This window comes from Streptomyces achromogenes subsp. achromogenes, from assembly GCF_000720835.1.
GTDB classification, from domain to species: domain Bacteria; phylum Actinomycetota; class Actinomycetes; order Streptomycetales; family Streptomycetaceae; genus Streptomyces; species Streptomyces achromogenes.
The window spans coordinates 1-57671 of record NZ_JODT01000002.1 but is presented as its reverse complement, the minus strand read 5'-3'; the positions used below and the strand labels follow the sequence as shown (position 1 = coordinate 57671).

At 72.4% G+C, this 57671-nt stretch carries 46 protein-coding genes and 1 pseudogene (1 of these 47 running past the window's edge); 37 read left to right on the top strand and 10 right to left on the bottom strand.

Annotated features, from left to right (window positions below):
- A pseudogene (locus tag IH25_RS37225) lies at positions 1-1184 on the bottom strand (HAMP domain-containing protein); it reaches 2673 nt to the left of the window's first position.
- 345 nt (positions 1185-1529) lie between these two features.
- On the opposite strand from IH25_RS37225, the gene IH25_RS0102150 reads away from it, so the two are divergent.
- Positions 1530-2261, top strand: a complete 732-nt coding sequence (locus IH25_RS0102150) for a phosphodiesterase (protein WP_245172659.1) — start codon at positions 1530-1532, stop codon at positions 2259-2261.
- Between the two features lie 32 nt (positions 2262-2293).
- Here the strand turns inward: IH25_RS0102150 and IH25_RS0102145 are convergent, their stop codons facing one another.
- Both IH25_RS0102145 and IH25_RS0102140 read right to left on the bottom strand, forming a co-directional pair.
- A complete protein-coding gene (locus IH25_RS0102145; protein ID WP_107058302.1) occupies positions 2294-3181 on the bottom strand; it encodes a Rieske (2Fe-2S) protein in 888 nt (295 codons plus the stop codon).
- 204 nt (positions 3182-3385) lie between these two features.
- Positions 3386-4912: a chitinase gene (locus tag IH25_RS0102140; RefSeq protein ID WP_030601862.1), complete on the bottom strand. Its 1527-nt coding sequence runs from the start codon at positions 4910-4912 to the stop codon at positions 3386-3388.
- A 280-nt stretch (positions 4913-5192) separates the two neighbouring features.
- Between IH25_RS0102140 and IH25_RS0102135 the strand changes: the two genes are divergently transcribed.
- The 5 genes from IH25_RS0102135 (at position 5193) to IH25_RS0102110 (ending at position 11384) form a co-directional block, all read left to right on the top strand.
- The gene (locus IH25_RS0102135; RefSeq protein WP_030601860.1) at positions 5193-5615 is read left to right on the top strand and encodes a DUF6003 family protein; all 423 of its coding nucleotides are present in this window, start codon (positions 5193-5195) and stop codon (positions 5613-5615) included.
- A gap of 233 nt (positions 5616-5848) precedes the next feature.
- Complete coding sequence (locus tag IH25_RS0102130; RefSeq protein ID WP_245172658.1) at positions 5849-7579, top strand: WD40 repeat domain-containing protein; 1731 nt, start codon at positions 5849-5851, stop codon at positions 7577-7579.
- Positions 7580-7766: 187 nt separating this feature from the next.
- Entirely contained in the window at positions 7767-8975 is a 1209-nt protein-coding gene (locus tag IH25_RS0102125) for a S8 family serine peptidase (protein ID WP_051753633.1), read from the top strand.
- 337 nt (positions 8976-9312) lie between these two features.
- Positions 9313-10083 carry an ATP nucleotide 3'-pyrophosphokinase gene (locus IH25_RS0102115; protein WP_030601848.1) on the top strand — a complete coding sequence of 257 codons (771 nt, stop codon included), beginning with the start codon at positions 9313-9315 and terminating at the stop codon, positions 10081-10083.
- A gap of 203 nt (positions 10084-10286) precedes the next feature.
- Positions 10287-11384, top strand: a complete 1098-nt coding sequence (locus tag IH25_RS0102110) for a fatty acid desaturase family protein (RefSeq protein ID WP_030601845.1) — start codon at positions 10287-10289, stop codon at positions 11382-11384.
- A 115-nt stretch (positions 11385-11499) separates the two neighbouring features.
- On the opposite strand, the gene IH25_RS0102105 is transcribed toward IH25_RS0102110, so the two are convergent.
- Together IH25_RS0102105 and IH25_RS0102100 are read right to left on the bottom strand one after the other, a co-directional pair.
- Positions 11500-11985 carry a hypothetical protein gene (locus tag IH25_RS0102105; RefSeq protein WP_030601843.1) on the bottom strand — a complete coding sequence of 162 codons (486 nt, stop codon included), beginning with the start codon at positions 11983-11985 and terminating at the stop codon, positions 11500-11502.
- A gap of 411 nt (positions 11986-12396) precedes the next feature.
- The gene (locus IH25_RS0102100) at positions 12397-13692 is read right to left on the bottom strand and encodes an extracellular catalytic domain type 1 short-chain-length polyhydroxyalkanoate depolymerase (RefSeq protein ID WP_030601839.1); all 1296 of its coding nucleotides are present in this window, start codon (positions 13690-13692) and stop codon (positions 12397-12399) included.
- Between the two features lie 446 nt (positions 13693-14138).
- On the opposite strand from IH25_RS0102100, the gene IH25_RS0102095 reads away from it, so the two are divergent.
- Entirely contained in the window at positions 14139-14453 is a 315-nt protein-coding gene (locus tag IH25_RS0102095) for a hypothetical protein (protein ID WP_157846922.1), read from the top strand.
- Between the two features lie 102 nt (positions 14454-14555).
- On the opposite strand, the gene IH25_RS0102090 is transcribed toward IH25_RS0102095, so the two are convergent.
- Positions 14556-15794 (bottom strand): MFS transporter, encoded by a 1239-nt coding sequence (locus IH25_RS0102090; protein ID WP_157846921.1) that lies wholly within the window; start codon positions 15792-15794, stop codon positions 14556-14558.
- A 1036-nt stretch (positions 15795-16830) separates the two neighbouring features.
- On the opposite strand from IH25_RS0102090, the gene IH25_RS0102085 reads away from it, so the two are divergent.
- The 25 genes from IH25_RS0102085 (at position 16831) to IH25_RS0101965 (ending at position 48923) form a co-directional block, all read left to right on the top strand.
- A complete protein-coding gene (locus tag IH25_RS0102085) occupies positions 16831-18690 on the top strand; it encodes a phage tail sheath family protein (RefSeq protein ID WP_030601831.1) in 1860 nt (619 codons plus the stop codon).
- A gap of 34 nt (positions 18691-18724) precedes the next feature.
- Positions 18725-19249, top strand: a complete 525-nt coding sequence (locus IH25_RS0102080; RefSeq protein WP_030601828.1) for a phage tail protein — start codon at positions 18725-18727, stop codon at positions 19247-19249.
- A gap of 40 nt (positions 19250-19289) precedes the next feature.
- Positions 19290-20018: a T4 family baseplate hub assembly chaperone gene (locus IH25_RS0102075; RefSeq protein WP_030601824.1), complete on the top strand. Its 729-nt coding sequence runs from the start codon at positions 19290-19292 to the stop codon at positions 20016-20018.
- Positions 20011-20754 carry a hypothetical protein gene (locus IH25_RS0102070; protein WP_030601821.1) on the top strand — a complete coding sequence of 248 codons (744 nt, stop codon included), beginning with the start codon at positions 20011-20013 and terminating at the stop codon, positions 20752-20754. The genes IH25_RS0102075 and IH25_RS0102070 overlap by 8 nt, the downstream gene beginning before the upstream one ends.
- A 136-nt stretch (positions 20755-20890) precedes the next feature.
- Positions 20891-21793 (top strand): DUF4255 domain-containing protein, encoded by a 903-nt coding sequence (locus IH25_RS0102065; RefSeq protein WP_030601818.1) that lies wholly within the window; start codon positions 20891-20893, stop codon positions 21791-21793.
- A 46-nt stretch (positions 21794-21839) separates the two neighbouring features.
- On the top strand, positions 21840-23807 hold the full coding sequence (locus IH25_RS0102060; protein WP_030601816.1) for an ATP-binding protein: 1968 nt from the start codon (positions 21840-21842) through the stop codon (positions 23805-23807).
- Positions 23798-24082, top strand: a complete 285-nt coding sequence (locus tag IH25_RS0102055; RefSeq protein ID WP_030601814.1) for a hypothetical protein — start codon at positions 23798-23800, stop codon at positions 24080-24082. The genes IH25_RS0102060 and IH25_RS0102055 overlap by 10 nt, the downstream gene beginning before the upstream one ends.
- Positions 24079-30786: an eCIS core domain-containing protein gene (locus IH25_RS0102050; RefSeq protein ID WP_051753628.1), complete on the top strand. Its 6708-nt coding sequence runs from the start codon at positions 24079-24081 to the stop codon at positions 30784-30786. Before IH25_RS0102055 ends, IH25_RS0102050 begins: the two co-directional genes overlap by 4 nt.
- A complete protein-coding gene (locus IH25_RS38400; protein ID WP_030601809.1) occupies positions 30783-31331 on the top strand; it encodes an SUKH-4 family immunity protein in 549 nt (182 codons plus the stop codon). The genes IH25_RS0102050 and IH25_RS38400 overlap by 4 nt, the downstream gene beginning before the upstream one ends.
- Positions 31332-31367: 36 nt before the next feature.
- Positions 31368-32054 carry a hypothetical protein gene (locus tag IH25_RS0102040; protein WP_030601805.1) on the top strand — a complete coding sequence of 229 codons (687 nt, stop codon included), beginning with the start codon at positions 31368-31370 and terminating at the stop codon, positions 32052-32054.
- A 7-nt stretch (positions 32055-32061) separates the two neighbouring features.
- Positions 32062-32424: a hypothetical protein gene (locus IH25_RS0102035; RefSeq protein WP_030601802.1), complete on the top strand. Its 363-nt coding sequence runs from the start codon at positions 32062-32064 to the stop codon at positions 32422-32424.
- Positions 32417-33556: a hypothetical protein gene (locus IH25_RS0102030; protein WP_030601799.1), complete on the top strand. Its 1140-nt coding sequence runs from the start codon at positions 32417-32419 to the stop codon at positions 33554-33556. The genes IH25_RS0102035 and IH25_RS0102030 overlap by 8 nt, the downstream gene beginning before the upstream one ends.
- A 36-nt stretch (positions 33557-33592) precedes the next feature.
- Positions 33593-34129 carry a phage baseplate assembly protein V gene (locus IH25_RS0102025; RefSeq protein ID WP_030601796.1) on the top strand — a complete coding sequence of 179 codons (537 nt, stop codon included), beginning with the start codon at positions 33593-33595 and terminating at the stop codon, positions 34127-34129.
- 18 nt (positions 34130-34147) lie between these two features.
- Positions 34148-34483, top strand: coding sequence for a hypothetical protein (locus tag IH25_RS0102020; protein WP_030601793.1), 336 nt, complete (start codon positions 34148-34150; stop codon positions 34481-34483).
- Positions 34480-34872 carry a GPW/gp25 family protein gene (locus IH25_RS0102015; protein ID WP_030601788.1) on the top strand — a complete coding sequence of 131 codons (393 nt, stop codon included), beginning with the start codon at positions 34480-34482 and terminating at the stop codon, positions 34870-34872. The genes IH25_RS0102020 and IH25_RS0102015 overlap by 4 nt, the downstream gene beginning before the upstream one ends.
- On the top strand, positions 34869-37973 hold the full coding sequence (locus IH25_RS0102010; protein ID WP_030601786.1) for a putative baseplate assembly protein: 3105 nt from the start codon (positions 34869-34871) through the stop codon (positions 37971-37973). The genes IH25_RS0102015 and IH25_RS0102010 overlap by 4 nt, the downstream gene beginning before the upstream one ends.
- Positions 37970-41752 carry a putative baseplate assembly protein gene (locus tag IH25_RS0102005; RefSeq protein WP_030601783.1) on the top strand — a complete coding sequence of 1261 codons (3783 nt, stop codon included), beginning with the start codon at positions 37970-37972 and terminating at the stop codon, positions 41750-41752. Before IH25_RS0102010 ends, IH25_RS0102005 begins: the two co-directional genes overlap by 4 nt.
- Positions 41752-43911: a hypothetical protein gene (locus IH25_RS0102000; RefSeq protein ID WP_030601779.1), complete on the top strand. Its 2160-nt coding sequence runs from the start codon at positions 41752-41754 to the stop codon at positions 43909-43911. Before IH25_RS0102005 ends, IH25_RS0102000 begins: the two co-directional genes overlap by 1 nt.
- A 54-nt stretch (positions 43912-43965) precedes the next feature.
- Positions 43966-45462 (top strand): DUF6519 domain-containing protein, encoded by a 1497-nt coding sequence (locus IH25_RS37215; protein WP_051753626.1) that lies wholly within the window; start codon positions 43966-43968, stop codon positions 45460-45462.
- 53 nt (positions 45463-45515) lie between these two features.
- On the top strand, positions 45516-46403 hold the full coding sequence (locus tag IH25_RS0101990) for a peptidoglycan-binding protein (RefSeq protein WP_030601776.1): 888 nt from the start codon (positions 45516-45518) through the stop codon (positions 46401-46403).
- Positions 46404-46575: 172 nt separating this feature from the next.
- A complete protein-coding gene (locus tag IH25_RS0101985; protein WP_030601775.1) occupies positions 46576-46902 on the top strand; it encodes a PadR family transcriptional regulator in 327 nt (108 codons plus the stop codon).
- The gene (locus IH25_RS0101980; RefSeq protein ID WP_030601773.1) at positions 46899-47255 is read left to right on the top strand and encodes a DUF1048 domain-containing protein; all 357 of its coding nucleotides are present in this window, start codon (positions 46899-46901) and stop codon (positions 47253-47255) included. The genes IH25_RS0101985 and IH25_RS0101980 overlap by 4 nt, the downstream gene beginning before the upstream one ends.
- 1 nt (position 47256) lies before the next feature.
- The gene (locus IH25_RS0101975; protein ID WP_030601772.1) at positions 47257-47583 is read left to right on the top strand and encodes a DUF1048 domain-containing protein; all 327 of its coding nucleotides are present in this window, start codon (positions 47257-47259) and stop codon (positions 47581-47583) included.
- 540 nt (positions 47584-48123) lie between these two features.
- Entirely contained in the window at positions 48124-48426 is a 303-nt protein-coding gene (locus IH25_RS0101970; RefSeq protein WP_030601771.1) for a hypothetical protein, read from the top strand.
- Positions 48423-48923, top strand: coding sequence for a S26 family signal peptidase (locus IH25_RS0101965; protein ID WP_051753624.1), 501 nt, complete (start codon positions 48423-48425; stop codon positions 48921-48923). Before IH25_RS0101970 ends, IH25_RS0101965 begins: the two co-directional genes overlap by 4 nt.
- Here the strand turns inward: IH25_RS0101965 and IH25_RS0101960 are convergent.
- Positions 48920-49390 carry a DUF3291 domain-containing protein gene (locus tag IH25_RS0101960; protein WP_030601767.1) on the bottom strand — a complete coding sequence of 157 codons (471 nt, stop codon included), beginning with the start codon at positions 49388-49390 and terminating at the stop codon, positions 48920-48922. The two genes, IH25_RS0101965 and IH25_RS0101960, sit on opposite strands and share 4 nt — an antisense overlap.
- A gap of 32 nt (positions 49391-49422) precedes the next feature.
- Positions 49423-50061: a helix-turn-helix transcriptional regulator gene (locus IH25_RS0101955; RefSeq protein ID WP_030601763.1), complete on the bottom strand. Its 639-nt coding sequence runs from the start codon at positions 50059-50061 to the stop codon at positions 49423-49425.
- A gap of 221 nt (positions 50062-50282) precedes the next feature.
- Here IH25_RS0101955 and IH25_RS0101950 point away from each other — a divergent pair, with 221 nt between their 5' ends.
- Positions 50283-51431, top strand: coding sequence for an SGNH/GDSL hydrolase family protein (locus IH25_RS0101950; RefSeq protein WP_030601759.1), 1149 nt, complete (start codon positions 50283-50285; stop codon positions 51429-51431).
- A gap of 265 nt (positions 51432-51696) precedes the next feature.
- Here the strand turns inward: IH25_RS0101950 and IH25_RS0101945 are convergent, their stop codons facing one another.
- Together IH25_RS0101945 and IH25_RS0101940 are read right to left on the bottom strand one after the other, a co-directional pair.
- Positions 51697-52437, bottom strand: a complete 741-nt coding sequence (locus IH25_RS0101945; RefSeq protein WP_030601756.1) for an SDR family oxidoreductase — start codon at positions 52435-52437, stop codon at positions 51697-51699.
- A gap of 344 nt (positions 52438-52781) precedes the next feature.
- Complete coding sequence (locus tag IH25_RS0101940) at positions 52782-53690, bottom strand: helix-turn-helix domain-containing protein (protein ID WP_030601753.1); 909 nt, start codon at positions 53688-53690, stop codon at positions 52782-52784.
- Between the two features lie 97 nt (positions 53691-53787).
- Between IH25_RS0101940 and IH25_RS0101935 the strand changes: the two genes are divergently transcribed.
- The 4 genes from IH25_RS0101935 (at position 53788) to IH25_RS0101920 (ending at position 57325) form a co-directional block, all read left to right on the top strand.
- Positions 53788-54378 (top strand): non-oxidative hydroxyarylic acid decarboxylases subunit B, encoded by a 591-nt coding sequence (locus tag IH25_RS0101935; RefSeq protein ID WP_030601748.1) that lies wholly within the window; start codon positions 53788-53790, stop codon positions 54376-54378.
- Positions 54379-54426: 48 nt separating this feature from the next.
- Positions 54427-55857 (top strand): non-oxidative hydroxyarylic acid decarboxylases subunit C, encoded by a 1431-nt coding sequence (locus IH25_RS0101930; protein WP_030601745.1) that lies wholly within the window; start codon positions 54427-54429, stop codon positions 55855-55857.
- Positions 55858-55926: 69 nt separating this feature from the next.
- The gene (locus IH25_RS0101925) at positions 55927-56223 is read left to right on the top strand and encodes a non-oxidative hydroxyarylic acid decarboxylases subunit D (RefSeq protein ID WP_051753621.1); all 297 of its coding nucleotides are present in this window, start codon (positions 55927-55929) and stop codon (positions 56221-56223) included.
- A gap of 184 nt (positions 56224-56407) precedes the next feature.
- Positions 56408-57325, top strand: coding sequence for a TIGR03564 family F420-dependent LLM class oxidoreductase (locus IH25_RS0101920; protein ID WP_030601739.1), 918 nt, complete (start codon positions 56408-56410; stop codon positions 57323-57325).
- Positions 57326-57671: the final 346 nt, after the last annotated feature.

Sequence of the window (57671 nt, the reverse complement as noted above, 5' to 3'; positions counted from 1 at the left end):
GGTGCCGACCTCACGGGCGACGCGGGTGACCTCGTCGGCGAACGCGGAGAGCTGGTCCACCATCGTGTTGATGGTCGTCTTCAGCTCCAGGATCTCGCCCCGCGCGTCCACGTCGATCTTCTTCGACAGGTCGCCCTTGGCCACCGCGGTCGTCACCAGCGCGATGTTGCGCACCTGGCCGGTGAGGTTGTTCGCCATGGAGTTGACGTTGTCGGTGAGGTCCTTCCAGGTGCCCGCCACGTTCGGCACGTGGGCCTGGCCGCCGAGGCGCCCCTCGGTGCCGACCTCGCGGGCGACGCGGGTGACCTCGTCGGCGAAGGCGGAAAGCGTGTCGACCATCGTGTTGATCACGTCCGCCAGCGCGGCGACCTCGCCCTTGGCCTCGACCGGGTGACCTCGTCGGCGAAGGCGGAGAGCTGGTCGACCATCGTGGTGACCTCGTCGGCGAAGGCGGAGAGCTGGTCGACCATCGTGTTGATGGTGTTCTTCAGTTCCAGGATCTCGCCGCGGGCGTCGACGGTGATCTTCTGCGAGAGGTCGCCCTTGGCCACCGCCGTCGTCACCTGGGCGACGTTGCGGACCTGGCTGGTGAGGTTGCCCGCCATGAAGTTGACCGAGTCGGTCAGGTCCCGCCACACACCGGCGACCCCCGGCACCTTCGCCTGGCCGCCGAGGCGTCCTTCGGTGCCGACCTCGCGGGCGACGCGGGTGACCTCGTCGGCGAACGCGGAGAGCTGGTCCACCATCGTGTTGACGGTGTTCTTCAGCTGGAGGATCTCCCCGCGCGCGGGCACGTCGATCTTCTGCGACAGGTCGCCCTTGGCCACCGCCGTGGCCACCTGGGCGATGTCGCGGACCTGGGTGGTGAGGTTCCCGGCCATGGCGTTGACCGAGTCGGTCAGGTCGGCCCAGGTCCCGGAGACCCCGGGCACCTCCGCCTGCCCGCCGAGCGTCCCCTCGGTGCCCACTTCCCGGGCCACCCGGGTCACCTCGGAGGTGAACACGGACAACTGGTCGACCATGCCGTTGAACACGGTCGCGATGTCACCCATGAGACCATGGGCGTCTTCCGGAAGGCGCGTCCCGAAGTCGCCGTCCCGCACGGCGGTCAGGCCCGCCAGGAGCTGCCGCAGCTCCTGGTTGCCCGGCGCGGCGTCGACCGTCTCGGACTTGTCGCTGGTCATGCGCAACCTCGTCCCGCTCCCCAAGGGCCCTCGGCGGTGAGGACCCGAACACCCCGGTGGCCCGCAAGGGGCCCCAACGTCGTGCATTTCCGCATTTCACGGAACTGCGTGATGAGAAATACGCCGCAGGCTAACCCGCTTGGTCCCCGCCACACAAAACCTCCCCCCGCCGCACGCCCGCGACACGCCGTTGCGGCACGGCGAGCCGGACGGCGACGGTCCGTATGACCTTCAAGGGTGTCGGGTGTCACATGTGGTGGGAGCCGGGTCCCGGGGTACCCGATGGGACCAGCGGAGGAAGCGCCGCCGACGGAGGGCCCAGGGGACAGCGAGGACAGGGTGACCATGCCGAGAAGCGCGCAGGCCCGGCCGGACCGTGAGCCGGCGGCGTCATGGCAGGTCCGAGGGGTCGAAACGGCGTTCCGGTTGCTGGCCGGGCTGCGCGGGGCACCCGCGCTGCACCCGCACGGGCTGACGTGCGCGGGTGAGGTGGAGGTGCCGGCCGGCGGTGAGCGCTGGGGCGCGCCGTGGCTGGCGGGACCCGGCCGGTTCACCGCCACCGTGCGGCTGTCCCGGGCGGCCGGGCTGCCCCGGGGCCTGCCCGACGCCCTGGGACTGGCCGTACGGGTGGACCGGGCCGACGGTCCCGGCCGGGATCTCGATCTGCTGCTGACGAGCAGCGGCCGGGGCCGCCTGGCCCGCCACGTGCCGCGGCCCCGCGCCGACGCGCTGGGCGGGCCGTACTCCAGCCTCCTGCCCTACCGGGTGGGCGGCCGCTCCTGTGCCCTGGCGGCCTTTCCCCGTCGGTCCGGGCGGGCGCCGGTGCCCGGTGACCCGGCGAGTCTGGCGCGGGCGCTGGCCGCCGGACCGCTCGTCCTCGACCTGTGCGCCGGGGCTGCCGGCCGTTCCTGGCGGCCGTTCGCCGTGCTCACCGTGCGCTCCGCGCTGCCGGCCGGACCGAAGGAGAGCGTGGGCTTCGACATCTACGCGCACGACGCCCGGGGCTTCACTCCCGGCCCCGCCCTCGCCGCCGTCCGCCGCGCGGCGTACCGGGGGTCGAGGGCGGGCCGCGGCTGAGCGACACTCGGCCGCCGAGTGCGGGCGCCGGCTCACTGGGCCGTGTCGTCCTCCGCCGTGCCCGGATCCTGGTCCGGATCCCGCAGGCGCACCTCGAGGTGGCCGTCGACCACGCGGGTGTCGAAGACGGGCTGGGGAGAAGTGGCCGGGCCGTGCACGTTCCAGCCGTCCGAGAGGCGGAAGACGCTGCCGTGCCAGGGGCACCGGACGCATCCGCCGTCGAGGGTGCCCTCGGACAGCGGTCCCGCGAGATGGCTGCACCGCTCGGCCAGCGCGTGGAAGGTCCCGTCGGCTTCGCGGACGACCAGAACCGGGACGTCGTCCACGGCGCGCCGTGCCGGCCGGCCGGCCGGGAACTCGGTCACGGACCCGATCCGGTGCCAGCCTGCCGAGACGACCTGCGGGACCTCTTCCGCGTGGTTGGCGCCGGCGGCCTGCCGGTAGGCGAGGTGGCCGCCCAGTAGGCCGCCGGTCGCCACTGCCGTCAGCCCCAGGAAGCCGAGGCCGCGGCCGGCCTTCGTGCGGCCTTTGACACGGCAGGCGAGCGAGGCGGCGTAGAGTCCGACGGCCGCCGTGTTGGCCAGCGCGTGCACCAGACCGACGCGCTGCTGGCGGCGGTGCAGCTCCGCCCAGTCGACGGCTCCGGCCAGCGCGGCCGGGGCGGCGGCGGCCAGACCGACGGCGATCAGCGAGCCCGCCTCCCGTGCCCGGCCGGGGCGCAGGTCCAGCACCGCGGCGGACAGCCAGCTGCCGACCGGCACCTGCACCAGCAGCGGGTGGACCGGGTGGCCCAGCCACCTGCCGTGCAGCAGGTCCCGGACGCCGCGCAGCGGCAGGGCTCGCACGCCCCGGCCGAGCGCGTCGATCACCGCATCGCCGCTCGGCCGTCGTTCGACACTGTCCAGGAGCCGCGGAACCATGTCCCGCCGCGTCCGGCGAGGTGGTGTTGTCGTCATGAGTCGCTGGGTCCCCCGCCGCACCTACCGCAAACGGGCCGTTCAGGTGGGAGGCGACCACCTCGGCAGCGCCGGCGCCCGACGCCGGGACCGGCCGGCGGGCGGTCCCGGCCGACCGGACGTATCGTCCACCCCCGCCCGGGGCACACCCGGGCGGGGGTGGCCGGTTCAGCAGGCGCCGAGGTCCTGCCAGACACCCCACTGGCCGGTGGTGCCGGGCTCCTCACCCGTCGTCCACCACTTGGCCTTCCAGGTGTGACCCTTGTACGAGACCTGCTGGCCCCCGGTGTACACCGCGTCCTTGGCCCACGGAGCGGCCGTGCACTGGTTCCCGGAGCCGCCGGTGACGGTCAGGGAGTAGGCCGCCGAGTGGCTGCCCGAGGCGCCCGTGCCGGTGACGGTCACCGTGTACGTGCCCGACGCCGCGGCCGAGGTGGTGGCCAGGGTGAGCGTGGAGGAGCCGCCCGCGGTGACCGAGGCCGGGCTGAGGGAGGCGGTGACACCCGCCGGGGCGCCGCTGACGCTCAGCTTCACGTCCTGGGCGTCGCCCTTCGTCACGGCCGTTCTCACCGTGGCCGTCGCGGACTGGCCGGCCGTCACGGACCCGGAGGCCGGGCTGAGGGCCACCGAGAAGTCGTTGGCCGGGTTGGTGGGCCCGCCGCTGGTGAACGGCGCGAAGATGCGCGTGAAGTCCCATGTGTTCTGTTCGATGCCCGAGCAGTTGTCCGCGGCGCCCCCGCCCGCGCAGCCGCCGTTGTCCCGCTGCAACGCCCAGAAGGACAGGGTGTTGATGCCCTTGGCGACCGCCCAGTCGTACACGGTCCGCGCGTTGGCCAGGGTGAACGTCTCCGCCTTGCCGAAGTCGTCGACGCCCGGCATCTCGGTGACACCGACCATGTTCCACAGCTGGGCCGGGGTCTTGGCCGGATACAGCTCGGCGAGCAGGTCGTACAGGCCCTGGGCGGCGGTCTGGGTGTCCTTCGCCATGTCGTGGGGCTGGTTGTCGTAGTAGTCGAACGTCATGAGGTTCACGACGTCGACCCGGGTGCCGTTGCTCACCGCGTTGCGCAGCAGCGCCTCGCCGTTCTCCGCGGGGCCGTGCGTGGTGGTGGGCAGCGTGTAGGAGATCTCCACCTTGCGCCCGTTGGCCGCCGCCCAGTCCTGCACCAGCTTGATGGCCTTGTTGCGGCGGTCGATGCCGGCGGAGTTGTCGAGCGAGTCCACCTCGATGTCCATGTCGAGCCGCGAGATGTCGTAGGTGGTGATGACCTTCTCGTACGCGGCGGCGATCTGCTGGACGTCGGTGCAGCTGTCGGCGATCTCGGTGCCGGTGGTGTCGGCCGTGTACCCGCCGAACGAGGGGATGACATCGCCTCCGCCCGCCTGGATCGTCTTGATGTCGGCGCCGAAGGTCGAGGCGGCGACCGGCATGCTCGTGTCGCCGTTCCAGTACGGCGTGCAGGAGCCCTTGGCGGCGGTCTGGAGGAACGCCATCGTCAGGTGCTTGGCGCCCGACTGGGCGGACAGGGCGGCGGGGCTCTCGCCGGTCCAGGCCTCGAAGTAGGGGGCGAAAACGTGGTTCGGCAGGGGCGTCGCGGCTTCGGCGGCGCCGGTTCCCGCGAGGGCGAGGCCCACCGCGGCCGCCGTGGTGGCGGCCGCGGTGAGTGCCGCGCGGAAGGAACGCACGAGTCTCATGTCAGTCCCGGTGTGTGGAGGGGGTGGCCAAAGTTCTTGCGCGGGGAGGGTGGTGCCGACTACTGGGATAGCGCCCCCACACAGGCGGGTCAATGGTCTGGACCAAAAAGGGACTAGACCAATTCGCCGGGCGGAGCGGCCCTGCCGCAGTACAGGGCACCCGGCGGCGGACTGGACCATGTGCGCGCGTTCCGCCAGGTCCGGATCGAAGATGACCATGCGCGGCGAACGCGGGTATACGGGTGCCGTGCCGACAAGCCCCCCACGGGAGGAGTAGACGATGACCGACGACGCCTGTCTCGTACTGAAGTCCGAAGCGACGGCCGCGCCCGGTGTGCCGCCGGCGGTGGTCGGTGACCTGGCCTGCCTGGAGACACCGGCGGTACGGGCCTGGCTCCAGGCCCAGGGGGTCACCGAGACGTCCCCGGACCTGCGGCTGGTACCGCCCGAGGAGGCGGCGGCCGTCCCCGAGGACGCCGAGCGGCTGTCCGTGCCGCTCGGCGAGGAGGAGTTGAGCCGGCTGCGCCACCACACCGCCCCGCCGGACCTGGCGCGGCTGGAGGAGGAACTGCTGGGCTACCGCTCCTGCACCGACGGCCGTGACACCCTGCTCGCCCGTGCCCTGGCGGCCGGTGTGCCGGCGCACCGTGTCGCGGAACTCACCGGTGAGGACCTGGCCACCGTCGAGGCGGCCAACCGCTGAGGATCCGGCCGCCTGTGCGGGGCCGGGTGGCGGGGGCGCGCTGCCGGGCCGTCGGCGATGTCCGCCGAGATGCCGCCCGACGCGGGGGAGCCGCTGGGGAGTTGACGGAAGGGGCCCCAGGGACCGGTCGGGCGCGCCCCCTTGCCCAAGCGATCTTCACACCTGTTTCATGGGCTTCACAGGCGTCTCACCGACACCGGTGAGGTGCTCTACTCAGCCTGTGGGGGGAACAGTTGGATACAGCACAGCGACCCAGACGTCTCGCGGCCACCCTGCTCGCCGCCGTGCTCGCCGGGACCGGACTGACCGTCGCCGCCGCGCCCGCGGCCCACGCGGCGGCCTCCGACGCGGTGGCCAAGCTGCCGATCGGGTCGTACTCGGGCCTGGCCGTCGACTCGGTGCACCAGCGCGTCTACATCGCCGACCAGCGCGACACCAACTCCAACGGCACGGTACTGGTCTACGACTTCAGCGGCCGGAAAGTCGACACGCTCCAGCGTGAGTTCGGGATATCGGGCGTGGCCCTCAGCGAGGACGCCGCGACGCTGTACGTGGGCGAGCGTGGACGCGTCATCACCTACGACACCGGCACGCTCCAGGAGAACGGCGGGTACGGAGCGGCCTACGACACCTGCGGCCGGCAACTCGTCTTCACCGGGAGCAAGGTGTGGAGCACGAGCGCCTACGTCTACCAGAGCTACCAGTGCGCCACCGCCTCCACGGCCCTGAACATGCTCGCCGACGGCGCGGTCAACTCCACCGGCTGGAACGACGTCGGCCGGCTCCAACTGGCCCCGGGGGCACGCGGGCAGAACCGTCTCCTCATGGGCCAGCCCAAGGAGAGCGACGCCCCGAACCCGTTCCTCGCCTCGTTCGACGTCAGCGGCACCACCCCGGTGCGGGACGCCTCCCGCCGGTTCGCGGACGGCGACGGCAAGGGCGCCCTCGACCTGAAGGACATGGCGGCGAGCGCGGACGGCACCAAGGTCGCCGTGGCCGATGCCACCGCCGGCACCCGGCTGCTGAACGCCGGCGACCTGTCGGACGCGTCCGGCCAGTACCAGGCGCTGCCCGCCGGCGCGACATCCACCGCGGTCGCCTTCAGCGGCGACGGCACGTACATCGCCCGGGGCGCCCAGGCCACCGGCAGCACCCCCGACCTGCTGGTGCAGAGCGCCGACCCGGCCGACGGCACGCCGCCGCTGGAGTTCGCCTTCGAGGGCAGCCTCGACGGGAACGGCGTCGCCCCGCGCGGCCTGGCCTGGTCCCAGGACGGCTCACGGCTCTTCGCGGTCACCCGGGGCGGCACCGGCCAGGAGTACTGGCTGCACATCATCCAGCCGCCGGCCGTCCAGTACGACACCCGCTTCACCGGCGACCTCACCCACAGCCCTTCCTCAGCCGTCGCGGGTGAGCCGCTGTCGGTGCGCGGCCGGCTGGAGTGGGACGGGCCCGCTCCCGCCCAGCCACTGAAGGTGACCGCCGTGCGCGAGGACGCGAACGGCACCCACCAGCTCGGCACGGCGACCGTCAAGGAGGACGGCACCTTCACCGTCCTGGACGAGCCCGACCTGGTCGGCGGGGCCACGTACCGGGTGTCGTTCCTCGGCGACCTCACCCACCGTCCCGCCACCGACGTCACCCACGCCGTGACGGTCGGCAAGGCGCCCGCCTCGATCACGCTGGCGGGGCCGGAAGAGGCCACCATGAGCGGGGGCGTCCACCTCACCGGTACGTTCACCGCACAAGGCAAGGCACTGCCCGAGCGGGCCATGCTCACCGTGAAGCGCACGGACCGGCTCGGCACCGGCACCCTGTCGTCGGTGACCGTCGCCGCCGACGGCACCTTCGCCATCGACGACCTGCCGCGCACCCGGCGCCAGGTGACCTACACCGTCAGCTGGCCGGGCGACGATCTGCACACGAGCGCGACGGCGTCGGCCACGGTGCACGTCAGCCGCTGAGTCCGCCACTCGAGGCCCGCCCCGATCCCCCAGGGAGCGGGTGCGGGCCTCCCGGCGGCGGACCTCGGCCTCGCCCGGCTCCGCCGCCGCCCCGCCCGGCCCGGCCCCCTGCCGCGGTGGCGCGGACCAGGACAACGGCCCGTCGCCCCCTCCGCGCATGCCACGGCCCCAGTGATCCAATAGGGCCATGCACCGAGCGTTTCTCCGTACCCTGGCCGCCGCCGCGCTCCTCGTCGCGGCCGGCCCGGCACCCTTCGCCGACGCGGCGGACACGGCTCCCCGACAGTGGTACCTCGGCGCCATGGGCGCCGACGCCATAGGGAAGGTCAGCACCGGCGAGGGCATCAAGGTCGCCGTCATCGGCACGGGGGTGAACCCCGAAACACCCTCACTGCGCGGGCAAGTCCTGCCGGGGAAGGACGCGTTGGCCGCGGCCGGGCTGGTCGGCGGAGATGTCACGGACACCCGCGACACCACCGGCGCCGGCACCACGGCCGCCGAACTCATCGCCGGCACGGGGCGCGGCGGCGGGATCAAGGGCCTCGCCCCCGGCGTGAAGATCATTCCGATCCGGGTGCCACCGGTCCGCCACGACGAACTCCCCGACCCCAACTACCCGTTGTCCACCGCCATCAAGGCCGCTGTCGACGCGGGCGCGCAGGTCATCGACATCACCGTCGGCAACCAGTACGTGATCGGCAGCGACTACGACCATCAGGCGCTCGAATACGCGGTCAAGAAGGGCGTGCTGATGTTCGCCGGTGTCGGGGACAACGCGAAGGAGGGCAACAAGCCGCAGTACCCGGCAGCGTACGACGAGGTCGTCGGAGTGGCCGCCATCGACCACACCGGCACGGTCGCCCCCACCTCCCAGTACGGGGACGCCGTCGACATCGCCGCCCCGGGAGTGGACATACCCCGCTGGTGCGACACCGGCTTCCGCCGGTACTGCGCGGACGGCGACGGTACCGCGGCGGCCGCCGCCCTGGTGTCGGCGCAGGCGGCGCTGGTGTGGTCCAGGCACCGGGACTGGACGGCCGCACAGGTCTGGCGCGTTCTGGAAGACACCGCGGGCCGGACCTGGCCCGTCGACAAGCTCAGCAAGTACCTCGGCTACGGGGTCGCCCGGGCCCGGCAGGTCGTGGTGCTCGGCCGGGGGCGGCCCGGACCCGCGGACCGGAACACCGTGCCGGCGTACATCCGGCCGCTGCCCGCCTCCGGCGACGCCCCCACCCCCAAGCCCTCGAAGACGACCGCCGAACCGCCCTCCCCGGCCGCCGCGGCCGAGCCCCGGCACGACTCCGGCCTGCCGCCGACGGGCCTGGCCGTCGGCGTGGCGGCGGTCCTCCTCCTCGGCGGCGCCCTGTGGGCCTTGCTGCGCCGCCGCGCCCGATGAACCGGCGGTGGGGCTGACGGCGCACTGTTCTCCCGCGCCGCCCAAGGCCCCTTCAGGGTCCGGTACGCCCGGAGAATGGTCCGCACTCCCTCGACGCCCCGCGGCCGGACGCGGGAGCCCTCCGCGGCATGCGCGGAACCGGGCCCGTGCGGCGTGACGCCGAAGGCCGGCGCGACGAACCGGTCCGCCGCGAGCCGTGGGTCGGGGACGTCGGACGGCCCGGCCGCGCCGACGGCGGTGAACCGCCTTTCGTGTTCGGGCCGAGGCAGTAACCGTCCGGAGGCCGGGCCGGTTGTGTCTGTCACCAAGTCATCCCAGCAAGGTGAAGGCACAGCCCATGACGAACAGCACGACCACCGCACCCACCATCGGCCGGGGCCTGCTCACGGCGGCGCTCGCCACCGCGCTGGCCCTCGGGGCCGGGCCGGCGGCGGCCGCGGCCCCCGGCGACGCCGGCGGCTGGAAAGGGGAGGGCGGGCTCACGCTGAACGCCGCCGACAACGCGAAGGTGGACACCTACGTCGACCGGACGAAGGAGGCCGAGCGGTCGATCACCGTGGACGTGCGCGCCGCCGCCCTCGCGTCGGGCGCGGAGCTGGTCGGCTTCGAGCACCGTCTGAAGTCGCCCGACTCCCTCAAGCGAAAGGTCGCCACGTCCCTCAAGGAACACCCCGAGCAGAACGTGCAGGGAGTCCTGGCCAGGCTGAGCGACGCCGTCCGCTACACCCTCCAGTGGCAGGACGCCGCCTACACCGACGGCGTCGCCACCGCGTCCGCCGTCCTGTCCGCCTGGGGCAACGACAACACCAAGTGGTCCAACACCTGGGGCCGGTCCAGCGGCTACAAGGGCCTCAACACCGGTTGGCGCGCCCCGCGTTCCGGGCAGCTCTTCGAGGTCCAGTTCCACACCCCGGCCAGCAAGCACGCCCAGGAGGTCACCCACCTGCTGTACGAGGAGCAGCGCCTGCCCTCCACCACCCCGGCCCGGAAGAAGGAGCTCCAGGCCCGGCAGGACGCCATGTTCGCCGCCGTGCCCGTACCGCAGGGAGCCGACCGGCTGGGCCCGCCCGTCAGCCCGGCCGCCCCGCTGCCCGCCTTGACCCACTGACCCCACGGGCTCCGGCCGCCGCCTCGGTCCTCGGGTTCGCCGCCTCGCCCCGGCGCGGTGCAGCTCGGCACGCCCTCTCGAAAGGCGCAGGTCAGAGGGGGTGGAGGGGTGACACCACCCCGGCGGCCCGGGGGCAATCCCCCGGTTCGAAGCGGTGACTGGCAGGCTGTCCCGCGGGGACGGGAATCCCGAGACTCGGTGTCATGACGATTTCCCCGCAGACCGCGGCCCTGATCACGGCGCCCGCCGAGCCTTCCCCTGTCCCCGGAGCCGGAGCCGGAGCCGGAGCCGGAGCCGGGAGTGACTTCTCCCGGCTGTCCCGCCGTATCACCGAGGCGGGACTGATGCGGCGCCGCCCCGGCTACTACGCGGCACGGCTCGGGCTGGTCGTCGCGCTGACGGCGGCGGGCTGGGGCGCCTTCCTCGCGCTCGGGGACAGCTGGTGGCAGCTCGCGGTGGCCGCCTTCCTCGCGTTGATGTACGGCCAGACCGCGCTGGTCGCCCACGACCTGGCGCATCGCCAGGTGTTCCGGCGCGGCCGGCCGAGCCGGACATGGGGCCGGCTCTTCGGCAACCTGGGGATCGGCATGAGCTACGGCTGGTGGATGAACAAGCACACCCGCCACCACGCCAACCCCAACCACGAGGAGCTGGACCCGGATGTCGCCCCGGACATCCTGGTGTGGTCCACCGCCCAGGCACGCGAAAGCCGGGGCCTGGCCCGTCTCATCGGCGGCCATCAGGCATGGCTGTTCTTCCCGTTGCTGACGCTTGAGGGCTTCAATCTGCACGTCGCGAGCGTGCGGGCGCTGCGCTCGCCGTCCATGAAGCACCGCACGCTGGAAGCCGGACTGCTCCTCCTGCACATCGCCGCCTATCTCTCGGCGCTGTTCGTGGTGCTCCCGCCCGGCAAGGCGGTCGCGTTCCTCGCCGTGCACCAGTGCCTCTTCGGTGTCTACCTGGGCTGCACCTTCGCCCCGAACCACAAGGGCATGCCCACGCTCACCGGCGACGAGCGGCCCGACTTCCTGCGCCGCCAGGTCCTCACCTCGCGCAACGTCCGCGGTGGCCGGCTCACCGATGTACTGCTCGGCGGGCTCAACTACCAGATCGAGCACCACCTCTTCCCGAGCATGCCCACCCCGCATCTGCGCCGCGCCCGGGTCATCGTGCGCGCGTACTGCGCACAGGTCGGTGTGCCGTACCACGAGACCAGCCTGATCGACTCCTACCGCGAGGCCCTGACACACCTGCACCGGGTGGGAGAACCCCTCAGGCGGCAGCGCAAGGCAGTTGCCTGAGCGCGGCACTTCGCCGCAGGGACCGGACGGCGGGGTCGTCCGTCGTCGGCGGTCCTGGCCGCGGGCTGTGCCACGAGGCTCCGGAGGGGGCGTGGCCGCCTGTCGGGGCGCAGGGTCACTGTCGTTCGGACCGGTCGCGCCGCTCGCGTTCGTACGCGTTCCAGTCGGCCGGCGGATACGTCGCCTGCGGGGCGGCGAGGGCCACGTCGGTCGCGACCGCGGTCTCCTCGGGGAAGAAGCCGAGGTCTCGGATCAGCTCCATCGCCCGTACGGTGTCCTCGCCGAGCGGACGCGCCATGCGGTCCGCGCCGGACGGGAAGGCCACGGGCTTCATCCGTGCCACTCTGAGCATGCGGTCGGCTCGCTCGTCCAGGCCGAGGACGGAGTAGCCGACGGCCAGGGCGAACTGCTTGAGCGCCGTGGCCATGGCCCCGGAAAGGTCCGTGACACCGCGCAACGTCTGCGCGGGACTGCCCGCGACGGCGTCGTACGGTGTCGGTCCGTACTCCCGCTCCAGACGTTTGTGTTCACCCTCCAGCAAAGAGTGCGCCTCCTCCAACACACGGCCGATCCGCGCCAGTTCGGTCATGTCGTGGAACATCGTGTCTCCTTCCCGTCAACTGGGCCGACTCTACGAGTGGTCACGGTGCTTCCGGAGGCTGTCGCGCGGAGGTGGCCTGATGGTGTGACGGGTGCCGACCCGGTGGACGCGGCGGTGACTACGGGACAAGCGCGCTACTCACGGCGGCCTCCGCGCAGTTCACGGCCCTCCCACGGCGACGGCCGCACGAGCGTCACGGGCGGGGGATCGAGCTCGATTTCTTGGACAGCGTCGCCTTGTCGAAGGACTCGTGGACGGCCAGATAGTTATCACTGCCGTGGCCCGCGGCGATACCGTTCGTGCCCGAGGCCGGACCCGAGCGCCCGGACCCTCCTCCTGACAGGAGGGCGGTCCGGGCGCGTGGGAATGACGAAGAGGTGCGTCACCCGTCGTTCCGGCCGGGGCGGTGGGTCAACTCGTCGTACAAGTCGCGCCGTTGAGGCTGAAGGACGCCGGGGCCGAGGTGTCGCCGGTGTGAGTGGCCTGGAAGCCGAGGGTGGTCGAGGCACCCGGGGCCAGGGAGGCGTTGTAGGCGGCGTTCCGTGCGGTCACGGTGCCGCTGGAAGGCGAGAACTGGGCGTTCCAGCCGGAGGTGACGGCCTGTCCGGCCGGCAGGGTGAACGTCAGCGCCCATCCGTCGATCGTCTGGGTGCCGGTGTTGGTCACGGTGATCGCGGCCGTCAGCCCGGAGTTCCACGTGCTGGTCGAGTACGTCACCTTGCAGGCACCGGCGGGCGGGGCGGGCGGCTCGGTCGGCGGCTGGGTGGTTCCGGAGTCCAGCCCGAAGAAGGAGATGGCGCGTGCGGCCATGCCCGAGGCCGGCAGGGTGTGCCCGACGCCCTGGATGCTGATCGCCTCGACGGGGGCCTGGGTTCCGGTGCCGCCGTAGCGGGTGCAGGTCCAGTTGGACTGCGGGTGGTCGGTGGACGCGGGCGTCTGGCTCACGCCGAGGACATTGGTCCACTGCTTGATCTCTTCGCCGAAGTTCGGGTAGCGCAGCGTGGTGTCCTCGGTGCCGTGCCACAGCTGCATCCGGGGCCGGGGCCCGCTGTAGCCCGGGTAGGCGCCGCGGACCAGGTCGCCCCACTGCTGGGCGGTCTTGGTCACGGTCCCGTTGGCGCAGGCGCTGTTCCAGCCGGAGCCGTCGGTCGTGGCGAAGCAGCCGAAGGGCACACCGGAGAAGGCGGCTCCGGCCTTGAACACATCGGGGTAGTCGCCGAGCAGGACGTTGGTCATCATCGCGCCCGAGGAGGCGCCGGTGACATAGACGCGGTTGGGGTCGGCGCCGTAGTGCTGCTCGGCATAGGTGACCATCGACACGATGCCGACCGGGTCGCTGCCGCCGCCGCGCTTGAGGGCCTGCGGCGACGAGACGTCGAAGCAGCCGCCGCTGCGGGTCACCGAGGGGTAGATCACGACGAAGCCGTACCGGTCGGCCAGCGAGGCGAACTCGGTGCCGGAGTAGAAGGCCGGTCCGGAGCCGGTGCAGTAGTGCACGGCGACCAGGACGGCGGGGCGGGCCGGCGCGCTGTCCGGGCGGTAGACGTACATGCGCAGATTGCTCGGGTTGGCGCCGAAGCCGGTGACCTCGGTCAGGGAGGCCGCGTGGGCGGTCGGTGCGGACAGGGTCAGCATGGCCAGCAGCGGCGCCAGGACCGCGAGTACGGCTGTCAGCAGGCGGTGTGGTCTCGGCCTTCGTCGGATCATCTCATCGGCTCCCGTCTCGAAACATTCGGAGGTCTTTCGGGAACGTGCCGCGTTACGGTAGGGGCAGGGGAGGGTGGAGTCAACCGGTACCGCAGAAGTTCGGTGACGAAAGTTTCGACAGAATCCTCCGGTCTGGGCGCCGACGACTCGAGGCCTGCACGGCCTCCTGAGCCGGCGGCGCGACTCACGCAGGGCCCCGGAGGGGCAGGTTCACCGGCGACGAGCCACTGCCTTGCACCGCGCACCCCCACCCGCCGTAGGCCATATGAGTGTTCGAGTGGCGATGTCCGGTGGGCGGGCTCATCGTGGTCGGTGCCCGGTTCTTGGCCCGTGGGCGCCACGGAACACTCCTCGGACCGGTGGCAGCGTCGTACGGATTACTACCGAGACCATGGGATCTGCGTATGAGCCGAATGGGAACAGCGGGGGCAGTAACACTGGTGAGCGTGGCCATGCTGGGGCTTGCGGCCCCGACGGCGGCCTTCGCCGAGGCCGGCGGTCCTGAGGTGCCGCGCGTGGTCTGCGGAACGGACGGGGCCACGGGGCTGGCGGTGTCGGCCGGCAGCGCCGGGGAGTGCGGGGTCGCCCTGCGGGTGGCGGGGGCCTACACCAAGGCCGGCATGCGGGAGGGCGGAGCGGTCACCGTGGTGCAGGCGGACGGTTCCGTGTGGCGCTGCCAGGAACAGCAGGGCGACCCGAATCCGTACCAGGAGTGTGTGGACACCACCGACATGGCCCGGCACGTCACGCTGACATCGTGACACCACCCCGGCAGTCACCCTCCTGCACGATCGTGCCCCCGGGCCGCCGGGAAGGGTGACCGCCCGTCCGGTACCGCACCGCTGACGGCGTCTCCCGGCCGGTTACGCCGACATGTCCGGCACTCCGCCCCGGACGGCGGCCCGCCGTTCCCCCTGGCGCACCACCCATGACTCGGACAGCAGTACGACGAGGCCGCCGACCGCGAGCACACCGCCGACGAGCACCGCGCCCCGCACCCCGAGACCGGTGGGCAGCAGCAGGCCGCCGACGAGGGAGCCGCCGGCGATGCCGACGTTGAACACCGACGAGCCGACGGCCGAGGCGATCTCGGTGCTCCCGGGTGCCACGTGAAGGATCCTGCTCTGCAGCGCGGTCGTCATGGCGGACATGGCGAAACCGAGCAGCGCGACCAGGCAGACGGCCGCGAAGGTCCGGTCGCCCAGCAGGCACAGCCCGAACATCGTCGCCGTCAGCAGGGCCACGGCCAGCACCATGGTGCCGCGGGGACGGCGGTCCACACGCGCGCCCGCAAGCCCCGTGCCCGCGATCCCGGCGATGCCCGAGCCCAGGAGCAAGGGGGCCACGGCTGACCGGGGGAGACCGGTCACGTCGGTGAGGAAGACGGTGATGTACGTGTACCCGGTGAAGACGCCGCAGATGACCAGGGCCGTCGCCGTCATCAGCACCAGGAACCGGCGGCGGCTGGGTTCGGCGCCGGCCGTGCCGTCACCCTCCTCGCCGGCCCGGGACGGCAAGAGGACGGCGACCGCGACGAGGGCGAGGAAGCCGAACCCGCTCATCACCACGAAAGGGATCCGCCAACCGGCCTGCTGTCCCAGCCACGTGCCGGCCGGGACACCCACCACAGCGGCCAGGGAGAGACCGGAGAAGAGCCCGGCGACCACCCGGCCGCGCACCTCGGGAGCGAAGAGGGCGGTGGCGGTCGAGGCGATGACCGACCAGAACACCGAGTGGGTGAGCGCCACCGTGACGCGGGCGGCGAGCAGTATCCAGTAGCCCGGGGCCACGGCGGAGACGAGATTCGCCGCGACGAACAAGGCCAGCAGCGCGCACAGCAGCGTACGGCGCGGCACACGGCGGACCAGGCGGGTCAACGGCACCGAGGCGACGGCCACCACCATTCCGTATCCGGTCACCAGGCGGCCCGCCGAAGCACTGGACACGCCCAGATCGTCGGCGATCAGCGGAAGCAGACCGACCGGCAACGTCTCCACGGTGCTCAGGGAGAACAGCGCCAGCGCCAGCGCGACCACCACGACCACCGTGGTCGAAGTGCGTAGGGGCGTTCCCGTTCCGGTTCCGGCGAGGGGCACTGTCACTGCCTTTCCTGTCTGGTCGTCCGGCGCTCCGGGCGGCCGGGGAGGGATCCCGGGAAAAGGCCGGGCGGCGTCAATGAATGCATGCTCCCGCGGCTCGGGCAACCGGCTTTCTGTAAACACCCCGTAAACCGCGGCGAATTGCTTCCTTTTGGCCAGAAGTGCGAAATCAGAGAAGCAATGCCCACTTCCACGGGCGCGGGTAAACGGGTAGGCGCCGCCTTCCTCGGTTGCGGTGATGCGGCCGGCTTCTACTGCTCCCGCGTTGCCCAACTACCCTGCGGATTCCGGGCGAGCCGCAGCCCCTGGAATCCGGGTCGACCAGAGGCGACAGCTGGTGTCCCACTCCGTACTCACCCCGGTCGGCATGGAGACCTCCGCGCGCCGCGGCGCCGGTACCCGGCGTCGCTCGTCCCCGGTCTTGATGCCGGACTCGGCCGCTGCCGGGCGGCTTGGGCTCGTCGCCGGCGGCATCACCCCTCACTCTCCCGCACGACGGCCCGGCGCCCGGGACCGGTCGCCTCCGGGCCGGCCGCGCCGTCCGGCCCGGCGGACCTGTCGAGTGCGCCGCTGTAAACATCGGAATCCGCCACCTCGGAATGCGTGCTTGGTGGAATTCCGGAGGCCTCCGTACGCGGTTCCCGGCATGTCAGGATATGATCTTCATATTGCCCCCGCATTGTCTGTGAAGATCCTTCGAGCCTGCTGTCGATGACATGTGGGCGAGATGCGTGAAAACCAGGTATTTACCTTCACGAAACTTTTCTTTGGGGTGGCCGGAACGCACCTTGATGCCCCAAGTATCCGTGCCTCAAGGTTGATTCGTCTACGAGCATCAGGAGTCACAAGCGTTGCTTGCCCCGGCCGGCCGACCGCCGTCGGGGATCTGGCGGGGGAAATCGATGCGTGTGCACGCCCAGCGTTGACCGGCCGGTTGCGTGAGGTCGTCCGCCGCGCCGGAACGGAACCTGTCTCTTTGCCGCCTGCCTCTTGGTGCCATTGCCCGGTGCCCGAGACAGGGGCAGGAGGGGGAAAGCCGATGAGCTCGGTGAGCGCCGCCAAGCCGACGTATCCCGGCGTCTACGTCGAAGAGCTTCCCAGCAGCACCCGCACCATCTCGACCCTGACCACGTCGGTGACCGCGTTCGTCGGCCACACCCGGCGCGGCCCGCTCAACGAGCCGGTGCGCGTCACCAGTTTCGCGGAGTTCGAACGGCGCTTCGGCGGCCTCAGCGCGCGCAGCGCGGTCGGCTACGCGGTCCACCAGTTCTTCGGCAACGGCGGCACCGTCGCCGTCGTCGTCCGTGTCACCAGGGCCCGCAGCGGAAAGGCCGCCCGCGTCACGCTGAAGTCCACCGAGGGACACAGCGACAGCGACGTCCTGGACGTGCACGCCAAGGAGCCCGGCGTATGGGGCAACGGCCTGCGCGTGGCCGTCGACCACGACACCCCCCACCCCGACGACACCTTCAACCTGCACGTGTACGACGCCCGGGGGCAGGCCCGCGAGAGCTTCACCGGCCTGTCCATGGACCCGGCCGGCGACCACCACGCCCCCACCGTCGTCAACGCCGGCTCCCGGCTGATCCGCGTCCACGCGGTCGGCGAGGGCCGCCCCGACCCGTCCGGCACCGTCTCCAAGCCGTTCGGCCACCGGCTGCCCGACCTCGCCGTCGACCTGACCGTCAAGATCGGCGACGTACAGCGCGAGTTCACCCTCTACGATCCCGACTGCGACGGCGAAGCGCCGTGCTCCGTGGCCGAACTGGCGCTGCTGCTCGAACACAAGCTGCGTGCCCTGCCCGACGCCCCCGGCAAGCACGCCTTCGCCGGCACCGAGGTCACCGTCTTCGGCCGCCGCCTCCAGGTCGTCGCCGGCTCCACCGACCCCGAGGACGTCGTCCGCTTCGTCGGCGAGTGCGCCAACGACCTCGGCCTGGAGGCATCCGTCAACCCGCCCGTCTTCCCGCTGACCGGTGGTGCGGACGGCGGGGCACCCGGCCCGGGCGACCTGATCGGCTCCGAGTCCGCCAAGACCGGCATCCAGGCACTGCGCCAGGTGGCCGACGTCAACCTCCTGGTACTGCCCGAACTCGCCGCGTACGAGAAGACCGAGGACATCCTCACCGTCGTCTCGGCCGCCCAGCGGCTGTGCGCCGAGCGGCGGATCTTCCTGCTGGTCGACGCGCCCTCCACCTGGGTCAGCGCCGACACGGCACGCGCCGGCGCCGCCGCATTCGACGCGGTCCGCGGCAGCCACGCCGCCCTGTACTTCCCGCACCTCCGGCTCACCGACCCGCTCACCGGACGGCTGCGCGCCTTCCCACCCTCCGGCGCGGTCGCCGGCGTCATCGCGCGCACCGACGCCGAGCGCGGCGTGTGGAAAGCACCGGCCGGCACCGAGGCACGGCTGGCGGGCGTGCACTCCCTCACCGTCGACCTCACCGACCGGGAGACCGGGCTGCTCAACCCGCTGGGCGTCAACTGCCTGCGCACGTTCCCGCTCACCGGCCCGGCCGTCTGGGGCGCCCGCACCCTGGAGGGCACCGACGCGCTGGACGGCGAGTGGAAGTACGTACCCGTACGACGGCTCGCCCTGCACGTCGAGGAGAGCCTCCAACGCGGCCTGCAATGGGTGGTGTTCGAGCCCAACGACGAGAACCTGTGGCAGCAGGTCCGGCTCGCCGCCTCCTCGTACCTGCACACCCTCTTCCGGCAGGGCGCCTTCAAGGGCGGCACCCCGCGCGAGGCCTACTTCGTCAAGTGCGACAGCGACACCACCACCGACGAGGACATCGCGAACGGCGTCGTGAACGTCCTGGTCGGCATCGCACCGGTCCGCCCCGCCGAGTTCGTGATCGTGAAGATCCAGCAGACGTCCGGCCAGTTCGAGCTGTAGTCCCGCGGGAATTCCGGAGAGCCGAAGGAATCCGATGGCAGAGTTCACCGTCAACGCCCATCGTTTCGACCCCTACAAGAACTTCAAGTTCCTGGTCCTGTGGGACGGTCGTACGGTCGCCGGCATCAGCAAGATCAGCCCGCTCAAGCGCACCACCGAGGTCGTCAAGCACCGCCACGGCGGCGACCCGAGCTCCCCGCGCAAGTCGCCGGGGCGTTCCGAGTTCGACGGCATCACCCTGGAGCGCGGTGTCACCCACGACCCCGAGTTCGACCGCTGGGCCAACAAGATCTGGCAGGTCGGCGCGGGACTCGGCGCGGAGGTCTCCCTCGCCGACTTCCGCAAGGACATCGTCATCCAGGTCCTCAACGAGGCCGGGCAGGTCGCCGTCTCGCACAAGCTGTACCGGACCTGGCCCAGCGAGTACCAGGTCCTCGGCGAACTCGACGCCAACGCCAACGCGGTGGCCATCCAGTCGCTGAAACTCGAATGCGAGGGCTGGGAACGGGACTACGAGGTGCCCGAACCCGAGGAACCCTCCTTCCTCAACCCGGCCTGACACAAGGCGCGGTGACACCGAGAGGAACCGGGGGGAACGGATGGCGGACACCGGGACGGCCGCACTGCTGGCCACCTGGGAGGCGGGCCTCGCCGAGGCACCCGCCGGGCGCGCCCTGCTGCTGCACGGCACGGCACGGCCGGACCTCGACACCACGGCGCTGCCCGCCGTACCGCTCGGCGAACGCGAGGGCGACCTGCTCGCCCTGCGCCGCGCCCTGTTCGGCGAGCGGATGCAGGTGCGGCTGGACTGCCGCGCGTGCGGCGCGGACATGGAATTCGAACTGGACGCCGGGGAGTTCACCCGGTCCCTCGACCGGCCCGCGCGGCAGGTCGTGCGGCTGACCGAGGACGGCTGGGACATCACCTTCCGGCTGCCCGCCGCTGCCGACCTCACGGCCGTCGCACGCGCCACCGACCCGCGCACCGCGCTGCTCGGCCGCTGCCTGGTCTCGGCGGTCCACGACGGGGCGCCCCGCACCGCCGACTCCCTCCCGCCACCGGTACAGCGGCGGATCGCCGAGGCCGTCGAGGCCGCCGACCCCGGCGCCGACATCACGCTCAACGTCGGCTGCCCCGAGTGCGGCACGACCACCCGGGCCGAACTCGACATCGCCTCCTACCTGTGGACCGAACTCGACGCCTGGGCGCGGGACACCCTCCTCGACGTCCATCTGCTGGCCACCGCCTACGGCTGGAGCGAGCCGGAGATCCTGGCCCTGAGCCCGCTGCGCCGCCGCTACTACCTGGAGCTGTGTGCGGATGTCTGACTCCTTCGTGACCGGGCCGTCCCGGGCGCCCGACTTCCTCGACCGGCTGCTCGCCCGGCACACCGCCACCGCAGCGGACACGGTACGGGTCCGGCCGCGACTGCCCGGCCCGTTCGAACGCGTCGAGGCCGTCCGGCCCCGCACCCCGGATCCGGACCCCGCAGACACCATGTGGCCGACCACCGCCCCCTCGGCCGTGCCCGAGCGGGACGGCCCCCGGCCCGCCACCGAGATCCACCACCACACCGAACGCGAACTCACCGTCGTCCGCACCGGACCGGCCCTCGCGGAACCGGCGCCGAGCAGGGCGACCCCGGCCGCCTTGCCCGAGCCGAGTCTGCTGCGCCCCGCCGGACCCCTGACGACCGGACCGCGCCCGGCACCCCGCACCACCGCGCGCGGCACCGGGCGACCGGACCCGGGGACGGGCGTGGACCGGGCCGGGGCGTCCGCCCCGGCCCCCCTGGGGACGGACGCCGCTCCCACCGCCGTCGTGCCCACGGCGGCTCGCCCCGGCGCGGCCGACACGACGGCGGCCCGAACGGCGGTACGGCAGTCCGCCGGGCGCCGCGCCGGCCGGGCGCCCGAGCAGGTGGTGCGGGTGCAGATCGGCCGGCTGGAGGTGACGGCCGCCCAGCCACCCGCCCGCACCGGTTCCCGGCCGGGCACCCGCCCCGCCGAACGGCCGGGCGCGACCCTCAGCCTGGCCGACTACCTGGCCCGGGAGCGCGAGTGAGCACGGGCCGGGACTGCGAGCGGACGGCAGCGGACAAGGGGGCGCCAGTGGGCTACGGAGCACCGGACAGCGGGGTCGACGGTGAACCCCGGGGCGCGAGGCGGTCGTCCGACGACAGCGACGGGGGGCCGACGCCATGAGCAACGCACTCGCCATCGCCCATGTCAGCCAGGCCCTCGCCCTGCTGATCGAGTCCCACCTCCAGCCGGAGATCGACATGGCCGTCAAGGTGGAACCACGCAAGCCGCCCGCCGAGCCGCCGGCCGAACCCACCATCTCCGTCTTCCTCTACCAGGTCGCCCCCAACTCCTCGCGCCGCAACGACGACCTGCCCACCCGCGCCCCCGACGGCACGCTGACGCGCCGGGCCCGGGCGGCGCTCGACCTCAACTACGTGATCAGCGCGTACGGCGACGAGACCGAACTCGTCGGGCAACGACTGCTCGGCTCGGTCGTGCGCACCCTGCACGAGATCCCGGTCCTGCCCACGGACATCATCGAACTCGCGGGAGAGAAGCCCTACTTGGCGGGCAGCGATCTGGCGGAGACGGCACAGCGCGTGCGGTTCACACCCAACGTGATGGACATCGACGAGACGTCCAAGTTGTGGGGGATGCTCTACCAGACCCCCTACGCCCTCTCCGTCGTCTACCAGGCGTCCTTGGTCTTCATCGACGGCCAGGAGATCCCGGTGCAGGCCAAGCCGGTCGAACGGCCGCAGGTACGGGTGCTGCCGTTCGGCGCCCCGGGGGCCCCGGTGCCGCCGGGAACGGGGACGGGCGGCCTCCCCGGGGAGGAGCGGGCGGGAGAGGCGGACACCCGGCCGGCGTCCGGGAACCGGTCCGGAGCGCGGGGAGCCGCGCCGTCGAAGACGGCCGAGGCGGTGGCGAAGAGCCCGGCGAAGGCCCCGGCCAAAGCCGTCGCCAAGACGTCCGCGCGTGCCCGCAAGAGCACGCCCAGGCCGGCCAAGACGGCGCGGCCTCCCGCGCGCGGCACGCACCGCGACGCGGACGGCACCGACAACACCGACCACAACTGACCACGACCGATCCGGCACGGACGACCCGACGGGGGCAGGTGAACACATGGGAGACGAAGAGGAGCCGACGACGGGCGGCGACACCGCGTTGACCGCCGGGATCAGGCGCGTCCTGGCCCGCGTCGACGCCCACGCCGCCCGCCCCGGCCAGGGCCACTCCACGGAGGAACAGGGCGACCCGGACACCGCCCTCACCCCCTCACCCGCCCTCACCACCCCGCTCGACGCCCTCGTCACCCTCTTCGGACTCACCCCCTTCGAACGCGACCTGATCCTGCTCACCGCCGCCGACGAACTCGACCCCACCACCGGCGCGCGGTGCGCCGCGGCCGCGGGCGACCCACGGCGCGCCCACCCCACCTTCTCCCTCGCCCTGGCCGCCCTCGGCGAACCGCACTGGAGCGCCCTCACCCCGGTGGCACCGCTGCGCCGCTGGCGGATCGTGGAACTGGAGGACGAGACCCGGCTGACCGTCTCCCGGATCCGGCTGGACGAGCGCATCCTGCACTTCCTGCTCGACTCGCCCTACCTCGACGCCCGGCTGCACGGCAGACTCCGCCGCACCACCCCACCCCACGCGCTCCCGCCGTCGTACGACCTGGCCGCGAACCGGCTCGCCGAGGGCTGGCGGGAGGACCGCCCGGGCCCCGGCGCACCGCCCGTGGTCGAGGTGACCGGCGGCGACCCGCGCAGCCGCGCCGAGCTCGCGGCCACCGCGGCCGCCCGCTGCGGACTGGGGCTGTACGCGACGAACGCCGAGGACCTGCCGGCCGACCCCGCCGAGCGCGACCGGCTGGCCCGGCTGTGGCAGCGGGAGGCCATCCTGCTGCCCGCCGCCCTGCTGGTGGAGGCCGGCGACCTGGACCGCGAACAGCGCGCGGCCACCGAGGCATTCCTCGCCGGGGCCGCCGTACCCGTCGTCGTCTCCAGTCAGGACCCGCTGCCCACCGCGCGCCCGCCCGGCACCCGCGTGGCCGTGCCGCGCCTGGACGACGACGAGCAACTCGTGCTCTGGACCGACGCGTTCACCGGCGTGGCCGAGCTGACCGACAGCGAACTCCGCTCCCTGGTCGCCCAGTTCCAGCTGCCGCCGCACGTGATCCGCTCCGCCGCGGCCGCCGTGGGCCGCCGGCTGCCCCACGAGGACGAGGCGGACGCCGCCGAACTCGCCTGGCGCGCCGGACTGGAGGAGGCCCGCGTCGGCATGGACGAGCTGGGCCGCCGGATCGAACCCCGGGCCGGCTGGCACGACCTCGTGCTGCACGACCGCCAGACCGCTGTGCTCCGCGAGATCGTCGCCCATGTGCGGCAGCGGCCGACCGTCCTCCAGGAGTGGGGATTCGCCGCCACCCTGCGCCGGGGGCTCGGCGTCACCGCGCTGTTCGCGGGCGGCTCCGGCACGGGCAAGACACTCGCCGCCGAGGTCATGGCCAACGAACTCGGCCTGGACCTGTTCGTCGTGGACCTGTCCCAGGTGGTGAGCAAGTACATCGGCGAGACCGAGAAGAACCTGCGCCGCGTCTTCGACGCCGCCGAACGCGGCGGCGCCCTGCTGCTGTTCGACGAGGCCGACGCCCTGTTCGGCAAGCGCAGCGAGGTCAAGGACAGCCACGACCGCTACGCCAACCTGGAAGTCAGCTATCTGCTGATGCGGATGGAGGCCTACCGGGGTCTCGCCGTCCTCACCACCAACATGAAGCAGGCCCTCGACACGGCCTTCCTGCGCCGCATCCGCTTCGTGGTCGACTTCCCCTTCCCGGCCGAGCGGGAACGCGCCGAGATCTGGCGCCGTGTACTGCCGCCGCAGGCCCCGCTCAAGGACATCGACCCGGACCTGCTGGCCCGGCTCACCGTCGCGGGCGGCTCCATCCGCAACATCGCCCTGTCCGGGGCGTTCCTCGCCGCCGAGGAGGGCGGCCGGTTGGGGATGCGGCACATGCTCGCCGCCGCCCGCACCGAATACCTCAAGCTGGAGCGCTCACTGACCCCCGCGGAGGTGCGCGGATGGGTGTGAACAGGCGGCCCTCGGCGATCAGCGTGGAGATCGGGGAACTGGTCCTCGACGGCTTCCACGCCGACCCGGCCCGCGTCTCGGCCGCGTTCGAACGCGAACTCACCCGCCTCGTACGGCGGCACGGCGTGCCGCTGGCGGCGGACGGCCCCGTGTCCGTGGAGGCGCTCACCGGCCTGCCCCCGCTGCCTGCCGGACTGTCGGCCCGCCGGCTCGGCCAGGAACTGGCCCGCGCGGTCCACGAAGGACTCAGCGGCCACGGGGAGGTGACGCCATGACCGCCCGGGCCCAGGACGAGGCCGCCCGGCAGACGGCCGAGCAGCGCCGCCGCAAGCGCAGGGAACGGGCCGCCACGTCCCGCACGCCCGAACCGAAGAACATCGTCAGCGGCGCCGGACAGCCCCTCGACCCCGGCCTGCGCCGGGAGCTGGAGGAACAGCTCGGTCACGACCTGAGCCGCGTCCGCCTGCACACCGACCGCGACGCCGACCGCCTCACCGAGCTGCTCGGCGCCGATGCCGTCGCCGTCGGCCAGGACATCCTCTTCCGCTCCGGCGCCTTCCGGCCCGGCACCGACGACGGCCGCCGCCTGCTCGCCCACGAGCTGCTGCACTCCGTCCAGAACCCGCACGGCCTGGGCACGTTGCGAGCAGGCCGCGAACCGGGCGCGGTCAGCCTGCCCCAGCAGTCCGTCGAACGCGAGGCCGAGTCCGCCGCCCAGGATCTCGTACGCCCCCCGGCCGAACCGTCCGCGCCCGGGGTCACCGAGAACCAGCCCACACCCGGCTGGCTGCGCTACGCCACCGTGCACGCCGACCGCAGCCGGGCGGAGGCCGTGGACCCGGCGACCCTGCTCGACCGGCTCGCCAACTCGGTCGTACGGTCCCTGCGGGGCGACCCGGAGGATCTGTCCCGGCGCACCCGCAAGCAACTCGCCCGCCTTCCCGAAGAGTTGCTCGACGGCGTACTGGTCCGCCTGGAGAACCGGCTGCTGGCCCCGGAGCACGACCGGGTACTCGACCTCGTCGAGGAGGCCGGGGCGTACGACGACCACGCCCAGGACCTGGAGGTCAACGCGCAGGACGCGCCGGCGATCGAGCCGGACGCCGCCGAACAGGTGCGCACCGAGCGCGAGAAGGCGCTGCGGTCACAGGAACAGCGGCGGGCCGAGGCGCAACGGCCGGGCATCGCGCCGGGACCGGAGAAGGAACGGGCCGACGACCAGGGCGCGCCCGGCAGCACTCCCCAGAACGGCGGCACGCCCGAGCACGGGAGCACGCCGCAGGGCGGGGACGCGCCGCACGCGAGTCGGGAGCGGACGCCGGGGGCCTCGGGCCCGGCACCGGCGGGGGGTCCGGCGACGTCCTCGCACGGGCAGGAGCACGCCGAATCCGCCGCCTCCGGGGCGGCGCCGGACGGCGGACGGCGGAGCGACACGGAGACGACGCCGGCGGCGGAGCGGGAACAGAGCGGGAGGGCGGGCGAGGAGGGCAGGGAGCAGACCGAGGAGACGCGGACTCCCGTCGCGAGCGAGAACGAGTCCGCGTCACGGAACCGTCCGGGTGCGGCCGAGGCCGCCGTCGCCGGACAGCAGCTGCGGCAGCAGGACAAGGGCGGCCGGGAGAAGCCCACCGGCTCGCCGACGGTTTCGGGCGCGGACACCCGGCTTCCGGGGCCGTTCAGCACCCTTGAGGGCAGACGCAGCCAGGATGTCGACGGCCCCGAGGACAGGACCGACGACGACTCCTTCGGCTCCGGGAGCGAGTCGGAGGTCGACGTCGGGGGCGGGGAGCCGAGCGCCTGGGACGTCACGCTCCGGCCCGAGGACTTCCTGCCGGCGCGGGATCTCGACGTGTCCGGTGTACCGACGGCGGACACGCTCGACCCCGGCGCGTCCGCGACGTCGTCGGTTCCGTCCTTTCCCGCCCCGCCACCGACCAGGGCGGACCAGGTACAGGCCGAACGCGACGCGGAGGACGCGGAGGAGGCGGCGGCCGGCCCGGAGGAGGAGACGGCCACGACCGGCCCGGGGGACGGATCCGGATCGTCCGCGCCGGAGACCGAGGGCGGACCGGACGGCCCCGCGGGACCGTCCGGAGCGGCGGTGGAACAGGCCACCGTGGCCCCGCCCGCCCCCGGGACCAGGGACCCCAAGAGCGGAGACGATCCCAAGGCGGGCCCGGTCGCCGCGCAGACGACGGTGCAGCGGGCGCCGGGCCGAGCCGACGGTGCCTCCGAGGGCGGCGGGGCGGCGGCGGAGACGGCCGCGAAGGAGGAGAAGGGCACCGCCGCCGCCGGCGACAAGGGAGCAGGCGGCCAGGAGAAGGAGTCCCGGAAGGCGACCGGCGGCCAGTCGGCGCAGCGGGACGCCGAGGCCGAGGAGGCGGGCGGAGGGGCCGGCCCCACCGGGGCCGGCGGACGGCAGACAGCGGGCGCGGGGGGTGCCGGGACCCCGGAAGCGACGCCGGACGCGTCCGCCGCCGCGGCCGGTGCCACGGCGCCGGGCCCACCGTCCGGGACCTCCGCGGAGCACGCACCCGGGGCGGGCGAGGCACCGGCTCCCGAGTCCCGTACGACACCACAGCCCCGTACGACACCCAGTCCCCGTACGGCGACGGCGGCGCCGGAACCCGCGCCCGCCACGAAACCCGCACCGGCGCCCGCGAGGAGGGCCACGGAGTCGCCCGCCGAGCCGGACTCCGTGCCGCGGTCGGCGCCGGATTCCAAGGCGGCCGGCGGGGGAGCCTCCCAGGGCGGCGGTGGCGGTGGCGCGGGCGCGGCCCCGGCCCGGTCCGAGGGCAGGAAGGACAGCGCGCCGGTACCCGACCTCTCCGGGGTGTCCCCGGAAGCGGGCCTGGCGACGGCCTCGAAACTCAAGCCGCACAAGGCACTCCAGGCCATGGGCGGGATCGGCGGCGCGGTGGACCGCTCGGTCGGCGACGAGCACGAAGCCCTGGCCTCGGCGCCGCCCTCGATGCGGCGCCCGGCCGGCGCGCCGCGGACGCTGCGGGGCAAGCCGAAGACGGACGCCCCGGCGGAGTACTCCCAGGACAAGCCCCAGGAAGCCCGGGCGCCGGAGCAGAAGGACGCCGAGGTCACCGGAGCCAGGAAACCCGAGGGGCGGATCGAGGCGGAGAAGGCCGAGGAGCCCGGGGGGTGGGACACCTTCAAGATGGCCCTCGGCTTCGTCGGCGCCAAGATCGTGAACGGTGTCGCGAGCCTGTTCGGAGCCGACAAGCCGGTGGTGGACCCGCAGGCGCTGGCGGCCAAGTTCGCGGGGCTGCCGACGAAGGACGAGGCCCTCAAGCAGGCCCGGGCGGGCGACGCGCCGGGCGTCGGCATGACGGGCGCGGCGGAGCAGTCGGCCGGCGAACAGGACGGCCACGTCGACGCCAAGGGCCGGCAGACGATCGGCACCGCCCGGGACGACGCCGGCCGGCGGATGGGCGAGGACCAGGTCTACCCGGACGTGCCCGGGGAGACGATGACCGCCAAGGTCCCCGGCGCACGGGGCGGTCGGGGCGCGACGGGCTTGAGCGGCGGGGCGACCGGTGCGGTACCCCCGGAGGCGGCCTCGGAGGTGGCGGAGCACGACCGGGGACCGCAGTTCCAGGCGGCGTTCACCGACGGCGCGAAGAGCATGTCCGAGGGCCGGCAGGCCAAGGACCGCGACGTCCGCGACGCGCAGGACCGGCACCGGCAGAAGGTCGACGCCGAGATCGCGGCGAACACCGAGTCGCAGGCCGCCGAGCGCGAGAAGGCCATGGGCGAGGTCACCGGCCGGCGGGAGGACTGGCGCAAGGAGCAGGACGAGCAGCTCAAGTCCCTCGGCGACAAGAAGAGCGAGCGGCACGACAAGGTCCGCAAGGACGTCGCGGACCAGGAGAAGAAGACCGACGACGACGTCGACAACGAGAAGAAGGACAGCGACAGGAAGATCCAGGACGAGAGCGACAAGGCCGAACGCGAGGCGGACCGGAAGCGCGACGGCGCCGTGCAGGAGTCCGGCAACTGGGTCAGCAAGGCCTTCGACTGGATCAAGCAGAAGGTCATCGACATCAAGAACGCGATCGTCCGGGTCATCCGGGCGGCGCGCGACGCCGTCGTCGGCTTCATCAAGAACTTCAAGGACACGGTCGAGCGCTGGATCAACGAGGCCCGCAAGAACATCGTCGACGCGATCAAGACCCTCATCAAGGACCTGATCGAGTTCGCGGTGGCGATGGTGCGGGCGGTGATCGAACTCGCCGCGAGGATCCGCAGGTTCGTCACCGACCTGATCTCGGCGGCGATCGCCTTGGTCAACCGCCTCGCCCAGGCGCTGAAGCAGGCCGTCTCCGACCTCCTCGACGCCATCGGCAAGCTGCTCGGCGGCCTCCTGGACATCCTGAGGAAGGCACTCCAGGCGGCGGTGAAGGCGGTCGTCGAGGCGGTCAGGTCGGTCCTGGAGTTCGCCTCGAAGCTCCTGAGCGCGCTGGGCGCCTGGATGATGATCGCGGTCGACTTCCTCTCCGACCCGGGCGGCTGGCTCGGCGGCGCGAAGAACTCCGCGGTGGACGGCGCGAAGAACCACCTCTTCCGCGAGGTGTCCACGGCCGTCAAGGCATGGTTCCAGGAAAGGATCCAGGAGATCGTCGGCGTCCCCAAGGCGATCATCGACAAGCTCGTCAAGGGCGGCTTCTCCCTGGACCGGATCGTCAAGGAGGCATGGGACGCGGTCGTGCCTCAACTCCCGCTCATCATCGGTGAGCTGGTGATCACCAAGGTCGTCGCGAAGCTCATCCCGGGCGCCGGCTGGGTGATGGCGGTCATCGACGCGATCCGCACCGCCTGGGGCGCCCTCAGCGCCATCCTCAGCTCCCTCGAGGCGGTTCTCGCCTGGCTCAAGGCCGTCCGCATGGGCGGCGCCGGCATCCTCTTCGCCAAGGCCGTCGCCGCGGGGGTGGTCGCCCTCCTGGAGGTCCTCTACCAGGCCCTCCTCAGCCAGATCGGCAAGTACGTCGCCAAGGTGGGCCGCCGCCTGCGGGGCGTCGCGGCGAAACTCACCAAGTCCGGGAAACCGGAGGGCCGGGGGCGCCCGGGACCGGAGGACACGGAGGGCCGGAGCCCGAAGAAGCCCGAGGACGAGCAGCCCACCGGCCGGAAGCCCGCCTCGGACGCCAGGACACGTGGTGCCCCGGACCCGGACCGGACACCTGGTGCCCCGCACTCGAAGACCCCCCGGACCAAGGACGGCCGGCCCGAGAAGCCCACCGCCCCCAAGCCCACGGCCAAGGACAGAAACGGCCGCCCGAAGGACCCCACCGAAAAGCCGGACACCAAGCCCACCCCGCCCGCGAGGCCGAAGCCCAGGCCGGAGCCACGTCCGAGGCCCGAGCCCGAACCAATGCCGAAGAGCGGGGACGTGAAGGCTTCCGCCCGGCCCGAGGACCGGGCCCCGAGCAAGCCGAAGGCCGAGGACAGGGACACCTCCGGCACTTCGAGACCCAAGGACGGCGACGGTCGGCCCATCGACAAGACGAAGGACCACGACCCCGGAAAGCCGAAACCCGGGGACAGGGGCGATACGGACCGGCGCACGCCGAAATCCGACCACGACAGTCCCGGGGGCGGACCGAAACGAAAAGAGAAGGACGGAAAGGGACGGAATCCCAAACACGAGTCGAAGAGGCCGGAGCGCAAGCGGGGCAAGCATGAGAACCGCCGGCCCAAGGACAAGGACCCGGTCAGGCACAAGCAGGAGAAGAAGAACCAGCGCCACAAGGAGGAGAGCTCGAAGGACGCGAAGGACGAGCGACTGCGCAAGATCGTCGCGCGCCTCCGGCCGCGAATCAACCAAATGACGGACAGGGGTGTTGATTCCTTCGTATTCCAAACCGCGCTGCGCGGCTTGAAGGTCTGGTATCGGTTGACGGCCCTGGAGGTCGCTGACGGGCGCCCGCTTTCCGTTGTGGCGACGCTCAACCCGTCTGCCGAGGCGGCACGAGCCATGCGTGCCATGCTGCGTCTGCACTTCGAGGACAATCCTGACCGGCAGCAGCGCCTCGAAGCCGCACTGGGGATCCAGAAGTTCGATGACTGGCTGCTCTTCCATGAAGACGAGAGTGTTGACGAGTTCGCCGCGAAGATGGAAAAGCTGCTCGGCGAGTTGGATCAGGCGGAACAGGCCAACTTGAACGACGAGCCGCTCCAGAGGATCAGGGCTGCGGAGAGAGACGTCCAGAATCACGACAGGCCGGATTTCATACCGGAGACCCCGGAGCCTGCCAAGGAGGATCCGGAGACGGGTGAAGACGTCGTGGACAGGGAGTACGAGGACAAGTTCCAGCGGGTGCTCGAAGACGAAATGCTCAATCGGGTCAAGGATCGTCGGCGAATGGGCCAACCCGGCGAGGTGCCGGACCCCCGGCTCACAAGGAGAGGCGTCACGATCCACCGGTACGACCATTACGACTTGGTAGGGTTCACCCGCAAAGCGCTTGCTCTCAAGCGGCTCAGCAACGCCGGTGCCACGTTCCGCAAGGAAGCTTCGCCTGGGATCTTCGAATACATGGTCATGGTCAAGGCCAATAGACTAAGAAAAGAAGGCAAGGAAGAGGAGGCGCGGCAGCTCGAAGCGGAGATTCCGCAGAGGAAGGAAGATGCTCGACGGCTCACGAACATGACCGTGAACTTCAAGAAGGCGGTCGAAAGACGAGCCAGGCTGAGCAGTGCGGATCCCGCGCTCCAGACCGGGATCACCCGGCGTATCAATAAGATGCAGGCAGACCACGTGCATGACTTGCAACTGGGAGGCCTTGACAGCTACAAGAACTTCTACCTGCTGGACAGGCAGACCAACCTCGACATGGGGAACGACATCGTCAACCAGCTCAAAGTCGGTAAGGAAATGGTTCCCGCAGGCACGATCGTCAACATCGATGTGTCCTGGAAGTCAGTCCCGAAGCCGCCGAGCGAGAGAAACAAAAAGAAGAAGAAATGATTGCACACCAGGACATGGTAGATCTCTACGGCCGTGAGAACGTGATCACGCTGACCGCGCAAGAGGTCGGTCGCCTCGGGCTCGCGGACGGGGATGCAGAGGTACTGACAACCGTAGGGCTTCCCCGCCTCAGCGCACCGTTTTTCACGACCGATGTGCAGGGTGGACCCGAGTTTCTTCGCGTCATCGATGTGACCACCAGTGATGGAAAGAAACACCGCGAGGTCATCCTCGGTGGTCCTACGGGTGATCCGGGGATGCGCTTTTCGCTCTCCGCGTATGAAAGGTTCGTCATGCTGGTGCAGCTCGGCGGAACAAAGCCTCGCGGGGAGGTTGTCAACAACAACCTCCCCGAGTTCGTGGAGTTCCTCTACCGTATCGAAAGGTACAGCCAGGGGGCCGCCGCCGATCCAGCCGTCAAGGAAGAATTGCTCGAAGACCTCCGCGATGCGCTGATCGCCATCGACCCCTTCTCGTTCGAGCTGGCTGAGAACTGGTGGGCCATGGCCCTTCGCCGACTCGGCGGAGACGGTCTGGTGCCGTAGCCGAGCATCGGACTCATCGACTGGCAGGAGAGTGCCATGACCCGCTACCCCGACATCCCCAAACCCATCCGCTCCGGCCTCGTCGTGGTCGACCCCGACCACGGCACCCCCCAGCGCGTCATCGTCCTCCAGTTCAACCCCGACACCCTGGAGCGCAGCATCGCGCCCCAGTCCGCCGGCGACAGCGGGGACGCCGGTGGTGGGGGGACCGGCAGCGGGGACCGGAACGAGGCGTTGCGGTTGAAGGGGCCCGCGCAGGAGACGTGGAAGTTCACCGCCGAGATCGACGCCACCGATCAGCTGGAGATCGCCGCGCCGGACGGGATCCATCCGCAGCTCGCCGTGCTGGAGATGCTGGTGCAGCCGACCACCGCGCAATTACGCGCCGCGATCAGAACGGCGCAGAAGGGCAGTATCGAGATCAGCCCGATCGAGATGCCGTTGACGCTGTTCACCTGGGGGAGCAAGCGGGTGCTGCCGGTGCGGCTCACCGAACTGTCCGTCAACGAGCCGGCGTTCGACGTGCACCTCAACCCGATCCGGGCCTCGCTCGGCATCGGGATGAAGATCCTGACCGTCAGCGACCTGCCGGCCGGACACAGGGGCGCGGATCTGTACATGGCCCACCTGGCGCAGAAGGAGCGACTCGCCGCCGCCGCGCGCGGTGGCGGCCCCGGCGTACCGGGCCTCGGCGGCGCCGGCCTCCTGACCGGAAGGGGATGAGGACGAGATGGCGGAGACCGAGCCGTACGACAGCGCGCTGGACTCGGTACCGGGTGTCCATCCCTACCCGCGCACCAGCCGGTACCACGACGCCGAGATCGGTGTGCACCGGCGCCCCGACGGCTCCGAAGTCCGGTACGCCAAACGGCGGTTGCTGCCGCCGCTCGGCGAGGAGACCGAGCCGCACACCGTCGGCGCCGGCGAGCGGCCCGACCTGCTCGGGCAGCGGTTCCTCGGCGACCCCGGCCAGTGGTGGCGGATCGCCGACGCCAACCCCGTACTGGACCCCCGGGAGTTGACGGACGAGCCGGGACGGGTCATCGGCATTCCGCTCGCCGGCGGTTTCCCGCGAGGAGAGCGGCGTGTCTGAACAGCCCGTGGGGCGCGGCCCCGTCCACATCCAGCTCCTGATGGGGCCCAAACTCGCCCGCCCGGTCCCCCGGGAGGTCGCCGAGGCCCTGCTGTCCGCGCAGATCACGGCCACGGCCGGCGAGCGAAGCGGATTCCAGTTCGCCTTCGACCTCACGAAGAACGGGCTCCTCAGCCGACGGCTGCTGCCCGAGGGCTTCTTCGACCCGAAGACCCGCGTCATCCTCACCGTCAGCGTCCGCGGCACCCCCGAAGTGCTCTTCGACGGGCTGATCACCCGCCAGGAGGTCGGCGCCAGCAACCTCCCCGGCCACTCCACCCTGACCGTCACCGGCGAGGACCTGACACTCCTCATGGACCTGGAGGAACGCACCGCGCGCTACCCCAACCTGCCGCCGTCCCAGCGGGTGCTGGCGATCCTGCGCCGGTACTCCGACTACGGCATCCGCCCCGACGTCTACCAGGAGAAGATCGCCCAGCCCCCGCACCAGGATCTCCGCGTCCACTACCAGACCGGCACCGACCTGCACTACGTCACCGAACTGGCCCGCGCCAACGGCTACACCTTCTACCTCGAGCCCGGCCCGGGCCCCGGCCAATCCTCCGCACGCTGGGGCCCCGAGGTGCGGATCGGACTGCGCCAGCACGCCCTGAACGTCAACATGGACGCCCTGTCCACCGTGGACCAGCTGACCTTCGCCTACGACGGCACCGCCCGCGAGGAACCCCAGGCGCGCTGGCAGGACCCCGGCACCCGCCAGTCCACACTCCTGCCCCAACCGCCGGTCAGCCCCCTGCGCCCGCCGCTCGGCCGCCGGCCCACCCCGGCGCTCAAACGCAAGACCCTCTCCGGCACCGCCAAACAGCAGCGCGAGCAGGCCGAGGCCGAACTCCTCGCCCGCGCCGCCGTCTCCGCCGATGTCATCTCCGGCTCGGGCTCGCTCGACGTCAGCCGGCACGGCTACCTCCTCCAGCCACGCCGGCTCGTCGGCGTCCGCGGCGCCGGACGGGCGTACGACGGCGACTACTTCGTCAAGTCCGTCACCCACAACCTCCGTCCGGGCTCCTTCCAGCAGAACTTCACCCTCTCCCGGGAGGGCCTGGAAGCGCGCGGCGACATCGTCCGGCCGTGACCCCACCCGACCACCGACGAGGAGAACACCCCGACCATGGCGGCACCCAGCAATCGCTACCTCGGCAAGTTCCGCGGCCGGGTGGTCAGCAACGACGACCCGTTGCGGCTCGGCCGGATCACGGCCGAGGTCCCGGACGTCCTCGGCGACGAGCCGTCCACCTGGGCGCTGCCCTGCCTGCCGTTCACCGGGCCCGAGTCCGGACAGTTCGTGGTGCCGCCCCCCGGTGCCGGCGTCTGGGTCGAGTTCGAACAAGGGGACCCCAGTTTCCCGGTGTGGACCGGATGCTGGTACGGCGACGCGAGCGAACTGCCGCCCGACGCCCGGCGCGAGTTGCGAGCGAACGCGGCGAGCAAACCTGTGGTCGTACAGACCCCGGGGGACCACAAGATCGTCCTGAACGACACGGCCGGCACCGAACAGGGCATCCTCCTGCAGGCCCAGGGCGGCGCCTACATCCGCATCACCAAGGAAGCGGTGGTCATCGCCACCGGCGCGGGCGCCGAAATCACTTTGCGCGGCCGTGAAGTCACCATCAATCAAGGGCAGTTGACCGCACAGTCCAAGCGATAGACAAACGGGGGAAGAGAGTTGTTTGGGAGTCTGCTCCACGCGGGCGCCGTGATCGGCTGCCCGCACGGCGGCCGGGCCGCACCCGCCACCGCACCCTCCGGCGGCGTCCGCGTCGACGGCGTCACCGTGGCCACGACCGCCCACGCCTACGTCGTCACCGGCTGCCCGCACACCGTTCAGGGCGTGCCCTCGCCGTGCGTGTCCGTCCACTGGATCGCCGCCGACACCGGCGTCACGGCCGACGGCGCGCCCGTGCTGCTCGACACCTGTGCCGCCCAGTGCTTCAGCGCGGCCCTCGTCCCGCAGGGACCACCCGTCGTCCAGGCCGCACAGCGAAAGGTCACCGTCCGATGAGGCCGCCGAGCCAACACACCCGCCCGCGCAGCGACTTCGCGTTCCCGTTCCGCGCCGACCGCCGCGGCCGCACCGCGCACGCCCGCCCCGCCGAGCACGTCCACGACCTCATCGAACAGCTGCTGTTCACCAGCCCCGGCGAGCGGGTCATGCGCCCCGACTTCGGCTGCGGACTGCTCGACCTGGTCTTCGCACCGGCCGGCCCGGAACTGCTCAGCACCCTCGAACTCTCCGTCCAGGCCGCCCTCCAGCGCTGGCTGGGCGACCTGATCGAGGTGGTCTCCCTCGACATCGCCGGCGACGGCGACACCGTACACGTCCAGCTGTCCTACCTGGTCCGCGCCACGGGCACCGTGCGGGAGGACTTCTTCGAGGGGAGGGCGGCATGAGCGCGGGAGCCACCCGGCGGGCCAAGGTGCGCGCCGCCCACCTCAACGGGATCGACGCCGTCGAGGTGAGCGACGACGGGCTGCTGCTCACCGTCACCTTCCTCGGCAAGGCGCCCGGCGGCCTCGGCCCGGAGAACGTCCGCATCGACGGCGGGCGGCGCGTCACCGGCCTCACCGCCGTGGACATCAGCGTCGAACGCGAGGAGGACCCCGAGCTGGACGACCGGCTCCACGTCACCCTCGACCGGGCCGGCGACACCTCCCGCTACCGGCTGTCGCTGGTGGAGGCCGACCCCTACGGCAGGCCGGGCACCGAGCCGTACCACGGCTTCGACCAGCGGTACGCCACCGCGGAGTTCCGCTTCCGGTCCGACTGCCCGAGCCCCTTCGGCCGCGCGCGGACGGGCGAGGACAGCGCCGCCCTCCCGGCCGTGCCCGTGATCGACTACACGGCCCGTGACTACGACTCCCTGCGCAAGCTCCTGCTCGACCGGCTCGCGCTGACCACCCCCGACTGGGCCGAACGCAACCCGGCCGACCTGGGCACCACCCTGGTGGAACTGCTCGCCTACACCGGCGACCAGATCAGCTACCAGCAGGACGCCGTCGCCACCGAGGCCTACCTCGACACCGCCCGCCGCCGCGTCTCCGTACGCCGGCACGTCCGGCTCGTCGACTACGCGATGCACGACGGCTGCAACGCCCGCACCTATGTGACCGTGCAGACCGCCGCCGACCGCACCCTCGCGCCCGGCGCCTACCGCTTCGCCTCGGTCGACGTACGCACCCTCGATCCGCACGACCGCCCCGGACCCGGCACGGTCATCGACGACAACGACCTCGGTGACCTGGAGGAGCGCGGCTCCGTGGAGGTCTTCGAACCCGTCGTCGGCAACGCGCCGCTGGAACTGCGGGTCGCGCACAACGCGATCCGGTTGTGGACCTGGGACGGCGAGGTGTGCGCGCTGCCCGCGGGAGCCACCGCGGCCACCCTGCGCGACGAGTGGGCGGACCCCCGGACCCGCCGGGAGCGCAGCCTCGCCCTGAGACCGGGCGACGTGCTGATCCTGGAGGAGGTCAAAGGCCCGCGCACCGGCACCCCGGGCGACGCCGACCCCGCCCACCGCCAGGCCGTCCGCCTCACCTCCGTCACCCCCGGCCTGGACCACCTTCAGGACCAGCCCGTGCTGGAGGTCACCTGGGCCGCCGAGGACGCCCTGCGCATCCCGTTGTGCCTGACCACCCGGGGCGGACCCGACTGCCTGCCCGTCGAGGACGTCACCCTCGCCCGCGGCAACGCCGTCCTCGTGGACCACGGCCGCTCCGGCACCGTCGAGACGGTCACCGTGCCGCCGGACCCGGCCGTCGTGGCGCCCTGCGGCCCGCCCGGCCCCGGCTGCGCGGACCCTGCCCGGGGCAACGCACCGGCACGGCTCATCGCCTCGCTGACGGACCGCGCCGACAGCGGCCGGGTACTGCGCCCCGACGACGTCCGCGAACTGTTCGACGTCGTGGGGGAGCGGGCCGTCCTGCGCGCCGGAATCGGCCTGGAAGGAGCCGGACAACGCCACGAGCACGTCGTGCCCGGTACGGCCTACGCGCAGGCCGCGGCCCTGCGGACGCTGCTCGCCCAGAGCGTCTACCCGGGCATCCGGCCGCGCCTGCGGCCCGTCCTCGGCCACGCCCCCGTCACCCAGGCCGTACCGTTCCCCGACCCGACGGCGGTCGCCGCCGCACAGGCCGAACGGATCGCCACGATCCCTGGCCGGGTCCGGCAACGGCTGACCGAACTGTGGCGCAGCGCCCGCGACGCCGACGGACTCGCCGAGGACGAGATCACCGAACTCGCCGTGCTCTTCGGCCTGAAGCTGCTGGAACGGCTCGAACTGCGCCGGCACCCCGTCCGCGCCCTGCGCGAACTGCTGCACCGAAGCGACGAGTTGCTCCACGCCAAACGGCGGCGCATCGCCGTCCTCACCGCGCGGGCCCGCGCCGGCACCGTGCTCGACCCCCACATCGCCTGGGAGATCGCGCACAGTTGGGGCCCGGCGTACGCCACCGGACTCCACCCCGACGAGCCGCTGCTGCACGGCCCGGCCGGCGCCGCGCTCGCCCAGGACCCCCGCCGCGCCCTGCCCGCCGTACGCCTCACCGACGGCGAGGCGGTGTGGGAGCCGCGCCGTGACCTGCTCGACAGCGAACCCCGAGAGCGGCACTTCGTCGGTGAGCTGGAGGACGACGGACGGCTCGCCCTGCGCTTCGGCGACGGACGGCACGGCGCCCGGCCGGCCCCCGGAGCCCGCCTGACCGTGCGCTACCGGCTCGGCGGCGGACGCGCGGGCAACGTGGGCGCGGAGGCCATCAACCATCTCGTCGTGGCGGCGGGCGAGCCCGGCGAGCCGGTACCGGCCGCCACCGTCCGCAACCCGCTGCCGGCCACCGGCGGTACCGAACCCGAACCAATCGAAGAAGTACGCCAATTGGCGCCTCTGGAGCCGCGCCGCACCCGGCTGCGCGCCATCACCGCCGCCGACTACGCGGCGCTCGCCTCGGCCGTGCCCGGCGTCCAGCGGGCCGCAGCCGACCTCCGCTGGACCGGCAGCACCCAGGAGGCCCACATCGCCGTCGACGCGTACGGCGGCACCCCGTCGCCGCGCCTGCTCGACACGGTGACCCAGATCCTGGAGACCTACCGGCGTATCGGCCACGACCTGGTCGTCGGCCCCGCCCGGCTGGTCCCGGTGGACATCGCGCTGCGGGTGTGCGCCCGGCCGGGGCACCAGCACGGGCAGATCCTGGCCGACCTGTACCGCGCCCTCGGCCGCGGCCGGCTGCCCGGCGGCCGGCTCGGCTTCTTCCACCCCGACGCCCTGACCTTCGGCGAACCCGTTCGGCTCAGCCGCCTGGTCGCCGTCGCCGCGACCGTCCCCGGCGTGGAAAGCGTGGAAGTGACCCGGCTGCGGCGGCTGTTCGAACCGGACCGGGGAGAGAAGGAGGACGGTCTGCTGCGGCTCGGCCCGCTGGAGATCGCCACCTGCGACAACGACCCCGACCGGCCCGAACAGGGCCGGCTGGAGATCACCCTGGGAGGAGCCCGATGAACCGGCCCTGCTCCTGCGGCGGCGCATGCGGCGGCCACGACGAGCGCCTCGCCCCCGCCCCCCTCCACAACCCGCCCGGCCGCCCCGCCCTCGACTACCGCGTCGGCGAGTACGGCACCTTCCTCGCCGCCCTCCTCGACCGGCTCGCCTCACCCGCGTACCCGGCCCTCGGCCGGCTCACCGTACGCACCCCCGACGACCCGGCCGTGGGACTCCTCGACGCCGCCGCCGTCCTCGGTGACCTGCTCACCTTCCACTCCGAGCGGATCGCCGACGAGGCATACCTCCGCACCGCCCACGACCACCGCTCCCTGGTCCTGCTGGGCCGGCTCGTCGGGCACCGGCCGCGCCCCGGAGTGGCCGCCACCGCCCATCTGGCGTACACCCTCGAACGCGACCCGCGCGCCGAGACCCTGCCGGTGCCGATCCCGCGCGGGGCCCGCAGCCACAGCGTGCCCGCCTCCGCCGACGAGCGGTCGCTGACCTTCGAGACCTCCCGGGACCTCACCGCCCGCTGGGACTGGAACGAACTGGCGGTACGGCGCCGCCTGCCCGCCCTCATCAACCCCGACGACCTCGCCCGCCGCTTGGAACTGTTCGTGGAGGGCACGGCCCATTCCCTGCGCACCGGCGACCGGCTCCTCTTCGTCTTCGGTGAACAGGCGGGCGGATCGAGGTTGTTGATCCCGGTCGCCGGTGTCCGCGTCGACCACGGGGAAGAGATCACCGCGCTCACCCTGCCCCGGTCGGCCCCGCCCACACTGAAGGAGCTGGTGGCCGAGGTGCGCCGGTGGACCGCCGAGCCGGCCGCCCCCGGCGAACCCGGTGACGAGCCGCCGACCCACGAGGTGCCCAACCCGCGCCCGGTCAGCCGTCTGATCGAGGACTTCGACGACCAGGTCCTCGCCCCCCTGCGCACCGACCTGGACACCATCGACACCCCGGAGAGGCTCGCCACCCGCCTCGGCGAACCGGTGGCCCGCCTGCGCGAGGCCGAGGTCCTGGCGGAGCCGTACGAGGACGTCGCGGCGTGGTTCGAACAGCTGGAGGCGGTCCTCGCGGAGCTGGCGGGGCGGGCGCTGGCATCGGCACCCGCCCAGCCCGCCGACGCCGCCGCAGGCCGTCCCGCCGCCCAGGGCGACGGCACCCCGAGGACGCGGGCCGGCCTCCCCGGCACCGCACGGCACCGGAGCCCGACCGACCCCCGCGAAGCCGCCCTCCGCGCCCTGGACACGGTCCTCCCCACCCTGCGCACCGCCGCCCCCGCCCCCCGGCAGGAGATCCGCGCCCGCCGCCCCGGCACCGACACCGCCCGTCTGCTGAGCGCCCTCGACCCGGGCCTGACCGGCCTCTACCCGGCCTGGCGCACCACCACCCCGGGCACCGGCCCACTGCTGCGCGCCCTCCTCGCGATGCGGGTCACCGCCGCCCCCTTCGGCGCGCACGCCCCTCTCAAACCGGTCCAGGACGCCGGCGGCCGGGTCATCCGCACCGCCGACTGGCCGCTGACCGGCGGCGCGCTGGCGAGCATGCGCGTGGTGTACGACCCGGCGGGCAAGACGCCCGTCCGCGCCGAGTTCCAGTACATCGAGGGCAGCAGCTCCGACCAGCGCGCCGAGAACCTGCCCGTCACCCAGCCGGTCACCTTCCCCCTGGGACCCGGCCGGGTCGACCTGTCCACCCGGGCCGCCCGCGACCCCGAGCCGGGCCGGCCGGCCGCCGACGGGGAACCCGGCGTCACCGCCCGCCTCCACACCGGGCTGCCCGAGGGCACCCTGTTCGTCTCCCGGCCCGAGGACGACGGCACCGTACACATCACCCTGACCGGCGCCACCACCGAGCGGTTCGCCTTGCGGCCCGGCGGCAGCAGGCAGTTCACTTACGGCGAGTACCAGGTCAACGTCACCTACACGGTCGGCAGCACCGCACCGAACGTCGAGATCGTCCTCGCGAGCGAACCCGCCCCCCTCAACCGCCGCATCCTGCGACTGGACAGCGTCCACGACACCATCACCGTCGGCAGCTGGGTGGCGATCGAACGCCCGGCCAAGGGCACGGGCGTCCCCGGGAACGCCGCGCTCGCCTTGGTCACCACCCAGGTGGTGGCCGTCCGGACGGCCACGTACTCCGACTACGGCATCACCGGCCGCGGCACCGAACTCACCCTGGCCGACCCCTGGCTGGACGAGTCCGACGTCCTGCTCTCCCACATCCGCGACACCACCGTGCACGCGGCGGGCGAGCCGCTGCGCCCGGCCGACGAGCCGCTCGGCGAGGACGTACACGGCAACGAGATCGAACTCGCCGAGCTCTACGACGGGTTGCGGCCCGGCCGCACCCTCATCGTGAGCGGCGACCGCACCGACGTACCCGGCGCGAGCGGGATCACCGCCGGCGAGGTGGTCACCATCGCCGCCGCCGACCCGGTGGTCGACCCCGACCTCCCCGGTGACCACGTCCACACCCGCCTCACCCTCACCACGAACCTGGTCCACCGCTACCACCGGGCGAGCGTGCGCATCCTCGGCAACGTCGTGGAGGCCACCCACGGCGAGAGCCGCGAGGAGGCCATCGGCAGCGGCGATTCCGACCGGGTCCACCAGACCTTCGCCCTCTGGCAGTCCCCGCTGACCTGGCTCGCCGCCGACAACCCGCTCGGCGCCACCCCGGCCCTGGAGATCCGTGTGGACGGCCTGCTCTGGCACCAGGTCGACAGCCTCGCCGGACGCGGCCCCACCGAACGCGTCTACATCACCGGCACCACCGCCGACGGCCGCACCACCGCCACCTTCGGCGACGGCGTCCACGGCGCCCGGCTGCCCAGCGGACACGAGAACGTGCGCGCCCGCTACCGCTTCGGCACCGGCAAGGCCGCCAATGTCCCCGCCGAACGGATCACCCAGCCGCTCACCCGCCCGCTCGGCGTCACCGCGGTCACCAACCCGCTGCCGGCGACCGGCGGTTCGGACGCCGACGGCCCGGGCCTGACCCGTCGTACGATCCCCCTCGCCGTCTCCGCCCTGGACCGGCTGGTCTCCCCGGCCGACTACGAGGACTTCGCCCGCTCCCGGGCCGGCATCGGCCGGGCCGCCGCCCGCGAACTCTTCGACGGACGGCGGCGCGTGCTCCATGTGACGGTCGCCGGCACCGACGACGTGCCGCTCGCCGACGACAACCTCCGGCCGCTGCGCCGCGCCCTCACCGAGTACGGCGACCCCGATCTGCCGGTCCGGGTGGACGCGCGCGAACTCGTCCTGCTGCTCATCGCCGCCAAGGTGAGACTCGCCCCGGACCACGCCTGGGAGACGGTCGAACCCCGGCTGCGCCAGGCGCTGCTGCGCCGCCTCGGCTACGAGGGGCGGGAGCTGGGCCGGCCCGCCCGCCTCTCCGAGGTGCTCGCCACCGCCCACTCCGTGCCCGGCGTCGACCACATGGACGTGGACGTCTTCACGGGGGTGCCCGCCTCCGCCGCCCCGGACCGGCTCACCGCCCTGCTCGCCGGCCCCGGCACCCCGCGGCCCACGGTCCCCGCGCACCCGGCGGCCTACGACGAGCAGACCTACACCGTCCGCGACGCCGGCGGCGAGACCCTGTCGTCGGTCTGCGCCCGCCACGGCATCCCGCTGAGCCGGCTGCTGCGCCTCAACCCGGACATCACCGACACCCGGCGCCTGGCCGAGGGCCGGACGGTGGTCGTCTTCCGCGGTATCCGCCCGGCCCAGCTCGCCATGCTGTCGGCGCGGGCCGCGGACACCCTGATCCTGACGGAGGTCAAGTGATGCCCCCCGACGCCGAACCGCGGCCGCCGGCCGGCCGGCACCCCGACGAACTCGCCGAACTGCTGCCCCGCCGCCACCGGTTGCGCGACGCGGAGGAGGGCGAACCGCTGCGCGCCCTGCTCGCGGTCATCGGCGAACAACTGGACCGGGTCCGCGACGGCGTGCGCCAGGGCTACGAGGACCTGTTCGTGGAGACCGCCGCGCCCTGGGTGCTGCCCTACCTCGGCGACCTCGTCGGCTACCGCACCCTGCCCGGCTACGAGCACGTCCTCACCACCGGGCTGCACGGCGGTGGCCGGACGGCGCTCGCCGAGGCCGTCGCCCCCCGCCGGGACGTGGCCGCCACGGTCGCCCAACGGCGCCGCAAGGGCACCCTGCACCTGCTGGAGGAACTCTCCGACCGGGTCGCCGACTGGCCCGCACGCGCCGTGGAACTGTCCCGGCACGTGGCCCACACCCAGCCGGTCAGGCTCCACGGCACCGGCCGGCGCACCGAGCGCGGCCGGCTCCTCGATCTCAGGGACGGTTCGGCACTCGCCACCGCGGGCGGCCCCTTCGACGCGACATCCCGCACCGTCGACGTACGCCGCGCCAACTCGACAAGAAGGCAAGGAGGTTGGACGCCGGCCGGGGTCGGACTCTTCGTCTGGCGGCTCAAGCCGTACGCGCTGACCGCGTCACCGGCCTACTGCGTCGACCGCGCCCGCAACCTCTACACCTTCTCCATCCTCGGCAACGACACCCCGCTGCTCGCCCGCCCGGTGCCCGAACCCTCGCCCGCGCACCTCGCCGCCGTGGACAACGTGCCCGCGTTCCTCACCCGCCGGCTGCTGCACGACCGGCTCGCCGACTACTACGGCCCCGGAAAGAGCCTGTGCATCCGGCGCGACGGCGAGGACCGCCCCGTACCGCCGGCGGACATCGTCGTCGCCGACCTGTCCGACTGGCGCTACCGGCCCGGGCGGGGGCAGATCGCCGTCGACCCCGAGCTCGGCCGGATCGCGTTCGGCGCGCGCCGCGCGCCCCGCCAGGGCGTCTGGGTCGACTACCACCACGCCTTCGCCGCCGACATGGGCGGCGGCCAGTACGAACGCCCCGACCGCGTGGCCCGCCCCGACGCCGGCCTCTTCCGGGTCGGCCCCGGCGAGCCGTACCGAAGGATCATGGACGCCTACCGGGCCTGGCAGGACCACCGGGGCCCCGGCCGGACCGGCATCATCGAGATCACGCACAGCGGCGCCTACCAGGAGCAGCTGGACTTCGACCTCGACCCCGGCGACCGCCTCGAACTGCGCGCCGCCGAGGGCACCCGGCCGGTGATCCGGCTCCTCGACTGGTACAGCAACCGCCCCGACGCCCTCAACATCCGTGCCGTACCCGCCGATTGCGCTCCGCACGAACGGCCGCGCATCGTCCTGGACGGACTCCTCGTCGCCGGGCGCGGCATCAACGTCACCGGCCCCGTCGGCGCCGTCGTCCTCCGGCACTCCACGCTCGTGCCCGGCTGGTCGCTGGAGCCCGAGTGCGCGCCGCACTCACCCGACGAACCCAGCGTCGTCCTCGAACGCACCACCGCCTGCCTCCACATCGAACACAGCATCCTCGGCACCATCGAGGTCATCGGCGACGAGGTGAGCCAGGAGCCCCTCGACATCCGGCTGCGCGACAGCGTCCTGGACGCCACCGGTGACGACCGCGTGGCCCTGTCCGCCCCCGACTGCCGCCACGCGCACGCCGTGCTGCGCCTGCTCCGTACCACCGTCATCGGCGAAGTGCACACGCACGCCGTCGAGTTCGCCGAGAACTCCGTGCTCACCGGGCGGCTGCACGTGGCCCGGCGCGGCATCGGCTGCCTGCGCCACTGCTACGTCCCGGCCGGCTCGCGCACCCCGCGCCGCCACCGCTGCCAGCCCGACCTCGCCGGCCCCGAACAGGCGCAGGCCGTACGGCCGTTGTTCGTTTCCACGCGCTACGGGACGCCCTGGTACGCCCAGTTGGCCGACCAGTGCCCCGAACGGATCCGGCGTGGGGCCGACGACGGCGGTGAACTCGGCGCGTTCCACGACCTGTACCGCCCCCAGCGGGAGGACGCCCTCAGGGCGCGGCTCGCCGAGTACACACCCGCGATCGCGGACGCCGGGATCTTCTTCGTGACGTGAGCGGTGCCGCCCTACGACCCACCCGCAGACTTCCGAACCAGGGGGACCCCCTTCATGCACGCCGACCTCTCCCGCGCCACCTTCCGCCCGGAACGGCACTACTCCGCGGTCCTCGCCCAGCAGGGCCGGGTGCAGCTGGACGCCGACCTCAACGAACAGACCGCGATCCAGCTCCACCAGGCCCGCACCCTCGCCGCCGACCTCATCGGCCGGCACGGCGGACCCGCCGGCGCCTGCGGCTTCCGCATCGAGTACGTGGGCGGCAAGCACGACATCGACACCCTGTACATCCACGGCGGCCGCTACTACGTGGACGGCATCCTGTGCGACGCGGACCGCCCCGCGCCCGGTGTCCCCGTACCGGACGAGGACACCGGACAGTCGCAGACCGCCGAGACGGACGCCCACTGGGACTACTGGAACCAGCCCGACGGCTTCCGCGACCCGGAGCGGCCCGGCGACCGGCTGCCCTCGCCCGACCGGTCGCCCTTCCTCGTCTACCTCCAGGTGTGGGAGCGGGCGGTTTCGGCGGCCGAGGACCCGGCGCTGCGCGAGGTCGCCCTCGGCGCGGCGCTGCCGGACACCGCCGTGCGCACCAAGGTCGTCTGGCAGGTGCTGCCGCTGCCCCTGACCGCGCTGGACATCGGGGACGCCGCACCGTCCCCGGGAACCGTCCGCGCGGCCTTCGAGAAGTGGGCCGAGGCCGAGACGGCGCCCTCCGCCCGGCTCGCCGCCCGCGGCGAACGGCCCGAGCACGCCGACGACGACCCCTGCCTGGTCCGCCCCGACGCCCGCTACCGGGGCCCGGAGAACCAGCTGTACCGGGTGGAGATCCACGCGGGCGGCGAGGCGGCCGACGCCACCTTCAAGTGGTCCCGGGAGAACGGCTCGGTCGTCTTCCCGGTGGACGAACTCGACGGCACATGGGTGCGGTTGGCCACCCTGGGCCTCGACTCCAAGCTCGCTCTGGAGGTCGGCGACCACGTCGAGTTCACCGACACCGCGTACACCTCGCGGCTGGAGGCGCTGCCCCTGCTGCGGGTCGAGGAGCTGGATCTGCCCGGCCGCCGCGTCCGCCTCTCCGCCGAGCCGGACCCGCGGGTGGGTCGTCTGCCGCACCTGCACCCGTTCCTGCGCCGCTGGGACCACCGCGAAGGGCCCCGGCGCAAGGGCCGCACCCACTCCCTGAAGGGCGGCGCCGTGCCGCTCGCCGAGGGGCGCTGGCTGCCGCTGGAGGACGGCGTCGAGGTCTACTTCGCGAAGAACGGCACCTACCGCACCGGCGACCACTGGCTGATCCCCGCCCGCACCGCCACCGGAAGCGTCGAGTGGGACACGGACGCCGCGCGCCGCCCGCTGCTGAAGGCCCCGGCGGGCATCGGCCGGCACCTCGCCCCGCTGGCCCTGGTCACCGGCGAGGGCAGCACCGCCGACCTGCGCCGGGCTTTCGGCGCGCTCGCCACGGACGTCCCCCCGGCCGACCAGGCGGCCCTGGACGCCGAGGCCCGCGCCGCACACGAGGAACGAACCGCTGAGGCCGGCCCCTCCTAGGGCCGCTCCCGGACCACGGCGGCGGCGGGGGCCGCCGCGGAAGGAGACGAGTCATGGCACAGCCGATGAGCGCGGCGAAGTTGCTGGAGGTCCTGCGCGCCGAGGGCCTGACGGTGCACGAGGTGCGCGACTGGCGCCGCCACAACCGCAACACCAAGGGTCCCTGGGGCCCGGTGAACGGCGTGATGATCCACCACACCGTCACCTCGGGCACCGAGAACTCCGTGAACATCTGCTACGACGGCTACGCGGGACTGCCCGGGCCGCTCTGCCACGGGGTCATCGACAAGGAAGGGCACGTCCACCTCGTCGGCAACGGCCGCGCCAACCACGCCGGTCTCGGTGACGGCGACGTGCTGCGGGCGGTGGTGAACGAGACGGGACTGCCGCAGGACAACCAGGCCGACACCGACGGCAACCGGCACTTTTACGGCTTCGAGTGCGTCAACCTGGGCGACGGCAAGGATCCTTGGCCCGAGGCGCAGAAGGAGGCCATCGAGAAGGTGTCCGCCGCGATCTGCCGGTACCACGGGTGGTCGGAGCGCTCCGTCATCGGCCACAAGGAGTGGCAGCCCGGCAAGCAGGACCCGCGGGGCTTCACCATGGACGGCATGCGGCGGCGCATAGCCGACCGGCTCGCGGGCAAGGGCGGCAAGGAGCCGGGCGACCACAAGCCCGGACCCAAGCCCGAGTACGCGCCCTTCCCGGGCGCCGGCTTCTTCCACACGGGGCGGAAGTCCCCCCTGATCACCGCCATGGGCCGCCGCCTCGTCGCCGAGGGCTGCGGTCGCTACGAGAAGGGCCCGGGCCCCGAGTGGACCGAGGCCGACCGCGAGTCCTACGCGGCCTGGCAGCGCAAACTCGGCTACCGCGGCAAGGACGCGGACGGCGTCCCGGGCCGGAGCAGCTGGGCCAGGCTGAAGGTCCCGTCGGACGACTGACCGCCCGGTGAGCGCGGACGCTGGCGGATCCGGCGTCCGCGCTCGCATGTCCGGGCCGTTTCAAGTGATCGACGTGCGCGTCACGGGAGTTCCTCCCGCCCCCACTACTCAGTGATACCGTATAGCGGTACTCGGTATCACGAAGTACCGGCAAGGCTGAGGAGCACCGGCGGTGGAGGACCTGACGGAGATGCTGAAGGGCACGCTCGAAGGGTGCGTGCTCGAAATCATCGGCAGCGAGGAAACCTACGGGTACGCCATCACCCGTCGGCTGAACGAGCTCGGCTTCACCGATGTCGTGGAAGGGACGGTGTACACCATCCTGCTGCGACTGGAGAGGAACGGGCTCGTCCAGGTCACCAAGCGGCCGTCCGGGGTGGGCCCGCCGCGCAAGTTCTACGCGCTCAACGACGCCGGACGCGAAGAACTCGCGAGATTCTGGGCGAAATGGCAGTACGTCTCATCACGCATCGACAGGCTCAGGAAGGGCGGGAGATGAACTTCTGGGAGAAGGCCACAGGCAGCGATCTGACCAGGGAATGGAAGGCGTTCCAAGCCCGGGCCGAGGCCCTCCCCGACGACCACCAGGCGGCGTGGGGACAGATCATCGCCCACCTCTTCCCCTACGGGGACTTCACCGGCCGCAACCTGCTGCCGATCCTCGACGCCGCCCTGGGGCTGCTCGAAGCAGCGGCGGCGGACGGGCAGAGCGTCCACGAGGTGCTCGGTGACGACATCGGGGGCTTCTGCACGGCGTTGGCCGGCGGGGCAGGGGCCCGGACCTACCGCGACCGGTGGCGCGAGCAGTTGAACAGGAACGTCGCGAAGAAATTGAGCCGGCTGGGAGGCTGACGTGAGCATCCAGGACATCATCGAGGGCAAGAAGCAGTGGCGGGCGCACGTGGCCCGGGTCGAGGCCCTCCCGCGGGATTACCGGATCGTCTACAAGGAGATGCAGAAGTACCTGTTGAAGGTCGGGCCGGTCGACCTGCCTGATGGACCCCTGCTCCCCGGGATCGTCACCTTCTTCGAGGAGGGCGTCGCCGCGGGCAAGGGGGTCCTGGAACTCATCGGCACCGATGTCGCCGCGTTCTGTGACGACTTGGTCAAGGAATCTCCCACCTACGCGGACCTCTACCAGCAATCCCTCCACGGAGAACCCGGCGCGGCCGAGAAGTAACCGCTGCCGCGCACCACTTCGGCGTTCTCCGCGTACCCGACCGGTCCTGTCTGCCGCCGCCGTCGCGACGGTTGACCACCGGACGGAGAATCACGCGCCACTCGGCGCTGCACGGCCGCGAACGGCTCGGCCGCCTGGGCAGGCGGCTCACGCACGTGCCGCAGGGCGGGGGAGCCACCCCCCACGACGGTACGTACAGCCCGGTGCGAACACCGCGAACACGTTTCGAACGGCCCCTGCCACCAGGCCCGGGCGTTCGGAACGCGTTCGGAACGGGTTCGAAGCGCCCTCCTGGCGTTGAACCGGCACTCACCCCGCCTCCAGACTCGTCACCGTTCATCCCGCCCGTCTCAACAAGCTCGGAAACCCCGGCACTTCCCTGCTGGAACGGTTCCTCCCCTCCGCCGACGCGGACGCGCTCCGGTGCATTACGCGCTGCAACTCGAGGAGTTACTGGCAGGACTGGTGCTGCGACGACAACGGTAGGAACTGGGGTGTCTGGCCCTCGCGCGGGCCTTTCTGCGCGGCACGCGGGACCTGATGATCCTCGACGAACCCTCGGCTCGACTGGACGCCGAGGCCGAGAGCGAGATCCACGCCTCGATCACCCGGCACCGCCGGGGCCGGACCAGCGTCCTGATCTCTCACCGGATGGGCTCGCTGCGCAACGCCGACGTCATCGTCGTCCTCTCCGGCACGCGCATCGTCGAACGCGGCACCCACGGGCGGCTGCCGGCGGTCGGCGGGGAGTACGCGAGGCTCTTCGCCCTCCAGGCCACGGGCTACCTGCCCGACGCGGCGGGACCGTCCGAGAGAGCGGCGCTGACGGAGGTGACACCGTGACCGGCGGACACAAGCTCTGGGCACCGGTGATGACGCTGGCGCTCGCGGCCTGCGGGGCGACCGCCGTGCGCCGGCTGCTCGTCGTCACCGTGCGCGGGACGAGCATGACGCCCACGCACCACCACGGGGAGCGGTTGCTGGTGCGCCGTACGCGCACGGTGCGCCGGGGGCAGGTCGTGGTGGCGCTGCGGCCCCGGTCACCGGCGGTCTGGCGGGAGGACCGGCACAGTCCGCTGATCGTGAAGAGGGTCGCGGCGGTGCCGGGGGAGCGGGTGCCGCCGGGGCGCGTGGTGCTCCTCGGCGACAACACCGCCGCCAGCGTGGACTCACGCCAGTTGGGCTTCTTCCCGCTGGACGACGTACTCGGGGTGGTGACCCGGTCCCTGCCCCGGCCCGAGGGCGCGCACCGAGGGTGCTGCCGCACCGAGGAGATCCGGCACGACCTGAATCCGCCCGGCGGGGCTCCCGGCCGGGAGGGCCGGGGAGGTGCTGCCTAGAGCCGCGCCATCCCGCTCGGCGCCGGGTACGGGTCGCGGAAGGTGAACGCCTCCGGGCCGGGGCCGTTCTCGCGCAGCATCGCGACCCGCTCCATCGCCTCGGCGACGGAGGGGCGGTGGCCGGCCGGGATCCACCACATGGCCTGGTGCGCCTCGGTCATGCGGCGGAACCACTCCCGGCGGCGGCTCAGCGCACGAAGGTGATCGCCGTTGTACGTGAAGTTCCGGAGGGCTTCGACCGATTCCCAGACCGAGCAGTTGAACAGCAGCAACGCGTCGTTCCCGTCGGGACGGACGCCGGTCGCGTCCATGCCGTCGTCGTCCACCATGCGCCAGACGAACCCGGGGCTCCGGTCGGCAAGCGCGTTGATCTCCGGCTGCAGGGCGACGAAGTCGGCCAACTCGGGGCTGTCCAGCGGGGCGATGATGCGGCCGATGTTGACCTGCGCCAGGTGAGAGTCAGTCATGGGCACAGCATGGCCCGGCCCGACTTCTATAGTCAATGAGATTTCTTTTTAGAAAGCATCACGCAGCAGCCGCCGGAGCACGGATCCATCGCCGGTGACCACTCCTCAGGCGCCAGACCCTCGATGAGTGCCAGGTTCATCCCGCAGATCAGGGCGGGGAACTCCGTAGCCAGCGCGTGGAAGGGGCAGTTGCGCAGCCGCAGCGTCTCCCCCTCCCGGTAGGGCTCGTAGCCGCGGGCCCGCAGCACCGCCTCCATGTCGTCGGTGCACGCGTCCGGATGTGCCGCGCCCGTCGCCCTCGCCGCGGCCTGCAACTCCCGGTCCAGCCCGGCGTTCTCCAGCACCTCGGCGAGCAGCCGGCCGACGGCTTCGTACGACCGCGGCGGTAGGGAGACGGCATGTTCCCCCTCGGCGCGCCGGTACAGCTTCGCCGGCCGTCCCGCACCGGGGCCGGTGCGCCCGGACAGCCGCCGGAACGAGACGGTGAGCAGCCCGGCCTCGACCAGCTTGTCCAGGTGGAAGGCGGCCAGCGAGCGGGAGATCCCGGCCGCTTCCGCGACCGCGTCGCGGCCCACCTCCCCGGGGGAGGCGGCGACGTAGCGGTAGAGGCGGCGGCGCACGGGATCGCCCAGCACGGCCAGCATGTCGAAGGTGGAGTCTTCGTCGGTCACACGCCGACTCTATGACCCGCCATGCCGCTGGACGACGCCTCGGCGGGCTGGTGACAGTGGCCTCGTACGCCCCGCCGGAGGGGGTCGGCTCGGCCACCACACCGGCGTCTTCCGCACCCGTCGCCTCCGGCCCCTCCCCATGCCGCATCCGGCACGGCCATCATGGGAGCGCTCCCGTACTCCTGGCACGCGCAAGTCTCCCGACACCGGAAGGACCGCTCATGCGTACCGCTCCTCATCTGTCCCGGCGGGCACTGCTCACGGCCGCCGCCGCGGGCGTCACCGCGGGCCTCACCACCGCGGCGGCCGCGCCCTCCCGGGCATCCGTCGCCCACCCGGCCCCGCCGTCCCCCGCCTTCGCCGGGTTCCGGACGGTGGGCCGGGTCAAGGAGGCGGCCGACGGCTGGGTGCAGTACGCCTGGCCCGGTATCGTCTTCGAAGGCCGGTTCCGCGGCAGGGGCGTCGGGATCGTGCTCGACGACTCCGCCAACGACTACGACGTCCAGATCGACGGAACGACCGTGCGCACACTGGTGACTCCCGGGCGCACCACGTCCTGGGTCACGGACCTCGCCGACACCGAGCACACCGTGCGGCTCGTCAAGCGGACGGAGTGCCCGTGGGCCGTCGGCCGCTTCGGCGGGTTCGTCGCCGCCCGGGGAGGAAGGATCCTCGCCGCCCCCGCGGCGCGCAGGAGGCAGATCGAGTTCATCGGCGACTCCTACACCGCCGGGTACGGCAACGTCTCGGGCACGCGTGACTGCTCGGCCAACGGGGGAGTCGACCGGAACAGCAACGCCGGCCTGGCCTTCGGCGCCCTCACCGCCCGGAAACTCGACGCCGACTACCAGCAGAACGCGTTCTCCGGCCGCGGCATGGTCCGCAACTACAACGGCGGCGACCCCGGCACCGATTACCGCACCTACTACGACCGGGCCCTGCTGAACGTCGCCGGCGACGTCTGGCACGCACCGCGCGGTTGGCGTCCGCAGCTCGTCGTCATCGGCCTCGGCATCAACGACTTCTCGACCCCGCTCCACCCGGGCGAGCCGTGGGCCACGCAGAGCGAGCTGACCGCCGCCTACGCGCGCGCCTACCACGGCTTCCTGGACAAGTTGCGGGCCCGCTACGGCAGCAGGACGTTCCTGGTGGTCAGCGCCACCGCGGTGGCCGGCACCGCCTTCGCCGACACCGCCCGGGCCATCGTCGAGGACCGCAACGCGCGGGGGGACGACCGGGTGGGCTACTGGTACTACGACGACCCCCGCCTGGACCGGCTCGGCTGCGACTGGCACCCCTCCCTCCGGGACCACGAGATCATCTCCGGTCTGCTCGACCAGTACCTCGCCACCGTGCCGCTGGACTGGTGACCCCCAGGACCGTCCGGGCCGGAGCGGGCCGATGGGCGTCGGCCGATCCCGAATCGTCGGGACAGCACCGCCGGGGCGGCACCGCGCCTCGGCGGCCCCCCTCTGCCGTGCGGCCCCGCTCACCACGCGCGCCACTCCGCCCGGACGGTGCCTGGCCGGCTCACACCATGCCGGTGCGCGGCAGCGGCGGAATGTCACACTCGACGGCTGCCGTCGAGGACGGTCCGGGCAGGGCGAGGTAGCGGCTCCGGGACAAGGGAACCGGTCAGTTCGACTTCAGCCAGTCCTCGTAGCGGGTGGCCGCGAGGTGGGTCGTGTCGTCGCCGATGAGCACCCCGTCGGGCATGCCCGCGAACGGGCTCGCGGTCTCGTCGGTGACGACGGAGCGGCCGTCGGGCTTGGCCGCCAGGGTGATGTCGCCGAGCCGGTCGAGCCGCTCGACCTCGGGACCCGCGATGTCGCGGATGCCGTACGACGGCTCGCCCAGCGCCGCGTCGGCCACGGCGGCGGCGACATCGGCGGAGGCCATCGGGCGCAGCCGTACGGAGGGCAGGTGCACCTCCGTGCCTTCGGTGGTCATGTCCATCACCGGGGCGATGAACTCGAAGAACTGGGTGGCGCGCACGACGCTGTAGGGAACGCCGCTGTTCCGCACGGCTTCCTCCTGGGCGACCTTGGCCCGGTAGTAGCCGTAGTCGGGCACCTGGTCGACGCCGACGATGGAGAGTACGATGTGGTGGCGGACGCCCGCCTCCTGTTCGGCCCGGGTCAGATTCCGCTCCGAGCGGGTGAAGAAGTCCAGCGCCGGCTCCGGATCGAAGGAGGGGGAGTTCGGCACGTCCACGACCACGTCCGCGCCCGTGAGAGCCTGTGCCAGACCCTCACCGGTGAGGGTGTCGACACCCGTGGAGGGAGCGGCCGCCACGGCCTCGTGACCACGGTCGCGCAGCAGCGCGACCACCTGCGAACCGATGAGCCCCGTACCGCCGACGACCACGATCTTCATCACTGTCTCCGTTCGTTGATCCGGTTTCCCGACGGACACCGGCGACACCTCGCCGGGCCCGGTGCGGCAACGCGCACGTCAACAAGACAAGGCAGCGGCCGGTTCTGTGACAGCCGAGGCCGGCGCCCCGGAGTCGGACGGACCGGTCGGTCGCGGTGCGGACCTCCGGTTCAGCGAGTCCTATCCTGCGCCACCTCGCCGTCCCCTGCTACACCGGACTCCGGCTGGGAGGAACCGCTGACGCGGGTGGTGCTGGGCGGCGCCTTGCTGCTCCTCGACGTTCAGAGGGTGCGCCATCCAGGGAGTGCGCCGGCCGGCCTGGACGCCCGCCCCGCGCCGAGTCGTCAGTGGCCCGGGGTGCCGCGGGCCGTCGCGCGGAAGGCCGTCGGTGTGGTGCCCGTGCGCTGCCGGAAGAACGCGGTGAAGTCGCTGGCGTCGGTGAACCCGAGGCGTGTGGCGAGTGCGGTGATGGTCAGCCGGCCGTGGGCGAGTTCCCGTTTGGCTTCCAGTACCACGCGTTCGTCGATGTAGCGTTTGGCCGGCAGACCGGTGGCGGTCTGCGTGGCCCGGGTGAGGGTGCGGCGGCTGTAGCCCAGGGCCGCCGCGTAGTCCTCCACCCGGCGGGTGACCGTGAAGTCGCGTTCCACGGCCGCGTGGAAACGGCGGAACGTCTCGTTCGCGGCCGGTCCGCCGGTCTCGGAGCCGTACGCCCTGGCCAGGCGCACCAGCAGGACCGCCAGCAGATGCCGCAAAACCTGCACATGGGCTTCCAGGGGCAGCTCGGCCATGGCCCGGTACTCGTAACGCAGGTGCTCCAGTGCCCGGCGCAGGCCTTCCGCGTGGGGGGTGTCCGGCTGGAGGGGCGCTTGGGCCGACGCCAGGCCGGCGACCGAGGCGGCGGCCGTCTCGGTGTCCGGGAAACCCGGGGGAAAGGCGATCACCAAGCCTTGGGCCCGGGTGAGATCCGTGCCCCAGCGCTGTACCTGCCCGGGGCGGATCCACAGCCAGGCGCCGCCGGACAGCTCGTAGCGGGTGAAGTCCACCGAGACCGTCAGACGGCTGCCCGGCAGCACGGTGACGATCTGGTGGAAGGCCGGGCGCAGCGACGCGTACGGATCGTTGCCGTGCCGGCGGGCGCGCTCGGCCAGTCCCGCGAGCTCGACCAGCTCCAGCCCCGGCGGGGAACCCGCCGTGCGCCGCAGGGCGAGCTCCCGGATGACCGACCGTCGCGCAACCTGTCCGTTTTTCCCCATGGCGAGTCCCGAGTGTACCGCCGCACCCCGCCACACGGCTCCTAGCGTGAAGGCGTAAGGGCAGCTCAGCGCGGTGTATGCGGGAAGGAAGGCCGGTATGAGACTGGTCGTGGGGATGACCGGGGCCACCGGAGCGGTGTTCGGTGTCCGTTTCCTCCAGGTGCTGGCCCAGCTGCCGGACGTGGAGAGCCATCTGGTCCTCAGCCGGTGGGCGCGTACGACGATCGAGCTGGAGACGGGCCTGTCCGCGAACGAGGTCGGTGACCTGGCCGACGTCGTACACCAGCCGCAGGACCAGGGTGCCGCCATCTCCTCCGGGTCGTTCCGTACCGACGGCATGGTGATCGTGCCGTGCTCGATGAAGACCCTGGCCGCCCTCCGCGCCGGATACGCCGACACCCTGGTCGCCCGCGCCGCCGACGTGATCCTCAAGGAACGCCGCAAGCTCGTCCTCGTCCCGCGCGAGACACCGCTGAGCGAGATCCATCTGGAGAACATGCTCGCGCTCTGCCGGATGGGGGCGCAGCTCGTGCCACCCATGCCCGCCTTCTACAACCATCCGCGGTCGGTGGACGACATCGTCGACCACGTCGTGACCCGGATCCTCGACCAGTTCGACCTGCCCGCCCCCGCCGCCAAGAGGTGGGAGGGCATGCGCGCCGCCCGCCGGCTGCGGCCGGCCTCCTGACGCCGACCCGCCCCACCCACCCTCCCTTTCGGTTCCCACGGAGTACCCATGGCTTATGACGACCTGCGCGGTTTCCTCAGCACGCTGGAGAAGGAAGGCCAGCTGCTGCGCATCACCGAGGAAGTCCTTCCCGAACCCGACCTGGCCGCGGCGGCCAACGCCGCCGGCCGCATCGGCGAAGGCGCACCCGCCCTGTGGTTCGACAACGTCAAGGGCTTCACCGACGCCCGTATCGCCCTGAACGTCCACGGCTCCTGGGCCAACCACGCCCTCGCCCTCGGCCTGCCCAAGCACACCCCGGTCAAGGAGCAGGTGGAGGAGTTCGCCCGGCGCTGGGACGCCTTCCCCGTCGCTCCCGAGCGGCGCGAGGACGCCCCGTGGCGGGAGAACACCCAGGAAGGCGACGACGTCGACCTGTTCTCGGTACTTCCCTTGTTCCGCCTGAACGACGGTGACGGCGGCTTCTACCTCGACAAGGCGGCCGTCGTCTCCCGCGACCCCGACGACCCGGAGCACTTCGGCAAGCAGAACGTCGGGACCTACCGCCTCCAGGTCATCGGCAGGAACCGGCTCGCGATACAGCCCGTGCCCGTGCACGACATCGCGCTGCACCTGCGCACGGCGGAGGAGAGGGGCGAGGACCTCGCCATCGCCATCACCCTCGGCAACGACCCGGTGATGGCGATCGTGGCCGGAATGCCCATGGGATACGACCAGAGCGAGTACGAGATGGCCGGCGCCCTGCGCGGCGCGCCCGCCCCGATCGCCACCGCCCCCCTCACCGGCTTCGACGTCCCCTGGGGCTCCGAGGTCGTCATCGAAGGCGTCATCGAGAGCCGCAAGCGGCAGATCGAGGGCCCCTTCGGCGAGTTCACCGGGCACTACTCCGGCGGCCGCCGCATGCCCGTCGTCCGCATCGACCGCGTGTCCTACCGCACGAACCCGGTCTTCGAGTCCCTCTACCTGGGCATGCCCTGGACCGAGTGCGACTACCTCGTGGGCCCCAACACCTGTGTCCCGCTGCTGAAGCAGCTGCGCGCGGAGTTCCCCGAGGTCCAGGCCGTCAACGCCATGTACACGCACGGGCTGCTGGCCGTGATCTCCACCAGGAAGCGGTACGGCGGCTTCGCCAAGGCCGTGGCCATGCGCGCCATGACGACCCCGCACGGCCTCGGCTACATCACCACGGTCATCGTCGTCGACGAGGACGTGGACCCCTTCGACCTGCCGCAGGTCATGTGGGCGATGTCGTCGAAGGTCAACCCGGCCGACGACGTCGTGGTCCTGCCCAACCTCTCGGTGGTGGAACTGGCACCCGCCGCCCAGCCGGCCGGCCTGACCAGCAAGATGATCATCGACGCCACCACGCCCGTGCACCCCGACACGCGCGGCAACTTCTCCACGCCCACCAAGGACCTCCCCGAGGCCAAGGACTGGGCGGCGAAGCTCCAGCGCCTGCTGTCCGAAGCCCGCGGCTGACACCCGTCCGAGGCACCCAACGGCACCCATCCGGCCTGTACCAAGGCTTGCACCAAGGAAGGCATCCCCATGACCGACTGCTGCCCCCGCTGCGCCCACGAAAGCGTCGGGACCCTGTACTCCTCGCCCGTCCCCGGGGTCTGGGACGTCGTGCAGTGCGGGCGCTGCCTCTACACATGGCGGACCAGTGAGCCGGACCGCCGTATACGGCGCGCGGCTTACCCGCAGGCGTTCCGGCTGACCGCGGAGGACCTGGCGAACGCCGCCGAGGTGCCGGCCGTCCCGCCCCTGCGCCCCGACGCCCCCCGCCCGCAGAGCGGACAGGCTCCTGGCCTGGCGCCGACCGAGGCGGCCGGGCCGCAGTAGACCGTACGCGGGCAGCAGCCACCGGGTCCGTCCGCTGCCCGCGACCCGGTGTTCCGTTCCGACAGCGCCGAGCCGCCGGAACGGAACACCACGCGTCGAGCGCCGTGCCCGCCGCCTGACTCGGCTTCACGAACTTGTCACATACGGTCGGAATGACGGTCACGCGTAGGCCGGTTGCCCCTACATGACCATCGGAGTAGCGCTCTCCCATCTGAACTCGATCGACACCACCGTGCGGCTCGCCCGGGAGGCCCATGAAGCCGGGGTGACGTCCGCCTGGTTCGGGCAGACCTTTTCCTACGACTCCCCGACGCTGGCCGCGGTCGTCGGCCGAGAGGTGCCCGGCCTTAAGGTCGGTACGTCGGCGATACCGGTCTTCGGCCGCCATCCGCTGATCGTCGCCAGTCAGGCGCAGACCGCCCAGGCCGCCACCGGGGGCCGCTACCACCTGGGGCTCGCGCTGGGCACCAAGCACCTCACCGAGACCGGCTTCGGCATCCCGTACGAGCGTCCCATCGCCCGGCTCCGTGAGTTCCTGACCGCTCTGCGCCCCCTGCTGGAGACGGGCAGCGCGGACTTCCACGGCGAACTGCTGACCGCCACCACCCCGCTGCCGGCCGGCGTGCCGGGCGCCGAACCGCCGGTACCCGTCCTGGTCGCCGCCATGGGACCGCAGGCCCTGCGGGTGTCCGGCGCCCTCGCGGACGGCATCCTCCCGCTGCTGGCCGGGCCGCGCGCGCTGGCCGACCACATCGTCCCCGCCGTCACCGCGGCGGCCGAGGCGGCGGGCCGGCCGGCGCCTCGGATCGTGGCCTTCGTGCCCGGCGTGGTCACCTCCGACGTCGAAAAGGTCCAGGAGACGGCGACCGAGACACTCTCCTTCTACGAGAGGTTCCCGTCCTACCAGCGGGTCATCGAACTGTCCGGCGGCACCCGGGCCGCCGATATCGCCGCCATCGGCGACGAGGAGACCGTCGCCGCCGAGGTACGCCGTTACCGCGAGGCCGGAGCGACGGAGGTGGTGTTCACGGCGACCGAACTGGGCGGGGAGGCCGACCAGCGCCGGACGTTCGCGCTGCTGGGCGAACTGGCCGGCGGCTGAGCCACGGGGCGTACTGGGTCACATTTGGCGGTCCCGGACGGTGACCTGGCGTGTGGGTCCGGGTGCGGGGTGTGTGCGGGGCGGTGAAGGACCCCACATGACGCACGTCACCTACGACCGGACACCGTAGCCCCTTTTGCCCGATTCACCCCTTCCCGCACCCCGCCTGACCTGCGGATTGAGACCCACGCCACACACCCGGCATTCCTCTCGGATCCGGCCACCACTAGTAAAGGGGGTCATTGCGGGCACCTTCCGGGGCTGCTTATCTGGATGACGTCGCCAGGCGCCACGAGCCCCGCAGCGGGCCGCGGCGCCGACGCATGCCGGCCACCACCACGTGGCC

Excerpts from the sequence above, each read along its gene's own strand:
- IH25_RS0102150 (WP_245172659.1), top strand. The coding sequence starts at position 1,530 with ATGCCGAGAAGCGCGCAGGCCCGGCCGGACCGTGAGCCGGCGGCGTCA.
- IH25_RS0102145 (WP_107058302.1), bottom strand. The coding sequence starts at position 3,181 with ATGGTTCCGCGGCTCCTGGACAGTGTCGAACGACGGCCGAGCGGCGAT.
- IH25_RS0102140 (WP_030601862.1), bottom strand. The coding sequence starts at position 4,912 with ATGAGACTCGTGCGTTCCTTCCGCGCGGCACTCACCGCGGCCGCCACC.
- IH25_RS0102135 (WP_030601860.1), top strand. The coding sequence starts at position 5,193 with ATGACCGACGACGCCTGTCTCGTACTGAAGTCCGAAGCGACGGCCGCG.
- IH25_RS0102125 (WP_051753633.1), top strand. The coding sequence starts at position 7,767 with ATGCACCGAGCGTTTCTCCGTACCCTGGCCGCCGCCGCGCTCCTCGTC.
- IH25_RS0102115 (WP_030601848.1), top strand. The coding sequence starts at position 9,313 with ATGACGAACAGCACGACCACCGCACCCACCATCGGCCGGGGCCTGCTC.
- IH25_RS0102110 (WP_030601845.1), top strand. The coding sequence starts at position 10,287 with ATGACGATTTCCCCGCAGACCGCGGCCCTGATCACGGCGCCCGCCGAG.
- IH25_RS0102105 (WP_030601843.1), bottom strand. The coding sequence starts at position 11,985 with ATGTTCCACGACATGACCGAACTGGCGCGGATCGGCCGTGTGTTGGAG.
- IH25_RS0102100 (WP_030601839.1), bottom strand. The coding sequence starts at position 13,692 with ATGATCCGACGAAGGCCGAGACCACACCGCCTGCTGACAGCCGTACTC.
- IH25_RS0102085 (WP_030601831.1), top strand. The coding sequence starts at position 16,831 with ATGAGCTCGGTGAGCGCCGCCAAGCCGACGTATCCCGGCGTCTACGTC.
- IH25_RS0102080 (WP_030601828.1), top strand. The coding sequence starts at position 18,725 with ATGGCAGAGTTCACCGTCAACGCCCATCGTTTCGACCCCTACAAGAAC.
- IH25_RS0102075 (WP_030601824.1), top strand. The coding sequence starts at position 19,290 with ATGGCGGACACCGGGACGGCCGCACTGCTGGCCACCTGGGAGGCGGGC.
- IH25_RS0102070 (WP_030601821.1), top strand. The coding sequence starts at position 20,011 with ATGTCTGACTCCTTCGTGACCGGGCCGTCCCGGGCGCCCGACTTCCTC.
- IH25_RS0102065 (WP_030601818.1), top strand. The coding sequence starts at position 20,891 with ATGAGCAACGCACTCGCCATCGCCCATGTCAGCCAGGCCCTCGCCCTG.
- IH25_RS0102060 (WP_030601816.1), top strand. The coding sequence starts at position 21,840 with ATGGGAGACGAAGAGGAGCCGACGACGGGCGGCGACACCGCGTTGACC.
- IH25_RS0102055 (WP_030601814.1), top strand. The coding sequence starts at position 23,798 with ATGGGTGTGAACAGGCGGCCCTCGGCGATCAGCGTGGAGATCGGGGAA.
- IH25_RS0102050 (WP_051753628.1), top strand. The coding sequence starts at position 24,079 with ATGACCGCCCGGGCCCAGGACGAGGCCGCCCGGCAGACGGCCGAGCAG.
- IH25_RS38400 (WP_030601809.1), top strand. The coding sequence starts at position 30,783 with ATGATTGCACACCAGGACATGGTAGATCTCTACGGCCGTGAGAACGTG.
- IH25_RS0102040 (WP_030601805.1), top strand. The coding sequence starts at position 31,368 with ATGACCCGCTACCCCGACATCCCCAAACCCATCCGCTCCGGCCTCGTC.
- IH25_RS0102035 (WP_030601802.1), top strand. The coding sequence starts at position 32,062 with ATGGCGGAGACCGAGCCGTACGACAGCGCGCTGGACTCGGTACCGGGT.
- IH25_RS0102025 (WP_030601796.1), top strand. The coding sequence starts at position 33,593 with ATGGCGGCACCCAGCAATCGCTACCTCGGCAAGTTCCGCGGCCGGGTG.
- IH25_RS0102015 (WP_030601788.1), top strand. The coding sequence starts at position 34,480 with ATGAGGCCGCCGAGCCAACACACCCGCCCGCGCAGCGACTTCGCGTTC.
- IH25_RS0102010 (WP_030601786.1), top strand. The coding sequence starts at position 34,869 with ATGAGCGCGGGAGCCACCCGGCGGGCCAAGGTGCGCGCCGCCCACCTC.
- IH25_RS0102005 (WP_030601783.1), top strand. The coding sequence starts at position 37,970 with ATGAACCGGCCCTGCTCCTGCGGCGGCGCATGCGGCGGCCACGACGAG.
- IH25_RS0102000 (WP_030601779.1), top strand. The coding sequence starts at position 41,752 with ATGCCCCCCGACGCCGAACCGCGGCCGCCGGCCGGCCGGCACCCCGAC.
- IH25_RS37215 (WP_051753626.1), top strand. The coding sequence starts at position 43,966 with ATGCACGCCGACCTCTCCCGCGCCACCTTCCGCCCGGAACGGCACTAC.
- IH25_RS0101990 (WP_030601776.1), top strand. The coding sequence starts at position 45,516 with ATGGCACAGCCGATGAGCGCGGCGAAGTTGCTGGAGGTCCTGCGCGCC.
- IH25_RS0101980 (WP_030601773.1), top strand. The coding sequence starts at position 46,899 with ATGAACTTCTGGGAGAAGGCCACAGGCAGCGATCTGACCAGGGAATGG.
- IH25_RS0101970 (WP_030601771.1), top strand. The coding sequence starts at position 48,124 with ATGATCCTCGACGAACCCTCGGCTCGACTGGACGCCGAGGCCGAGAGC.
- IH25_RS0101960 (WP_030601767.1), bottom strand. The coding sequence starts at position 49,390 with ATGACTGACTCTCACCTGGCGCAGGTCAACATCGGCCGCATCATCGCC.
- IH25_RS0101950 (WP_030601759.1), top strand. The coding sequence starts at position 50,283 with ATGCGTACCGCTCCTCATCTGTCCCGGCGGGCACTGCTCACGGCCGCC.
- IH25_RS0101945 (WP_030601756.1), bottom strand. The coding sequence starts at position 52,437 with ATGAAGATCGTGGTCGTCGGCGGTACGGGGCTCATCGGTTCGCAGGTG.
- IH25_RS0101940 (WP_030601753.1), bottom strand. The coding sequence starts at position 53,690 with ATGGGGAAAAACGGACAGGTTGCGCGACGGTCGGTCATCCGGGAGCTC.
- IH25_RS0101935 (WP_030601748.1), top strand. The coding sequence starts at position 53,788 with ATGAGACTGGTCGTGGGGATGACCGGGGCCACCGGAGCGGTGTTCGGT.
- IH25_RS0101930 (WP_030601745.1), top strand. The coding sequence starts at position 54,427 with ATGGCTTATGACGACCTGCGCGGTTTCCTCAGCACGCTGGAGAAGGAA.
- IH25_RS0101925 (WP_051753621.1), top strand. The coding sequence starts at position 55,927 with ATGACCGACTGCTGCCCCCGCTGCGCCCACGAAAGCGTCGGGACCCTG.
- IH25_RS0101920 (WP_030601739.1), top strand. The coding sequence starts at position 56,408 with ATGACCATCGGAGTAGCGCTCTCCCATCTGAACTCGATCGACACCACC.